Origin of the sequence: Sphingomonas faeni (assembly GCF_003053745.1) — a bacterium.
GTDB lineage: Bacteria > Pseudomonadota > Alphaproteobacteria > Sphingomonadales > Sphingomonadaceae > Sphingomonas > Sphingomonas faeni.
This window is the reverse complement of the sequence record NZ_QAYE01000009.1, coordinates 169,342-225,053: the sequence shown is the minus strand read 5'-3', so window position 1 is coordinate 225,053 and position 55,712 is coordinate 169,342. Positions and strand designations below refer to the sequence as shown.

58 protein-coding genes (1 of these 58 running past the window's edge) are annotated in these 55,712 nt (G+C 65.4%); 29 read left to right on the top strand and 29 right to left on the bottom strand.

The annotated features are described in order from the left end of the window. The 6 genes in view from C8J25_RS16945 to C8J25_RS16920 are tightly spaced (at most 19 nt apart) and all read right to left on the bottom strand, a layout consistent with a single transcriptional unit that may run on beyond the window. A protein-coding gene (locus tag C8J25_RS16945) for an ATP-binding protein (protein WP_107955543.1) crosses the window boundary here: on the bottom strand, positions 1–181 show its start. The gene continues 1,130 nt to the left of window position 1, outside the view; the window shows 181 of its 1,311 coding nt (coding positions 1–181); the start codon lies at positions 179–181; the stop codon falls past the left edge of the window. Beyond that, positions 178–894, bottom strand: coding sequence for an SURF1 family protein (locus C8J25_RS16940; protein ID WP_107955542.1), 717 nt, complete (start codon positions 892–894; stop codon positions 178–180). Before C8J25_RS16940 ends, C8J25_RS16945 begins: the two co-directional genes overlap by 4 nt. Next, on the bottom strand, positions 894–1,277 hold the full coding sequence (gene cyoD, locus C8J25_RS16935) for a cytochrome o ubiquinol oxidase subunit IV (protein ID WP_056063531.1): 384 nt from the start codon (positions 1,275–1,277) through the stop codon (positions 894–896). Before cyoD ends, C8J25_RS16940 begins: the two co-directional genes overlap by 1 nt. After that, positions 1,274–1,897, bottom strand: a complete 624-nt coding sequence (gene cyoC / locus C8J25_RS16930) for a cytochrome o ubiquinol oxidase subunit III (RefSeq protein ID WP_093400566.1) — start codon at positions 1,895–1,897, stop codon at positions 1,274–1,276. The genes cyoD and cyoC overlap by 4 nt, the downstream gene beginning before the upstream one ends. A gap of 19 nt (positions 1,898–1,916) precedes the next feature. Continuing rightward, complete coding sequence (cyoB, locus tag C8J25_RS16925; protein ID WP_107955541.1) at positions 1,917–3,917, bottom strand: cytochrome o ubiquinol oxidase subunit I; 2,001 nt, start codon at positions 3,915–3,917, stop codon at positions 1,917–1,919. A 10-nt stretch (positions 3,918–3,927) separates the two neighbouring features. Next, positions 3,928–5,154: a ubiquinol oxidase subunit II gene (locus C8J25_RS16920; protein ID WP_107955540.1), complete on the bottom strand. Its 1,227-nt coding sequence runs from the start codon at positions 5,152–5,154 to the stop codon at positions 3,928–3,930. A 213-nt stretch (positions 5,155–5,367) separates the two neighbouring features. On the opposite strand from C8J25_RS16920, the gene C8J25_RS16915 reads away from it, so the two are divergent. Continuing rightward, complete coding sequence (locus C8J25_RS16915; protein ID WP_107955539.1) at positions 5,368–6,699, top strand: MFS transporter; 1,332 nt, start codon at positions 5,368–5,370, stop codon at positions 6,697–6,699. Between the two features lie 309 nt (positions 6,700–7,008). On the opposite strand, the gene C8J25_RS16910 is transcribed toward C8J25_RS16915, so the two are convergent. Together C8J25_RS16910 and C8J25_RS16905 are read right to left on the bottom strand one after the other, a co-directional pair. Beyond that, entirely contained in the window at positions 7,009–8,169 is a 1,161-nt protein-coding gene (locus C8J25_RS16910; RefSeq protein WP_107955538.1) for an MFS transporter, read from the bottom strand. Between the two features lie 60 nt (positions 8,170–8,229). Then, on the bottom strand, positions 8,230–8,847 hold the full coding sequence (locus C8J25_RS16905; RefSeq protein ID WP_107955537.1) for a flavin reductase family protein: 618 nt from the start codon (positions 8,845–8,847) through the stop codon (positions 8,230–8,232). Between the two features lie 51 nt (positions 8,848–8,898). On the opposite strand from C8J25_RS16905, the gene C8J25_RS16900 reads away from it, so the two are divergent. The 3 genes from C8J25_RS16900 to C8J25_RS16890 are packed head-to-tail and all read left to right on the top strand — an operon-like array spanning position 8,899 to position 11,680. Continuing rightward, positions 8,899–9,645 carry a cytochrome b/b6 domain-containing protein gene (locus C8J25_RS16900; protein WP_244187172.1) on the top strand — a complete coding sequence of 249 codons (747 nt, stop codon included), beginning with the start codon at positions 8,899–8,901 and terminating at the stop codon, positions 9,643–9,645. After that, on the top strand, positions 9,642–10,403 hold the full coding sequence (locus tag C8J25_RS16895; RefSeq protein ID WP_107955535.1) for a molybdopterin-dependent oxidoreductase: 762 nt from the start codon (positions 9,642–9,644) through the stop codon (positions 10,401–10,403). The genes C8J25_RS16900 and C8J25_RS16895 overlap by 4 nt, the downstream gene beginning before the upstream one ends. A gap of 50 nt (positions 10,404–10,453) precedes the next feature. Continuing rightward, entirely contained in the window at positions 10,454–11,680 is a 1,227-nt protein-coding gene (locus C8J25_RS16890; protein ID WP_107955534.1) for an SAM-dependent methyltransferase, read from the top strand. Positions 11,681–11,809: 129 nt separating this feature from the next. On the opposite strand, the gene C8J25_RS20355 is transcribed toward C8J25_RS16890, so the two are convergent. Next, a complete protein-coding gene (locus C8J25_RS20355; RefSeq protein WP_146173370.1) occupies positions 11,810–12,202 on the bottom strand; it encodes an EF-hand domain-containing protein in 393 nt (130 codons plus the stop codon). Positions 12,203–12,336: 134 nt separating this feature from the next. Here C8J25_RS20355 and C8J25_RS16880 point away from each other — a divergent pair, with 134 nt between their 5' ends. Continuing rightward, positions 12,337–13,554 (top strand): argininosuccinate synthase, encoded by a 1,218-nt coding sequence (locus C8J25_RS16880; RefSeq protein ID WP_107955533.1) that lies wholly within the window; start codon positions 12,337–12,339, stop codon positions 13,552–13,554. Between the two features lie 109 nt (positions 13,555–13,663). Further along, on the top strand, positions 13,664–15,253 hold the full coding sequence (locus C8J25_RS16875; protein ID WP_208622622.1) for a hypothetical protein: 1,590 nt from the start codon (positions 13,664–13,666) through the stop codon (positions 15,251–15,253). Here C8J25_RS16875 and C8J25_RS16870 read toward each other — a convergent pair. The 4 genes from C8J25_RS16870 to C8J25_RS16855 form a co-directional block, all read right to left on the bottom strand. After that, a complete protein-coding gene (locus C8J25_RS16870) occupies positions 15,213–16,361 on the bottom strand; it encodes a GNAT family N-acetyltransferase (RefSeq protein WP_107955577.1) in 1,149 nt (382 codons plus the stop codon). The two genes, C8J25_RS16875 and C8J25_RS16870, sit on opposite strands and share 41 nt — an antisense overlap. Before the next feature lie 180 nt (positions 16,362–16,541). Then, on the bottom strand, positions 16,542–17,006 hold the full coding sequence (locus tag C8J25_RS16865; RefSeq protein ID WP_107955532.1) for a RidA family protein: 465 nt from the start codon (positions 17,004–17,006) through the stop codon (positions 16,542–16,544). Between the two features lie 295 nt (positions 17,007–17,301). After that, positions 17,302–17,928: an HAD family hydrolase gene (locus tag C8J25_RS16860; RefSeq protein ID WP_107955531.1), complete on the bottom strand. Its 627-nt coding sequence runs from the start codon at positions 17,926–17,928 to the stop codon at positions 17,302–17,304. After that, positions 17,925–18,209, bottom strand: coding sequence for a DUF3572 domain-containing protein (locus C8J25_RS16855; protein WP_107955530.1), 285 nt, complete (start codon positions 18,207–18,209; stop codon positions 17,925–17,927). The genes C8J25_RS16860 and C8J25_RS16855 overlap by 4 nt, the downstream gene beginning before the upstream one ends. A gap of 36 nt (positions 18,210–18,245) precedes the next feature. Here C8J25_RS16855 and C8J25_RS16850 point away from each other — a divergent pair, with 36 nt between their 5' ends. Then, on the top strand, positions 18,246–18,608 hold the full coding sequence (locus C8J25_RS16850) for a response regulator (RefSeq protein WP_107955529.1): 363 nt from the start codon (positions 18,246–18,248) through the stop codon (positions 18,606–18,608). A gap of 364 nt (positions 18,609–18,972) precedes the next feature. Here C8J25_RS16850 and rpmG read toward each other — a convergent pair whose 3' ends face one another. Further along, the gene (rpmG, locus tag C8J25_RS16845; protein ID WP_055881863.1) at positions 18,973–19,140 is read right to left on the bottom strand and encodes a 50S ribosomal protein L33; all 168 of its coding nucleotides are present in this window, start codon (positions 19,138–19,140) and stop codon (positions 18,973–18,975) included. Between the two features lie 192 nt (positions 19,141–19,332). Between rpmG and C8J25_RS16840 the strand changes: the two genes are divergently transcribed. The 6 genes from C8J25_RS16840 to C8J25_RS16815 all read left to right on the top strand — a co-directional run bounded on the left by C8J25_RS16840 (position 19,333) and on the right by C8J25_RS16815 (position 23,650). After that, positions 19,333–19,665, top strand: a complete 333-nt coding sequence (locus tag C8J25_RS16840) for a hypothetical protein (RefSeq protein ID WP_235524686.1) — start codon at positions 19,333–19,335, stop codon at positions 19,663–19,665. Between the two features lie 3 nt (positions 19,666–19,668). Then, the gene (locus C8J25_RS16835; protein ID WP_107955528.1) at positions 19,669–20,235 is read left to right on the top strand and encodes a TMEM165/GDT1 family protein; all 567 of its coding nucleotides are present in this window, start codon (positions 19,669–19,671) and stop codon (positions 20,233–20,235) included. Positions 20,236–20,296: 61 nt separating this feature from the next. Then, positions 20,297–20,794, top strand: a complete 498-nt coding sequence (locus C8J25_RS16830) for a Dps family protein (protein WP_093398573.1) — start codon at positions 20,297–20,299, stop codon at positions 20,792–20,794. 67 nt (positions 20,795–20,861) lie between these two features. Further along, entirely contained in the window at positions 20,862–21,047 is a 186-nt protein-coding gene (locus C8J25_RS16825) for a DUF1328 family protein (protein ID WP_107955576.1), read from the top strand. Between the two features lie 166 nt (positions 21,048–21,213). Continuing rightward, positions 21,214–22,806, top strand: a complete 1,593-nt coding sequence (locus C8J25_RS16820) for a cisplatin damage response ATP-dependent DNA ligase (RefSeq protein WP_107955527.1) — start codon at positions 21,214–21,216, stop codon at positions 22,804–22,806. A gap of 70 nt (positions 22,807–22,876) precedes the next feature. Then, positions 22,877–23,650 (top strand): virulence factor, encoded by a 774-nt coding sequence (locus tag C8J25_RS16815; protein WP_244187171.1) that lies wholly within the window; start codon positions 22,877–22,879, stop codon positions 23,648–23,650. Between the two features lie 368 nt (positions 23,651–24,018). Here the strand turns inward: C8J25_RS16815 and C8J25_RS16810 are convergent, their stop codons facing one another. Next, positions 24,019–24,837 (bottom strand): glutaminyl-peptide cyclotransferase, encoded by an 819-nt coding sequence (locus tag C8J25_RS16810; protein WP_107955525.1) that lies wholly within the window; start codon positions 24,835–24,837, stop codon positions 24,019–24,021. A 35-nt stretch (positions 24,838–24,872) separates the two neighbouring features. Further along, positions 24,873–25,742 carry a cold-shock protein gene (locus tag C8J25_RS21310; protein ID WP_056490084.1) on the bottom strand — a complete coding sequence of 290 codons (870 nt, stop codon included), beginning with the start codon at positions 25,740–25,742 and terminating at the stop codon, positions 24,873–24,875. A gap of 302 nt (positions 25,743–26,044) precedes the next feature. Between C8J25_RS21310 and C8J25_RS16800 the strand changes: the two genes are divergently transcribed. The 5 genes from C8J25_RS16800 to rpoN all read left to right on the top strand — a co-directional run bounded on the left by C8J25_RS16800 (position 26,045) and on the right by rpoN (position 30,442). Continuing rightward, positions 26,045–26,665 carry a ribonuclease D gene (locus tag C8J25_RS16800; RefSeq protein WP_056063589.1) on the top strand — a complete coding sequence of 207 codons (621 nt, stop codon included), beginning with the start codon at positions 26,045–26,047 and terminating at the stop codon, positions 26,663–26,665. Beyond that, a complete protein-coding gene (gene lptC / locus C8J25_RS16795; RefSeq protein ID WP_107955524.1) occupies positions 26,665–27,318 on the top strand; it encodes an LPS export ABC transporter periplasmic protein LptC in 654 nt (217 codons plus the stop codon). Before C8J25_RS16800 ends, lptC begins: the two co-directional genes overlap by 1 nt. Before the next feature lie 5 nt (positions 27,319–27,323). Further along, positions 27,324–27,872, top strand: coding sequence for an LptA/OstA family protein (locus C8J25_RS16790; RefSeq protein ID WP_107955523.1), 549 nt, complete (start codon positions 27,324–27,326; stop codon positions 27,870–27,872). A gap of 134 nt (positions 27,873–28,006) precedes the next feature. After that, complete coding sequence (gene lptB / locus C8J25_RS16785) at positions 28,007–28,789, top strand: LPS export ABC transporter ATP-binding protein (RefSeq protein WP_056063598.1); 783 nt, start codon at positions 28,007–28,009, stop codon at positions 28,787–28,789. 153 nt (positions 28,790–28,942) lie between these two features. Next, entirely contained in the window at positions 28,943–30,442 is a 1,500-nt protein-coding gene (gene rpoN, locus C8J25_RS16780; RefSeq protein WP_107955522.1) for an RNA polymerase factor sigma-54, read from the top strand. A 58-nt stretch (positions 30,443–30,500) separates the two neighbouring features. Here the strand turns inward: rpoN and C8J25_RS16775 are convergent, their stop codons facing one another. Beyond that, positions 30,501–32,141 (bottom strand): S10 family peptidase, encoded by a 1,641-nt coding sequence (locus C8J25_RS16775; RefSeq protein ID WP_244187169.1) that lies wholly within the window; start codon positions 32,139–32,141, stop codon positions 30,501–30,503. Positions 32,142–32,203: 62 nt separating this feature from the next. Beyond that, on the bottom strand, positions 32,204–33,202 hold the full coding sequence (locus C8J25_RS16770) for a ligase-associated DNA damage response exonuclease (RefSeq protein WP_107955521.1): 999 nt from the start codon (positions 33,200–33,202) through the stop codon (positions 32,204–32,206). Between the two features lie 92 nt (positions 33,203–33,294). On the opposite strand from C8J25_RS16770, the gene lepB reads away from it, so the two are divergent. Next, a complete protein-coding gene (lepB, locus tag C8J25_RS16765) occupies positions 33,295–34,233 on the top strand; it encodes a signal peptidase I (protein WP_107955520.1) in 939 nt (312 codons plus the stop codon). 91 nt (positions 34,234–34,324) lie between these two features. Here the strand turns inward: lepB and C8J25_RS16760 are convergent, their stop codons facing one another. Continuing rightward, positions 34,325–34,930, bottom strand: a complete 606-nt coding sequence (locus tag C8J25_RS16760) for a hypothetical protein (RefSeq protein WP_146173369.1) — start codon at positions 34,928–34,930, stop codon at positions 34,325–34,327. Between the two features lie 91 nt (positions 34,931–35,021). On the opposite strand from C8J25_RS16760, the gene C8J25_RS16755 reads away from it, so the two are divergent. The 3 genes from C8J25_RS16755 to C8J25_RS16745 all read left to right on the top strand — a co-directional run bounded on the left by C8J25_RS16755 (position 35,022) and on the right by C8J25_RS16745 (position 40,102). Continuing rightward, positions 35,022–37,445, top strand: a complete 2,424-nt coding sequence (locus C8J25_RS16755) for a ligase-associated DNA damage response DEXH box helicase (RefSeq protein ID WP_107955573.1) — start codon at positions 35,022–35,024, stop codon at positions 37,443–37,445. 363 nt (positions 37,446–37,808) lie between these two features. Further along, the gene (locus C8J25_RS16750) at positions 37,809–38,633 is read left to right on the top strand and encodes an aspartyl protease family protein (RefSeq protein WP_244187168.1); all 825 of its coding nucleotides are present in this window, start codon (positions 37,809–37,811) and stop codon (positions 38,631–38,633) included. 59 nt (positions 38,634–38,692) lie between these two features. Then, positions 38,693–40,102: a M20/M25/M40 family metallo-hydrolase gene (locus tag C8J25_RS16745; protein ID WP_107955517.1), complete on the top strand. Its 1,410-nt coding sequence runs from the start codon at positions 38,693–38,695 to the stop codon at positions 40,100–40,102. Between the two features lie 188 nt (positions 40,103–40,290). On the opposite strand, the gene C8J25_RS16740 is transcribed toward C8J25_RS16745, so the two are convergent. Then, positions 40,291–42,264, bottom strand: coding sequence for a potassium transporter Kup (locus C8J25_RS16740; protein WP_107955516.1), 1,974 nt, complete (start codon positions 42,262–42,264; stop codon positions 40,291–40,293). Positions 42,265–42,388: 124 nt separating this feature from the next. Between C8J25_RS16740 and pdeM the strand changes: the two genes are divergently transcribed. Then, entirely contained in the window at positions 42,389–43,051 is a 663-nt protein-coding gene (pdeM, locus tag C8J25_RS16735; protein ID WP_107955515.1) for a ligase-associated DNA damage response endonuclease PdeM, read from the top strand. Between the two features lie 153 nt (positions 43,052–43,204). Here the strand turns inward: pdeM and msrA are convergent, their stop codons facing one another. The 4 genes from msrA to pabB form a co-directional block, all read right to left on the bottom strand. Further along, positions 43,205–43,864 carry a peptide-methionine (S)-S-oxide reductase MsrA gene (gene msrA / locus C8J25_RS16730; protein WP_107955514.1) on the bottom strand — a complete coding sequence of 220 codons (660 nt, stop codon included), beginning with the start codon at positions 43,862–43,864 and terminating at the stop codon, positions 43,205–43,207. Positions 43,865–43,927: 63 nt separating this feature from the next. Next, on the bottom strand, positions 43,928–44,077 hold the full coding sequence (locus C8J25_RS20815) for a hypothetical protein (protein ID WP_167397741.1): 150 nt from the start codon (positions 44,075–44,077) through the stop codon (positions 43,928–43,930). A gap of 210 nt (positions 44,078–44,287) precedes the next feature. Continuing rightward, on the bottom strand, positions 44,288–45,487 hold the full coding sequence (locus C8J25_RS16725) for a pyridoxal phosphate-dependent aminotransferase (RefSeq protein WP_107955513.1): 1,200 nt from the start codon (positions 45,485–45,487) through the stop codon (positions 44,288–44,290). Positions 45,488–45,537: 50 nt separating this feature from the next. Next, complete coding sequence (pabB, locus tag C8J25_RS16720) at positions 45,538–47,298, bottom strand: aminodeoxychorismate synthase component I (RefSeq protein ID WP_107955512.1); 1,761 nt, start codon at positions 47,296–47,298, stop codon at positions 45,538–45,540. A gap of 80 nt (positions 47,299–47,378) precedes the next feature. Between pabB and C8J25_RS16715 the strand changes: the two genes are divergently transcribed. After that, the gene (locus C8J25_RS16715) at positions 47,379–48,056 is read left to right on the top strand and encodes an MBL fold metallo-hydrolase (protein WP_107955511.1); all 678 of its coding nucleotides are present in this window, start codon (positions 47,379–47,381) and stop codon (positions 48,054–48,056) included. Positions 48,057–48,313: 257 nt separating this feature from the next. Here C8J25_RS16715 and C8J25_RS16710 read toward each other — a convergent pair whose 3' ends face one another. Next, the gene (locus tag C8J25_RS16710) at positions 48,314–49,939 is read right to left on the bottom strand and encodes a M28 family metallopeptidase (RefSeq protein ID WP_107955510.1); all 1,626 of its coding nucleotides are present in this window, start codon (positions 49,937–49,939) and stop codon (positions 48,314–48,316) included. Continuing rightward, positions 49,936–50,379, bottom strand: a complete 444-nt coding sequence (locus tag C8J25_RS16705) for an MAPEG family protein (protein ID WP_107955509.1) — start codon at positions 50,377–50,379, stop codon at positions 49,936–49,938. Before C8J25_RS16705 ends, C8J25_RS16710 begins: the two co-directional genes overlap by 4 nt. Positions 50,380–50,594: 215 nt before the next feature. On the opposite strand from C8J25_RS16705, the gene rpmF reads away from it, so the two are divergent. The 5 genes from rpmF to C8J25_RS16680 all read left to right on the top strand — a co-directional run bounded on the left by rpmF (position 50,595) and on the right by C8J25_RS16680 (position 53,678). Further along, the gene (rpmF, locus tag C8J25_RS16700; protein ID WP_056054400.1) at positions 50,595–50,774 is read left to right on the top strand and encodes a 50S ribosomal protein L32; all 180 of its coding nucleotides are present in this window, start codon (positions 50,595–50,597) and stop codon (positions 50,772–50,774) included. Between the two features lie 41 nt (positions 50,775–50,815). After that, positions 50,816–51,844, top strand: a complete 1,029-nt coding sequence (gene plsX / locus C8J25_RS16695; protein WP_107955572.1) for a phosphate acyltransferase PlsX — start codon at positions 50,816–50,818, stop codon at positions 51,842–51,844. Next, complete coding sequence (locus C8J25_RS16690) at positions 51,841–52,809, top strand: beta-ketoacyl-ACP synthase III (RefSeq protein WP_107955508.1); 969 nt, start codon at positions 51,841–51,843, stop codon at positions 52,807–52,809. Before plsX ends, C8J25_RS16690 begins: the two co-directional genes overlap by 4 nt. 94 nt (positions 52,810–52,903) lie before the next feature. Next, positions 52,904–53,203 carry an integration host factor subunit alpha gene (locus C8J25_RS16685; RefSeq protein ID WP_056063634.1) on the top strand — a complete coding sequence of 100 codons (300 nt, stop codon included), beginning with the start codon at positions 52,904–52,906 and terminating at the stop codon, positions 53,201–53,203. Between the two features lie 115 nt (positions 53,204–53,318). Next, positions 53,319–53,678 (top strand): MerR family transcriptional regulator, encoded by a 360-nt coding sequence (locus tag C8J25_RS16680; RefSeq protein WP_244187177.1) that lies wholly within the window; start codon positions 53,319–53,321, stop codon positions 53,676–53,678. 60 nt (positions 53,679–53,738) lie between these two features. On the opposite strand, the gene C8J25_RS16675 is transcribed toward C8J25_RS16680, so the two are convergent. The 3 genes from C8J25_RS16675 to C8J25_RS16665 form a co-directional block, all read right to left on the bottom strand. Next, positions 53,739–54,254, bottom strand: coding sequence for a Ros/MucR family transcriptional regulator (locus C8J25_RS16675; RefSeq protein WP_107955506.1), 516 nt, complete (start codon positions 54,252–54,254; stop codon positions 53,739–53,741). 423 nt (positions 54,255–54,677) lie between these two features. Then, complete coding sequence (locus C8J25_RS16670) at positions 54,678–54,962, bottom strand: hypothetical protein (protein WP_146173368.1); 285 nt, start codon at positions 54,960–54,962, stop codon at positions 54,678–54,680. A 313-nt stretch (positions 54,963–55,275) separates the two neighbouring features. Then, complete coding sequence (locus C8J25_RS16665; RefSeq protein WP_056490142.1) at positions 55,276–55,701, bottom strand: organic hydroperoxide resistance protein; 426 nt, start codon at positions 55,699–55,701, stop codon at positions 55,276–55,278. Between the last annotated feature and the right edge of the window lie 11 nt (positions 55,702–55,712).

The following is a 55,712-nucleotide window of genomic DNA, read 5'->3' as shown; positions in this document are numbered from 1 at the left end:
GGACCAGAGGGAGGTCGAAGCCAAGACCGAAGCGCGCGAACAATATGGTGACGAACTGGCCTGCGACCGCGATCCAGCGCAGCGTCACGAGCTGGCGCATGTTGGCGTTGCCGGTCGCGTCGGTGCGCGCGGTGGCGAGCGCCAGCCAGCGCTGCCAGCCCTGGCGTGCCTCCGAGGTCATTCCGCCCCCCGCCGCTTCCGCGCATCCTGGCGGACGAAGACGACGAACGCACCGATCGTCATGGCGGCGAGCGCGAACCAAGTCAGCATGTAGACGAGGTGGTTGTTCGGGAAGGCGATGATCGTCAGGCCGCCGACGGGGGCAGCGGTGCCGGACTTGTCCGCGTCGACGAAATAGGGCGCGACGTTCGAGAGACCGCGCGCCTTGGCGATCGCGGCGACGTCGCGCGAGTACCATTTGCCGGTGGCGGGGTCGTTGTGACGCAGGAAGCCGCCGCCGGGCTCGCTGATGCGGAGATAGCCGGTGATCGCGACCGGGCCGGTCGGCTTGGTATGCGCTGCACGTTGCTCGGGTGACACGTAGCCGCGGTTAATTAGGACGATGAAACCTTGCGTGGTCCGCAAGGGCGTCACGACCCAATAACCGCTGCCGAGCGCGGTGGCGGCGCGGACCAGCGTCTCGCGATTGTTATCGAAGGTGCCGTCGAGCCGGATACGGCGATAGGCGTCGGTGGTGGCGGTGATCGTGCCCCAGGACGCGGGCCCCGGCGGGGCGACCGGCGCGGCGTGAGAGCGCGCCGCGACCTGTTCGATCAGGTTGAGCTTCCAGGCGCGGCGCTCGACCTGCCAGATGCCGAGCGCCATGAACCCGGCGAACAGCAGCAGCGCGACCAGGCCTGCGACATAGACGGCAGGGCCCGGTCGCGTGTTCATCACATATCCGCCGCGGCCTGCATCGGCATCATGTTCGTGTTCATGTGGTACATCACCCAGATCGATCCGCTGAGCGTGATGACGACGAGGATGATCGTGAAGATCAGCGCCATCATCGTCCAGCCGCCCTCCGACTTGCCGCTCATGTGCAGGAAGTAGATCATGTGGACGACGATCTGCGCGACCGCGAACACCATCACGACGAGCGCTGCGGTCGACGGATCCTTGAACGCGCCGGTCATGACGGCCCAGAACGGGATCGCGGTCAGGATGACCGAGAGGAAGAACCCCTTGAGGTAGCTGCCACGCGTGCCGTGTGCTGCGCCATTGTCATGGTCGTGATCGGCGTGCGGATTGTTCGCCGGTGCTTGGGGGTCGCTCATCGCAGGGTGCCCATCAGATAGACGAAGGTGAAGACGCCGATCCAGATGACGTCGAGGAAATGCCAGAACATGCTGAGGCACATGAGGCGGCGCTTGTTCGCCGCGATAAGCCCGTGCTTCTGGACCTGGACCATCAGCGTGACGAGCCAGATCAGGCCCATCGTGACGTGGAGGCCGTGCGTGCCGACGAGCGTGAAGAACGACGACAGGAACGCGCTGCGGGTCGGGCCTGCACCCTCATGGATGAGGTTGGCGAACTCGTACATTTCGATAGACAGGAACGCGAGGCCGAACAGGCCGGTGAAGACCAGCCACATCTGCATGACGCGCTGGCGACCTTCCTCCATCGACAGCATCGCGAAGCCGTACGTGATCGACGAGAACAGCAGCATCGCGGTGTTCACCGCCACCAGCGGCAGCTCAAAGATCTCCTTCGGGCTGGGACCGCCGGCATAGCTGTTGCCGAGCACGGCGTACGCCGCGAACAGCACCGCGAAGATAAGGCAGTCGCTCATCAGGTACATCCAGAAGCCCAGCATCGTGCTGGCGCCGTCGGGATGCTCGTGCTCCTCGATGTCGTAGAACGAGACCTTCTCGGTCTCGTTCAGGCCATCCTTCATGGGTATTGCGGACATCGCGTCAGGCTCCCTGGGTCGCGAGCTGGCGAGTGCGCGCGTCCTCGCTGGCGATCACGTCCTCGACCGGGATGTGGAAGTCGCGCTTGTAGTTGAAGGTGTGGAAGATCGTCGTCGCGAAGATGCCGGCGAGTGCCAGCCCTGCGAGCCACCAGATGTACCAGATCATCGCAAACCCGAACGCCACGCTGAGGCCGGCGAGCACGACGCCCGTGCCGGTGCCGCTCGGCATGTGGATCGACTTGAAGCCGGTCACGGGCCGCTCGTGCTTGCGATCCTTCATGTCGTACCAGGCGTCCAGGTCGTGGACGATCGGCGTGAACGCGAAGTTGTACTCCGGCGGCGGCGACGAGGTCGCCCACTCCAGCGTGCGACCGTTCCACGGGTCGCCGCTGTGATCGGCCAGCGCCTCGCGGTTGCGGATGCTGACGAAGATCTGGAGCAGGAAGGCACCGATACCGGCCGCGATCAGGGCTGCACCGAAGGCGGCGATGACGAACCAGATCTGCAGGTTCGGATCGTCGAAATAGCGCATCCGGCGAGTCACGCCCATCAGGCCGAGCACGTAGAGCGGCATGAACGCGAAGTAGAAGCCGACCACCCAGCACCAGAACGATACCGTGCCCCACTTCTTGTCCAGCTTGAAGCCGAACGCCTTCGGGAACCAGTAGTTGATGCCGGCGAACATGCCGAACAGCGTGCCGCCGATGATCACGTTATGGAAATGCGCGACAAGGAACAGCGAGTTGTGCAGCACGAAATCGGCAGGCGGCACGGCGAGCAGCACGCCGGTCATGCCGCCGATCGTGAAGGTCACCATGAAGGCGATCGTCCACATCATCGGCAGTTCGAACCGGATCCGCCCCTTGTACATCGTGAACAGCCAGTTGAAGATCTTGGCCCCGGTCGGGATCGAGATGATCATCGTGGTGATGCCGAAGAACGAGTTCACGCTCGCGCCCGAGCCCATCGTGAAGAAGTGGTGCAGCCAGACGAGGTAGGCGAGGATCGTGATGACGAGCGTCGCATAGACCATCGAGCTGTAGCCGAAGAGGCGCTTGCCCGAGAAGGTCGAGGTGACTTCCGAGAAGATGCCGAACGCCGGCAGGACCAGGATGTAGACCTCGGGGTGACCCCAGATCCAGATCAGGTTGACGTACATCATCGGGTTGCCGCCCGAGTCATTCGTGAAGAACGCAGTGCCGATGTAGCGATCGAGCGACAGCATCGCGAGAACCGCGGTCAGCACCGGGAAGGCGGCGACGATCAGGATGTTGGTGCAGAGCGACGTCCAGGTGAAGATCGGCATCTTCATCATGGTCATGCCGGGCGCGCGCATCTTGACGATGGTCGCGACCAGATTGACGCCGGACAACAGCGTTCCGATACCCGCGATCTGCAAGGCCCAGATATAGTAATCGACACCGACGTCGGGCGAATAGGCCAGTCCCGAGAGGGGCGGCATCGCGAGCCAGCCGGTCCGCGCGAACTCGCCGATGAACAGCGACATCATGACGATCACGGCACCGGCCGTGGTCATCCAGAAGCTGAAATTGTTAAGGAACGGGAACGACACGTCGCGCGCGCCGATCTGGAGCGGGACGACATAGTTCATCAGGCCCGTGACCATCGGCATCGCCACGAAGAAGATCATGATCACGCCGTGCGCGGTGAAGACCTGGTCGTAGTGGTGCGCGGTCAGGTATCCTTCGGAACCGTTGAACGCCATCGCCTGCTGTGCGCGCATCATGATCGCGTCGGAGAACCCGCGCAGCAGCATGACGATCGCCAGGATCATGTACATGATCCCGATCTTCTTGTGGTCCACGCTCGTGAACCACTCGTTCCAGAGATAGCCCCAGACCTTGAAATAGGTCAGCGCGGCGACGAGACCGAGCCCGCCGATCGCCACCATCGCGAAGGTGGCGACGACGATCGGTTCGTGCAGCGGCAGCGACTCCAGGGTCAGGCGGCCGAAGATAGTCTTCAACAGGGTGTCGTTCATGATGGTTTCTCTAGCCGTTCGCGACGGGGCGCGTGCCCGGCATGGTGGAGGGGGTCAGCATCGTGTGATTGCGGTTGGACTGCGAGCCGGGGGCGCTGTTGGCGCCGTCCTGTTTTATGTCGGCCGGCGCGGTCCAGTGGTTGCCGCTTCCCTTTTCGTCCGCGTCCTTCATCAGGGCGCCTTCGGGATGACCGGTGTCCTGCGGGCCCTTGCCGCCATTGACCCCGGGCATCGCCATGCCGGCGTGCGAGTCCCCCCCGCCTTTGCCGCCGTGCATCATCTGCGACATGCAGACCTTGCCGGGCTGGACGCACTGCTCGACGACCAGCTTGAACATGTTCGCCTCGACCGCATTGTAATAGCGGACCGGGACCTTCTCGCTCGGCTTCTCCAGCTGGAGATAGCTTGCACGATTGAGACCGCCCCCCCGCTGCTTGACCTGGTTGATCCAGGCATCGAAGCCCGCGTCGCTGACGCCGTGGAAGCGGAAGCGCATCCCCGAGAAGCCTGCGCCGCTATAGTTGGACGAGAAGCCCTCATAGTTGCCGGGCTTGTTGATCACCGCGTTCAGCGTCGTCTGCATGCCGGGCATCGTGTAGATCATGCCGGCGAGCGCAGGGATGTAGAACGCGTTCATCACCGACGACGAAGTCATCTGGAAACGGATCGGGCGATCGACCGGCGCGGCCAGTTCGTTGACCGTGGCGATGCCGTATTCCGGATAGATGAAGAGCCACTTCCAATCGAGCGCGACGACCTGCACCTCGAGCGGCTTGCCGGCGCCGTTCGGACCGTTGCCCGCCTGCTGCTTGTCGACCAGATTGCCGACCGGCACGTTGTTCGCGAGCGTCGGAGAATCAGGCTTGATCCGGCCGAGCGGGCGATACGGATCGAGCAGATGCGTGCTGGTCCAGGTCAGCGCGCCGAGCGCGATGATGATCAGCAGGGGAATACCCCAGATCAGCAGCTCGAGGCCGACCGAGTGATCCCAATTGGGCTCGTACTTCGCGGTCTTGTTCGACTGGCGATACCGGAACGCGAACAGCAGCGTGAGGATGATCACCGGCACGATGATCAACAGCATCAGACCGGTCGCGATCAGCACGAGATCGCGCTGTTGCACTGCGATATCGCCCGAAGGCGACATCACGACCCAGTTGCAGCCGCTGGTGAGCAGCGCAAGCGGCAGCACGGCCAGCCATTTTTTCGCGCGGGAAACGGTTTTCTCAACGATCATGCGGATCCCCTACGCCTCGCTTTCGCCGCGCTACAGTGGACAATTTGTCCAATGGGCGCTGCACTGCAACATCGGCATGGCTTTATCGTCGCCCGGAGTAGCATAGATCACCCCTGCCCGCATTGGGCGCGGGAGATTGGCGCGGAATATATCTGCCCGCATCCGCCGGAACAGCGTATCATCGGGTTCGCGCCCTGAAGAGCGAGTTGAAGAATGAGTGCAAATACAGTCCCCGAGACGAGCTTCGAAGCCGATGCTCGCAGTATCCACAGCGACGGCGAGCACGTCACGCCGGGCGTGATCGCGATCGGCGTGGTGATCGGCCGCACCTCGGAATTCTTCGACTTCTTCGTGTTCGCGATCGCTTCGGTGCTGGTGTTCCCGACGCTGGTGTTCCCGTACGTCGACCGGTTGCAGGGCACGCTCTATTCGTTCGCGGTGTTCGCGCTGGCATTCTTCGCCCGGCCGATCGGCACGGTCATCTTCATCGCGGTCGATCGCGCCTATGGCCGCAGCGTCAAGCTGACGATCTCGATCTTCCTGCTCGGCACCTCAACGGTCGCGATGGGGTTCATCCCCGGCTATGACCAAGTCGGCAACTGGTCGGTCGCGATCCTCGCGCTGCTGCGTATCGGCCAGGGCGTCGCGCTTGGCGGCGCGTGGGATGGTCTCGCCTCGCTGCTGTCGCTGAACTCGCCGGAAAAGCATCGCGGCTGGTACGCGATGCTGCCGCAGTTGGGTGCGCCGATCGGCCTGCTGGTCGCCAGCGGTCTGTTCGCATTCTTCGTCGCTGCGTTGCCGACCGAGGATTTCTTCTCGTGGGGCTGGCGCTATCCGTTCTTCGTGGCGTTCGCGATCAACGTCGTCGCGCTGTTCGCGCGCCTGCGCCTGGTGGTGACGCCCGAGTTCGAAGAGATGTACGCCAAGCGCGAGCTCGAGCCTGCACCGGTCGTCGAGACCGTGCAGTCGCAGTGGAAGGCGATCTGGCTGGGATCGTTCGTGCCGCTGGCGAGCTTCGCGCTATTCCACATGGTCACGGTGTTCCCGCTGTCGTGGGTCGTGCTGTTCACGCGTGAATCGGCTGGTCGCTTCCTCGTGGTCGAGGTGATCGGCGCGATCATCGGGATCGGCGCGATGCTGGTGTCGGGGCTGCTCGCAGACCGGTTCGGACGCCGCACGATGCTGGGCACGATCGCAGTGCTGATCGCCCTGTTCGCGATCGCCGCACCGTCGCTGCTCGACGGAGGCGAGATCGGCGAGCGCCTGTTCATGGGCATCGGCTTCCTGCTGTTCGGCCTGTCGTTCGGCCAGTCCTCGGGCGCGATCGCCTCGAGCCTGTCGCCGCAGCATCGCTATACGGGGTCGGCGCTGACGACCGATCTGGCGTGGCTGTTCGGTGCCGGGTTCGCACCGCTGGCAGCGCTGCTGCTGACGAGCAAGCTGGGTCTGGCAGCGAGCGGCGCGTATCTGTTCTCGGGCGCGGTGTTCACGCTGATCGCACTGGGGCTGAACAAGCAGCTCGCCAAGCGCGACATCGCGCGGTGATCGGTCGGGGCTGACGGACTTGCCGAATGGCCCCTCTCCGCACCCACGAACATCACACGAACTGAAGAGCACCACCCCGGCGAAGGCCGGGGCCCAATTGGCAAGGCTGCAGTAACGGAGCGCTGTCCTTAGTTAGCACCGTCCCCCAATTGGGCCCCGGCCTTCGCCGGGGTGGTAGTGGTTAGGATAACCCGGGCGCCCGCTACAACCGTTCCCCCGCGAAGGCGGGGGTCCAGGAGCCACCAGCGCCACCGCCTGTAACACTGGACTCCCGCCTTCGCGGGAGGACAATAGTTAGCGGGTCATCATTTAAACCCGCTTGCGATCCAGTCCCCAGGACACAGCCCAGATCGCAAACCCGCCAAGCGCCAGCGCGGTCCCGACCCAGCCGGTCGATGGCAACCCATACCCCCCCGCAATCGCCAGCCCACCAAGCCAAGGCCCAAGCGCATTGGCCGTATTGAACGCGGAGTGATTGAGCGCCGCGGCCAAGGTCTGCGCCTCCTCCGCAACGTCCATCAGCCGCGTCTGCAGGATCGTCGAGAGACCGCCCCCGCAGCCGATCAACACCATCACTGGCAACATCGCCCAAAGATGCGGCGTCGCCGGCGCGTAAAGCGCGAGCGCCCCTGCCCCGAACAGCAAGGTAATCCCCGCCGCCGGCATCAGCGCCACGTCCGCAGCCTTGGCGCAGACCAACGTGCCGATCGTCATCCCGATGCCGAACAACGCGAACGCGACCGGTGTGAACGCGGACGACACCCCCGTGACCTCGGTCAAGGTCGAGGCGAGATAGGTGTAGACGCAGAAAATCCCGCCAAACCCGACCGCACCGATGGCAAGCGTCAGCCACACCTGCCCGTTGCGTAGCGCCGCCAGTTCCCCGAGCGGGCTCGCATCCTTGGCAGGGCGAAGGACCGGCGCGAACCGAAACAACATCGCCACCGTCGCGGCCGCGATGATCGCGACGATCCCGAACCCCCAGCGCCAGCCGAACCACTGCCCGATGCCATTCGCCAGCGGCACGCCCGCGATCGTCGCGATCGTCAGTCCGAGCATCATCCGCGACACCGCCCGCGACCGCTTCTCACGCGGCACCATCGACGCCGCGACCAGCGATCCGACCCCGAAATACGCGCCATGCGGCAGGCCACTCAGGAACCGGGCGAGCAGCATCAGGTGATAGGTCGGCGCGAGCGCGGACAGGCCGTTGGCGATCCCGAGAAACGTCATCAACCCAATCAGCAGCACCCGCCGCTCGATCTTTGCCGCCAGCACTGCGATCGTCGGCGCACCCACGACCACGCCGAGCGCATAGGCACTGATGACATGCCCCGCGGTCGGCTCGTCGATGCCCAGTCCCCGCGCGAACTGCGGCAACAGGCTCATCGCCGCGAACTCGGTGGTGCCGATCGCGAATCCGCCGACGGCGAGCGCGAGCAGCGCCATGCGCGTATCGACAGGTTTCATGGGGTATCGCTTTCGTAAGTCGGTGAGGCGCTACATGCTGCGCCGCAACATACGCCTCTATCAGCCCGGCCGCCGCATCTTGAACAAGGAATCCTCCGTGATCGCAAAGTAATCCGCGGGGCCGCCACCGCGCAGGATCGGGTTCGCGCGGGCGGTCTGGTAGACACCGTCCTCCAGCATTGCGGAGTCGATGTGGATCGCGACCGCCTCGCCGAGCACCAGCCACTGGTCGAGCTCGCGGCCTTCCTTGGTCTCAAGACGGATCAGCTGCGTGAGCTTGCACTCGAACTGCGCGCGCGAAGCGGCGACCCGCGCCGGCTTGACCTTCGTCGAGGCGGCCATCTCCAGTCCGGCGAGCGCGAACTCGTCGACATCGGCGGCGACGTTCGCAGCCGTCGTGTTCATCGCCTCGCCGAGATCGCGCGTGACGAGGTTCCAGACAAACTCGCCGGTCGCCTCGATATTGGCGACGCTATCTTTCCAGCCCATCGACGAGAAGCCGATGATCGGCGGGGCGTAGTTGAACAGGTTGAAGAAACTGTACGGCGCGAGGTTCGGCACGCCGTCTGCGGACATCGTGCTGACCCAGCCGATCGGACGCGGCGCGACGATCGCGTTGAGGGGATCGTGCGGCAGGCGATGGCCGTTTATGGGCTCGTAAGAATGCCATTCGGTCATACATGTATTCCTGCTAGGTCACGGTCTGACTGCCTATAGCGAAGGTCGAGCATGAACGATCCCACTGCCCCGATTGTCATCAAGCGCCACCGGATGGCGACGCGCGTCTGGCACTGGGTGACGGTGGTGACGATGTTCATCATGATCGGCAGCGGCATCGGCATCCTAAAGGCGCATCCGCGGCTGTATTGGGGACGATACGGCGCGAACTTCGATACCGCGTGGACAACGCTCGACCAATGGCCGAGCTGGCTGGTGTCGCTGCTCAATCTGCTGACGATCCCGGCGGGCTATAATCTGGCGCTGTCGCGGCGCTGGCACCTGCTGTTCGCGCTGGTGCTCGCTTTTGCGCTGCTCGGGTTCATGATCGTCAGCCTGATCAACAAACATTTCCAGCGTGATCTCCGCGTGCGGGCCGCCGAGCTGTCGCCGCGCGAAGTGGTGCATGACGTGAAGGAGCATCTCGCGTTCCGCTTTCACGACCCCAAGAAGCCGGGCGCGTACAACATCCTTCAGAAGCTCTCGTATGTCGTAACGATCTTCGTCCTGATCCCGGTGATGATCCTGACCGGGCTGACGATGTCGCCGGGGATGGACGCGGCATGGCCGTGGCTGCTCGAGGTGTTCGGCGGGCGGCAGTCGGCGCGATCGATCCACTTCATCGCTGCCACCGGGCTGGTGCTGTTCATCATCGCGCATCTGGCGCTGGTGATCCTGGCGGGGACATGGAACGAGGTGAGGTCGATGAGTACCGGGCGCTGGAAGGTTCCCGCCCACACGTCGGAGGACGTCGCATGAGCTCGCTGATCACCCGCCGCTCGCTCGTCATGGGTGCGAGCATCGGTGCAGGCGCGCTGCTGGCGGGCTGCGACAAGATCGCCGCGAACCCGGAGGCGCGGAAGATCCTGTTCATGGGCGAGGACATGAACCGCGGGTTGCAACGCGCGCTGACCAACCGCAACGCGCTGGCGCCCGAGTTCAGCCCTGCGCAGATGTCGCCGATCTTCCGCTCGAACGGCACGAGCAATCCGGGCACCGCGGAGTATACCGCGATGGTCGCCAACAATTTCGCGGATTACCGGCTCAAGGTCGGCGGGCTGGTCGATCGGCCGCTGTCGGTGTCGCTCCCGCAACTCCGCCAGATGCCGTCGCGTGCGCAGATCACGCGGCATGATTGCGTCGAGGGCTGGAGCGCGATCGGCAAATGGCAGGGGCCGAAGCTCGGCGCGCTGCTGACCGCCGCCGGGTTGCAGAAGTCCGCGCGCTACATCGTGTTCACCTGCGCCGACCTGTTCGGTGGCGCGAATTATTACGAGTCTGTCGATCTGGTCGATGCGTTCCATCCGCAGACGATCCTCGCTTGGGCGTTGAACGATCAGGTGCTCGACGTCGCACACGGTGCCCCCGTCCGGCTGCGAGTCGAGCGGCAGCTCGGCTACAAGCACGCCAAATACGTCATGGCGATCGAAGCGGTGGCCAGTCTCGCTGGGATCGGCAAGGGCAAGGGGGGGTATTGGGAAGATAACGTCGATTACGACTGGTACGCGGGGATCTGAGCCGCCCCGAGGGGTAGCGGAATTCCGTACCAGTCATTAGCTAACGCGACATGGCCCTATTCGATCGTTTCCTGGCTCGGCAGGTTAAAACCGGCGAACTCACGCTCATCCACGCGGACGGCACCACCAAGCATTTCGGCAAGCCCGATGCCGCCTATAACCCGGTCACGATCCGGCTGACCCAGCCCGGCGTCGAGGGCGCGATCGTCCGCCACCCGGCGCTCGGCGCGGCGGAGGCGTTCATGGATGGGCGCCTCGTGATCGAACGCGGCGACATTCGGGACCTGGTCAACCTGCTCAAGGGCAACAGCCCGTGGGAGCGTGGCGGTGGGCTCAATCCCTCACTACCGATCAAGCTGCTCGACAAGGTCGTCCACCGCGTTGATCGCGTGAACATGGCGCGCCGGTCGAAGAAGAACGTCGCGCATCACTATGATCTGTCGGATCGGTTGTACGACCTGTTCCTCGACGCGGACCGGCAATATTCCTGCGCGTACTTCACCGACGCGGGCAACAGCCTGGAGCAGGCGCAGGACGACAAGAAGGCGCACATTGCTGCCAAGCTCGCGATCCAGCCGGGGATGCGCGTGCTCGACATCGGCTGCGGCTGGGGCGGCATGGCGCTGTACCTGCATGCGAAGACCGGCGCCGAGGTGCTGGGCGTAACGCTGTCCGAGGAGCAGTTGAAGGTCGCCCGCCGCCGTGCCGAGGAAGCCGGCGTCGCTGACAAGGTGAAGTTCGAGCTGATCGACTACCGCGCGCTGACGGGCAGTTTCGACCGGATCGTCTCGGTCGGGATGTTCGAGCATGTCGGCCCCGCGCACTACAAGGCGTTCTTCCGCAAGTGCCGCGACCTGCTGACCGACGACGGCGTGATGCTGCTCCACACGATCGGCCGGATGGGCGGTCCGGGCGTCACCGACACCTTCACGACCAAGTATATCTTCCCGGGCGGGTACAACCCTGCCCTGTCGGAGATCGTGAAGGGGTATGAGGGACTGCGGATGTTCCCGACCGATATCGAGGTGCTGCGCGTGCATTACGCGCTGACGATCGACCTCTGGTATGATCGGACCGTGGCCGCGAAGGACGCGATCGTCGCGCTGTACGACGAGCGGTTCTACCGGATGTGGACGTTCTATCTGGCGGGGGCTGCGGCGGCGTTCCGGACCGGGGGGATGGTCAATTACCAGATCCAGCTGTCGAAGAGCCGCATGACGCTGCCGCTGACGCGGGATTACATGCTCGAGGGTGAGCGGGCTTTGCGCGAGGGCTGACGCCCGCCCGTTCGCTCCGTCATTCCCGCGAAGGCGGGAACCCATACTGGCTAGCCTCGGAGATAGAACCGCACACTTCAGCCAATATGGGTCCCCGCCTCCGCGGGGATGACGAAGAAGAGTTGGGGCTCAGCGCGGGCCCTGCACGTCGGCCTTCGCCGCGGCGCGCTCGTCGCCGCCGATCTTGCCGTCCTTGTTCGCGTCGTACTTCGCGAAGGTCGCCGCGAGCAGCGCCTGGGCTTCGGCCTGCGTGACCTTGCCGTCCTTGTTCTTGTCCGCGCTGGTGAACCACAGGTCGGCGAGACGCTTGGCGTGGACCGGATCCGGACGGCCCTGCCCGCCGACCTTCATGTTGCCGATCCGCGCCTGCACTTCGGCGCGCGTGAGCACGCCGTCCTTGTCGGTATCCGACGCCGCGAACTCGGTCTTGAACTTGGCCGAGGCGGACGCGCGGGTTTCCTGCGCGAGCGCCGGAGTCGCGAGGCCGGCGAGGACGAGAAGGGTGAGGCTTTGGCGTAGCACGGTGGGTAAACTCCAGAGGATTTGCGGCGCGAATAGACCGGTTCGGTTGTACGCGCCATTAACGCGCGCGGTTGCATGCCGCGCCCTCAACGCATAGGGGCGCGGGCATTGGAAATTCCCGAAGGATTCTGCCCGTGACCGATCAGATCAACCGCGTCGTGCTCGCCTATTCCGGTGGCCTGGACACGAGCGTGATCCTGAAATGGCTCCAGCAGACGTATAACTGCGAAGTCGTGACCTTCACCGCCGATCTCGGCCAGGGCGAAGAACTCGAGCCGGCGCGCGCCAAGGCCGAGATGATGGGCGTGAAGCCCGAGCACATCTTCGTCGACGACCTGCGCGAGGAGTTCGTGCGGGATTACGTGTTCCCGATGATGCGCTCGAACGCGCTGTACGAGGGGCTGTACCTGCTCGGCACGTCGATCGCGCGGCCGCTGATCGCCAAGCGCCAGATCGAGATCGCCAAGATGGTCGGCGCCGACGCGGTCAGCCACGGCGCGACCGGCAAGGGCAACGACCAGGTCCGCTTCGAGCTCGGCTATTACGCGCTGTCGCCCGACATCAAGGTCATCGCGCCGTGGCGCGAATGGGACCTGACAAGCCGCACGCGCCTGATCGAGTTCGCCGAGCAGCACCAGATCCCGGTGAGCAAGGACAAGCGCGGTCAGGCGCCGTTCTCGACCGATGCGAACATGCTGCACACATCGAGCGAAGGCCTTGTGCTCGAGAACCCGTGGGACGAGGTCCCCGACTATGTCTACTCGCGCACGGTGAACCCCGAGGACGCGCCCGACGTCCCCGAGTACATCACGATCGATTTCGAGCGCGGCGACGGCGTCGCGATCAACGGCGAGGGCATGAGCCCCGCCACTCTGCTGTCGACGCTCAACGACTATGGCCGCCGCCACGGCATCGGCCGTCTCGACCTCGTCGAGAACCGCTTCGTCGGCATGAAGAGCCGCGGCATGTACGAGACCCCCGGTGGCACGATCTATCACTTGGCGCACCGCGGCATCGAGCAGCTGACGCTCGACCGCGGCGCCGCGCATCTGAAGGACGAGCTGGCACCGCGTTATGCCGAGCTGATCTACAACGGCTTCTGGTTCTCGCCGGAGCGCGAGATGCTCCAGGCGGCGATCGACCACAGCCAGGAGAAGGTATCGGGCACCGTTCGCCTGAAGCTCTACAAGGGTGGCGTGTACGTGGTAGGCCGCAAGTCGCCGAATTCACTGTATTCGGAGAAGGTCGTGACGTTCGAGGACGATCAGGGCGCCTATGACCAGCGCGATGCGGCCGGCTTTATCAAGCTGAACGCGCTGCGGCTGCGCTTGCTGGGGCGGCGAGACCAGTAATTCGTCCCCCGTTGAACAGCTGTTCGATGCCGAAGTTTGCGGCCAAGATCGTCAACTCGTCGTGCGCGCACTTGTCTAGTGCGCCCACCCGCCCCTAGGGTTCGACGATATGATTACTCAGGGGGAAAAGCTGCATTGGTGGCAGACGCGCGCATTCGTTGCCGCGGTTGCGATCGCATCGATCATACCGTTGCTGTGGCCGGAAATACCGCCGCTGGTCGACCTGCCCGGGCATATGGGCCGGTACCGCGTCCAGCTGGCGATCGCCGACAATCCCTGGTTGAATCAGTGGTATAACTTCCGCTGGCAGATGATCGGCAACCTCGGCATCGACCTGCTGATCGTGCCGCTCGCGCCGATCTTCGGCTTGCAGCTGGCGGTGAAGCTGATCGTGATGGCGATCCCGGCGCTGACAGTGACCGGGCTGCTGTGGATCGCGCGCGAGGTGCATGGGCGAATCCCCGCGACCGCGCTGTTCGCGCTCCCGCTCGCCTACAGCTATCCGTTCCAGTTCGGATTCGTGAATTTCGCGCTCGGCATGGCGCTCGCGCTCAACCTGTTCGCGCTGTGGCTAAGGATGGGGCGGCTCGACCGGCGGCGGCTGCGGACCCTCATCTTCGTCCCCGTCTCGTGCCTGTTGTGGCTGTGCCATACGTTCGGCTGGGGCGTGCTGGGCGTGCTCGCCTTCTCCGCCGAGCTGATCCGCCAGCACGACATCCGCCGCGACAGCGATCCCAAAAGCTGGGCGCATGGCTGGTTCAAGGCGTGCATCCAGGCCGGGCTGAACTGCCTGCCGCTGGCGCTGCCGATGGTGATGATGATCGTCTGGCGCTCGGGTGATCATGTCGGCGGCAAGACGCAGGACTGGTTCAACTGGCGCTGGAAGATGAACTGGATCACGATGGTCCTGCGCGATCGCTGGATGACGTTCGACATCGCGTCGGTCACGGTGCTGTTCGTGATCCTGTTCCGCGGCGTGCGCGACCAGACCATCGAATATTCGCGCAACCTGAGCCTGTCGGCGCTGTTCCTGGCGATCGTCTACGTGCTGCTGCCGCGGATCGTGTTCGGCTCGGCCTATGCCGACATGCGGCTCGCGCCGTTCATGCTCGGGATCGCGGTGATTGCGCTGCGGCCGCGGCATGGCCTGTCGCTGCGCGGCGCGGCTGTACTTGCGGTGCTGGGCTTTGCGTTCTTCGGCGTACGGCTGGCGGGGACGACGGTCAGTTACCTGATGTACGATCGCAGCTACGATCAGGCGATCGCGGCGATCGATACGGTGCCAGAGCGGTCTCGCGTCGTGTCGTTCGTCGGGCGACGGTGTCGCGACGACTGGGCGTATTCGCGTCTCGAGCATGTGCCCGCGCTGCTACTGGAGCGGCGGCTGGCGTTCACCAACGATCAGTGGTCGATGGCGGGCGCGCAGCTGATGACGACGCAGTATCCGGCGGCGAAGGGCTTTGCGCACGATCCGTCTGAGATCGTCAGCGACATCAAGTGTCGTGGCCAGTTCTGGCGGCCGATCGGCGTCGCGCTGCAGAAATTCCCGCGCGATGCGTTCGATTATGTCTGGCTGATCCACCCGCCGAAGTTCGATTCGAAACTGGTCCGCGACCTGACGCTGATCCGGCGCGATGGCACCAGCCTGTTGTACCGCGTCAACCGGGTTGCTGCTGCTCGCCCCGCCGGAACGGAGTAAGCTCGCCGAGATACTCCTGCTGTTCGGCGACGGCTTCGCGCTCGCGGAGCAGATAGTCGGCGATCGCGCGGCGGAAGTTCGGGTCGGGGATGTAGTGCGCCGAATAGGTCGCGACCGGGGCATAGCCGCGCGCGAGCTTGTGTTCGCCCTGTGCGCCGGCCTCGACCGTCTTCAAGCCCCGCGCGATGGCGGCGTCGATCGCCTGGTAATAGCAGAGTTCGAAATGGAGGAACGGCACCTCCTCCGTCGCGCCCCAATAACGGCCGTAGAGCGTGTCGTCGCCGATCAGGTTGAGCGCACCGGCGATCGGTACGCCATCACGCTCTGCGAGGATGAGGAGCACGCGGTCGCCCATCGTCCTGCCGATCTGGTCGAAAAACGCGCGCGTCAGGTAGGGCTGGCCCCATTTGCGGCTACCGGTGTCCTGGTAGAACACCCAGAACGCGTCCCAATGATCGGGCGTGATTTCGGCGCCGATAAGGTGGCGGATCGTCAGCCCTTCGACGGCGGCAGCACGTTCCTTGCGGATCGCCTTGCGCTTGCGACTGGCGAGCACGGCGAGGAAGTCGTCGAAGCTGGCGTACCCGTCGTTCTTCCAGTGGAACTGCGTGCCTTGGCGGATTAGCCAGCCGGCGGCCTTAAAGAGCGCGACTTCGTCGGGGTCGATGAAGGTGGCGTGCGCGGAGGATAGCCCGCTCTGGTCGGTCACCGCCTCCAGCGCGGCGATCAGCGCGGGGGCTTGGTCGCGGTCGCGGAGCAGCAGGCGCGGGCCCGGCACCGGGCTGAAGGGCGCGGCGATCTGGAGCTTTGGGTAATATTGCCCCCCTGCCCGCTCCCACGCGTCGGCCCAGCCTTGGTCGAAGACGTATTCGCCCTGGCTGTGGCTCTTGGCGTAGGCGGGTGCGATGGCGGCGGGCCTGCCGTCGGGGCCGTCGACCACCACCGGCAGCGCCTGCCAGCCGGATCGGCCGCCGACGCTCTTCGACGCTTCGAGCGCGGAGAGGAAGGCGTGGCCGACGAACGGGTTAGCGGTGCCGGAGCATGCCTCCCAGTCCGCGGCCGTGATCGAGGTGACGCCTTGGGCGATGCGGGCTGTGACGGCGTTCATCCGCGACATTTGGGGTAGCGGGGTGCCGATAGCAAAGGGCGCGTCCGCTTATCTCGAATGAAAACAGCCGTCCGTCCCATACGCTGTTCTCGCGCGAAGGCGGGAGCCCAGGACCACATGGGCTGCGCTATGGGCTGCGCTTGGTAACCCTGGGCTCCCGCTTTCGCGGGAGAACAAGTGTTAGGCGGAAACTTGAACGATCGCGTCGACCTCGACAGCGGCGCCGAGCGGGAGGACGGGAACGCCGACTGCCGCGCGCGCATGCTTGCCGGCATCACCGAACAGCGCGACCATCAGGTCCGATGCGCCGTTGGCAACCTTGGCCTGGTCGGTGAAATCGCCGGTCGAGTTGACGAACACGCCAAGCTTCACGATCCGCTCGACCCGACCGAGCGTGCCGAGCGCTGCTTTCATCTGGGCGACGAGCATCAGTCCGCACAGCTTGGCCGCCTCCTGCGCGTCTTCGAGCGACACGCCGTCGCCGACGCGACCGGTGACCAGCGCGCCGTCCTTGAACGGCAACTGGCCCGAGATGTGGAGCATGCCGTTCGCCAGCACGGTCGGGACGTAGGACGCCACGGGTGCGGCAGCCTGCGGGAGGGTGAGGCCCAGCTCTTCGAGCTTGCGGTCGATACGATCGGTCATGGCGGAGGTATCACCACAGCGGTGGGGGATGGGTCAAGGGGGGGGACGCCGCAACGTTTCCGTCCACAACTTGCCAGTCCCCAACTGTCATTCCCGCGAAGGCGGGAACCCATACTGGCTAGCGGACATAATCGCGACGATTGCCCATATGGGTCCCCGCCTCCGCGAGGATGACGGATGAGGCGTAAAAGTTTGCTTCACTGCCGCAACTGTTCTCCCGTGAAGGCGGCAGCCCAGGGTTACCGACGACGAAGTTCTTGGCTCCTGGGCCCCCGCGTTCGCGAGGGAGCAGAAGTCAGGCGTCCGCCGGCACACCCGCCTTGAACCGTGCGGAAATCCAATCCGCGGCCTCGCGCCAGTCGTCGATCCGCGCGTGCGCCTCGGGCGCCTTCGGCACGCTCACTGCCAGCGTCGGCTCGGAGACCATGTGCAGCCGGTGCACCCCCGGGGCGTGCTTGGCGACCGACTCATGATGCACCGCGAGATCGTCGACGAACACCGTCACCGGCGACCCATATTCCGCGACCAGCCGCGATACCGGCGTACCCTTGCCGCCCTGGTTGCACTCGACGCGATGCTCGATACCGAACTTGGCGAGCTGTTCGATCCGCGGCTGGCGGCATTCGTCTTGGAGGTTGGTGAGGATGACGATGTCCGCCACCTGGGCCAGCCGCTCCAGCGCCTCGACCGCATGCGGTACCAGCGTCTGGCGGTGCATCTCGCCGGGGAAGAACTCGCCGAGCATCGCCCACATGTCCTCGCGCGAGGGCGGCGGGCCGCCATCGCGGCGGGTCATCGCGGTCGAGAAATCACCGTGCTGGATCGCAAAGTCGATGTCGTGGCGCTCGTCGAGCCAGACGCCGAAATGCTTGACCATGTGCAGCAGCACTTCGTCGCAATCGCTGATCAGCAGCGGCCTCATGCGTCGAACTCCCCCTGGTCCAGCTTGGCGTGCGCGCGGACCAGTGCCTCGGGCTTCACGCCAAGCGATTCGGCGCAGGCGATCAGGTCGGGCTCGTGGTTTTCGAGGAAGCCCAGCGCGGCCGACAACACTGCCGGGTCGCTTGCCCGCGCGCGCAGATCGCTCGGGTCGAGGCCCGTCACGGACAGCAGTCGCATCGCGCGATCGGGCTCGACCAAGGTCCATACCAGCGCGCGCAGGGCGAGCGCTTCGGCGTCTTCGTTTGAATCGCGGTCGCGCATTGCCTATCGTGCCTTCTTTCCGGATAAGGTGCGGCGGTGACAAAGAAGGTGCTCGTTGTCGAGGACAACGAACTCAACCTCAAATTATTCTGCGACCTGCTGCGCGCGCATCAGTTTGCCGTCGAACCCGTGCGCGACGGCCGCGAAGCCGTTACGCGCGCTCGGGAATTCGTGCCCGACCTGATCATCATGGACATCCAGATGCCGCACGTCACCGGCTACGAGATCATCCTCGAACTGAAGGCGGACGATGATCTGCGCGCGATTCCCGTGATGGCGGTGACCGCGTATGCCGGACGCGAGGACGAGGAGCGGATCCGGGCGGCCGGGGCGGACTCGTATGTGTCCAAGCCGATCAGCCTGGCGCGGTTCATGGACGCGGTCGGGGCGCTGATCTGAGGTGGGAGCGCGCGGATATCCATCCGTCAGCTCCGCCTGCCCGTCGCTTCCACCTGAAATTCGCTGCCTACCCGAACCCCCACCCCCGTTCGTGCTGAGTAGAGACCGAGTAGCTCCGTAAGGAGCGTATCGAGGGCTCGTATCGAAGCATGGGTTCCGCGTGCCAACCTGTCCTTCGATACGCCATCTCGATACGCCGCCTACGGCGACTACTCGATGGCTACTCAGGACGAACGGGAGAGGGGGCAAACGGAAGGGGGAGGGACGAACGGAAGGTGGTTCACAAACGCCAAAAGCCGCGAGGGGCTACCCCGCGGCTTTCCGGATCTTAGCAATCAGACGGCGGTTCGCACCGCCGGCCGGATTACTTGATCTTGGCTTCCTTGAACTCGACATGCTTGCGCACGACGGGATCGTACTTCGAGAAGGAGAGCTTCTCCGTCTTGGTACGCGGATTCTTCTTGGTGACGTAGAAGAAGCCGGTGTCAGCGGTGCTGAGCAGCTTGATCTTTACGGTGGTCGGCTTGGCCATGAGCCCAATTCCTATGGCTTGAAAATGCGAAAGCGGCGAACTGACGCCGCCGCTCCATCAGGGGCGGCGCATGGCGGACGTGGGGAGCGAAGTCAAGCTTTACCCTGTCGCTGCATGCCGAGACCCGTCATTTAACCCGCTATTCACTACCACAAGCGCATCATATCATCAGATAAAGACAGGAGTGGGATCGTGGGGCAGGCGCTGGTTCGAATTGACGACATGATCGCGGTGAAGGCCGATCTCGCCGCGCGAATCGCGGCGATCGATGTCCGAGCGCCCTATTCCCGCCCCTGCGACATCGCCACTGAGATCGATGCGATCCGCGTGATCGCGCATACCAACGGCCTCAACCCCGCGGTCACCGTCGCGCATTTCGTCGACTCGGCGCTCTCACGCGGCGAGCATGGTGCACTGGTGCATGGCTGGCTGTCGATCCTCCGCGATGCGGTCGGGTGCGAGCGGCAGGACGTTCAGGCGTGCCACGCGTTCGCCGCGGCGTGTTCGGTGCGTCTTGCGGGATAATCCATGGACGCCTTGATGGCGGCGCTCGTCGCGGCCGCGCTGGCGCAGGTCGGCGATCGAACGGCGTGGCTCGCGGCGATCCTGTCGGACCGGTACGCCAAGCCGGGACTGGTGATCGCGATGGCGGCGTTGGCGTTACTCGCGGCGAGTGGCTTGGCGGCGGCGCTCGGTGCGGTGATCGGGCCGAAGCTCGCCCCCAATGCGCAACAACTGATGCTCGCGCTAGCACTGCTGTTGCAGGCCGGCGGATCGTTCTTCCCGGCCAAGGCACCCGACCGGCTCGACCGCTGGAAGATCGGCGCGATCGCCACCACCGCGCTCGGTCTGTTCATCCTCGCCTTTGGCGACGGCGTTCAGTTTATCGTCCTGACGCTCGCCGCGCGGACGCCCGTCCCCGCGCTCGCCGCGATCGGCGCAACGATCGGCTCGCTGGTCGTGATCGTCCCCGCCGCACTGATGGGCGAGGCCGCGTGGCTGAAACTTCCGCTCAAGCCGCTCCGCATCGCCATCGGCACCGTGTTCCTGATCTTCGGTATCGTCCTGGCGCTTGGCGCACTACGCTTGGTCTGACGGCCGGGAGCAAGTGTGCGTTCGGATCGTTCACGCGACGACTTTCCAACGGGAGCTAGACATGGCCGACATCAACCCCGCCCTCGACACGCCGACCGACCTGCCGAGCAACAGCACCAAGTCGGTCGCCGACGCGCTGAACGCCGCGCTCGCCGATTGCTACGCGCTGTACCTCAAGACCAAGAATTTCCACTGGCACATGTCGGGGCCGCATTTCCGCGACTATCACCTGCTGCTCGACGACCAGTCTGCACAGATCATCGGCGTGACCGACGCGATCGCCGAGCGCGTGCGCAAGACCGGTAACACCACGCTGCGCTCGATCGGCGACATCTCGCGCCACCAGACGATCGCCGACAACGACATGGCGTTCGTCGGCCCGACCGAGATGCTCGCCGAACTGCGCGAGGACAATCTGAAGCTCGTCGAGCAGTTCCGCATCGTCAAGGACGCCGCCGACGCCGCCAAGGACAACGCGACGAGTGGGATTGTGGATGAGTGGACGGATCACGCCGAGGAGCGTGCGTGGTTCCTGTTCGAGGCGAGCCGCAAGGCCTGATCGTTACGCCCGAGGAACAAATCGCACGCCAAGCCGGTTGAGCGACCTTACCAAACAGGAGGCCGATATGTTGAAGCTTGCAATTACCTTTCTCGTCATCGGCGCAGTTCTCGCGCTGCTCGGCTTCGGCGGCATCGGCGGGGCGTTCATCGGTATCGCCAAGATCCTGTTCTTTATCGCGATCGCGCTGTTCGTGATCTTCCTCGTGCTCGGCCTGCTTGCCGGCAAGGGCATCAAGAACGCGGTCGACTGACGCTGGCGATCCGATCGCATGACAACGACCGTCGTCGGACCTTCCGGCGGCGGTCGTTTCGCGTCTGGATCCGAAATCGTCCCCCGCAAGGGGGAGGATTGAGAATGGAGCGAGCGGTGTAGGACCTGTTCTGCATCCCTTCGCGCGGCAGGAGCGTTCTTCCACGATGCATGCTTTTGCCGCCCTGCTCGACTCGCTCACCTACACCCGGTCGCGTAACGCCAAGTTGAAGCTGATCGCGGATTACCTGCGCGCGACGCCCGACCCGGACCGTGGCTGGGCGATGGCGGCACTGACCGGCGATCTCGATCTCAAGGGCGTCAAGTCGGCGGTGATCCGTGGGTTGATTGAGGAACGCGTCGATCCGGTGCTGTTCCGGATGAGCCGCGATTATGTCGGCGATACCGCGGAGACGGTTGCGCTGCTCTGGCCCGAGCCGACGGTTCCGGTCGACCCCACCCCCTTGTCGATCACCGACGTCGTCGAGCGGCTGGCGGCATTGTCACGGGCCGATGCGCCGGGTGCGCTGGCGGACATGCTCGACCGATCCGATGCCGAGGAGCGGTTCGCGTTGCTCAAGATGGCGACGGGCGCGTTGCGGATCGGGGTGTCGGCGCGGTTGGCGAAGACTGCGCTGGCGGATGCGTTCGGGCTCGATGTCGATGCGGTCGAGGAGGTGTGGCACGGGCTCGATGCGCCGTATGCGAGCCTGTTCGCCTGGGCGGAGGGCACGGGCGCGCAGCCTACGCCCGCCGACGTGCCCGTGTTCCGTCCGTTCATGCTGGCGCACGGGCTTGAAGACCTCCGCGTCGACCTCGCCGACTATGCTGCGGAGTGGAAATGGGACGGCATCCGGGTGCAGATCGTCCACGTCGCGGGAGAGACACGGCTTTACAGCCGGACCGGCGACGACGTGACGGGCAGCTTTCCCGAGATTGCCGCCGCGTTCCAGACTCCGGGAACGGTCGATGGCGAACTGCTGGTAAAGGGTGAGCATCAGGGCGGGACGCTGGAGGATGGCGGCGGGGCGGCGAGCTTCAACGCGTTGCAGCAGAGGCTGGGCCGCAAGACCGTGTCGGCGAAGATGCTGGCGGACTATCCGGCGTTCGTGCGGCTCTATGATCTGCTGATCGATGGCGACGAGGATTTGCGTTCGCTACCCTGGACCGAGCGGCGGAAGCGGTTGGAGGCGTTCGTGCTGCAACTCGACTCCGAACGGTTCGATCTGAGCGTCGTGATCGAGGCGGACGACTTCACCGCGCTGGAGGCGATCCGTGCGACTTCGCGCGACGCCGCGATCGAAGGGGTGATGCTCAAGCGCCGGGATTCGCCGTATGTCGGCGGGCGCCGAGCCGGGCTCTGGTATAAATGGAAGCGTGATCCGCTGACCGCCGACTGCGTGATGATGTACGCGCAGCGTGGGTCGGGGCGGCGATCGTCCTATTATTCGGACTATACCTTCGGCTGCTGGACCGAAGAGGGCGAACTGCTCCCCGTCGGGAAAGCCTATTCGGGGATTACCGACGAAGAGCTCAAAATGCTCGACAGCTTCGTGCGCAACCATACGCAGAACCGGTTCGGACCCGTGCGCGAAGTCGAGAAGACGCTGGTGCTGGAGATCGCGTTCGATTCGCTACACGACTCGAAGCGGCACAAATCAGGGGTGGCGATGCGTTTCCCGCGGATCGCGCGGATTCGGACGGACAAGCCTGCGGCGGAGGCGGACCGGATCGAGACGCTCAAGCGAATGATTACGTAATCGGCGCGTCATGGAAGTGCGCGGCCGTGCGGGGTATTGCCCCGGTCTTGGTACGAGTCAGGATGATCCGGTGACAGTTACGAAACATTCTCGCACGGCAGCGGCACGACGCTGGCGGCGCGGCGCGTGGGTGACTGGCATAATATCCGCGATCGTCGTGCTGTTCGTCTACCTCGCCGGCTATTTCGACCGTGATCCGGTGCATGTGTATCCGGCGATCGGCGTCCAGACTTCGGGACCACCACCGATCGCGGTGGTGAACTTTTCGGGCGACATGGGGCTGCGCTTCCTGCTCGGCGCGTCGACCTCGCGGGGGCTGACCGAGCACGGCATCCCCGTGGTCGGTATCACCACACCTGCCTTGTTTGCGCATCGTGTCACGCGTCAGGAACTCGATGCGATCATCGCGCACGGCGTGCAGGTCGCGCTGGCGCGGACCGGGGCAAAGCGGATCGTGGTGATGGGGCAGTCCTACGGCGCGGATATTGTCCAGACCGGTTTAGCCAACCTACCAGCGGACTTGCGGCCACGCGTTGCTGCGATCGTGCTGATACTGCCGGGGAACACGGTGTTCTATCGCGCGGATCCGTCGAGCCTGCTCTACGATCATGGCACGCCCGACAGCATGGGCGCGACGACGGCGAACCGGCTGACATGGGCGCCCCTCACCTGCATCTATGGGCTGGAGGAAACGGATAGCTTGTGTCCGCTGCTGGCGACGGCGAACGCGCGCAAGGTCGGGATGCCCGGGGGGCATAACATCCGTCACGATGCGGATGGCCTGCTGCGCCATGTGCTGGCCGCGATCAGATCGGTGGGGCCGAGTGCCGGGCATGGGTTCTAGGGCTGGGCGATAGGTGAAGTTGTGACCTCGGCACGACTTCCGGCCTAGGTCCTGACGCTGCCCTGAGCTTCCCCTTCCCCAACCATTCAAACCGACCAACCGACCAACCGTCATCCCAACAAAGGCTGGGATCTCATCGTGTGAGGCATGGCTCCCGCCAAACCGGGGTACCCCAGCTTTCGCCGGGGTGACGGGTGACGGGTGCGACGCACGATGAGTTGGGGCGGGCATGCGGTGAGTCGCCATATCCCGCAGGGACATTCCCTGTATCCTTGTTCTCCCGCGAAGGCGGGAGTCCAGACTGGGCTCCCGCCTTCGCGGGAGAACAAGTCGGGGTGCGGTGTCGGTGGCCCGGACTCGCTCGCCGACTATTGCGGCTTCGCGGCAATCTTGATCTCGAACAGCGTCGGCCAATATTTGCCCGTCACGAACAGTCGGTCGGCCTTCGCGTCCCAGGCTATGCCGTTGAGGACCGCCTCCGGGTCGGTCGCAGCCACCTCGGCGACCAGCGGGCGGAGGTCGATGACCGCGGTCACCTTGCCGGACGCGGGATCGATGCGGACGAGGAAGCCGGTGTGCCAGACGTTGGCGAGCAGCGCGCCGTGGACATATTCGAGTTCGTTGATGTCGCGTAACGGGCGGCCGTCGATCGTCACCGCAACGCGCTTGCGTTCGGCCAGCGTCAGCGGATCGCGGACGATGATGTCGGGGCTGCCATCGGACTGGAGCAGCGAGACGCCGTCGCTGGTCAGCCCCCAGCCTTCGCCGGTGTAGCGGTTCTGTTCCTTGGGCTTGAGCGTGCGGACATCCCAGCGATGCGCGATGCCGTCGTGCCAGGTGAGGCTGACGAGCTGGTCCTTCCACAGCGCAAGGCCTTCGCCGAACTGTGCCGGATCGATTCGCGCCTTCGCCAGGATCTTGCCGTCCTTGAGCGACACGCGGCGGACGTCGGATTGCCGCTCCTGGCCGGTGCTCTCGTAGAGCGCGCCGTCGTGCCAGAGCAGCCCCTCGGTGAACGCGGTGCGGTCGTGCGGATAGCGCGCGACGATCGTTGCCAAGAACACCGGCACGCGAGTCGGCTCACGGGGAGTCGGGACAGCACCCTGCCCGGCCTGTGCCACCGACGACAGCGAAGCCGATGAAACGAGAACGGCCGGCCCCACCAAAGCGAGACCGGCCGCAATCATTATCCTACCGAACACGGTACGATCAGTCAGCTGAATCAGCCGCCTGCGCTCAGGTTCACTGCTGCGTACTTGCCGCGACGATCAACCTCAAGCTCGAACTCAAGCTTGTCGCCCTCGTTCAGCGTCGACATGCCGGCGCGCTCAACGGCCGAGATGTGGACGAATGCGTCAGGCTGTCCGTCGTCGCGCTGGATGAAGCCGAAGCCCTTCATCGCGTTGAAGAACTTGACCGTACCGGTCGCCTTCTCGCCGGTGAGCTGACGCTGTGCGCCACCTGCACCACCGTCACGGTCACGATCGCCACCACGGGGCGCGCCCGGGCCGGCATCACGGTCACGCGGCGGGCCGCGATCGGTGACGGCCATGGGCTCGCCGTCGATCTTCAGGTCGGTTGCCGAGATACGGCCACCGCGGTCGACGAGCGTAAAGCCAAGCGGCTGACCCTCGGCGAGAGCGACCATGCCGGCCTGCTCGACGGCGCTGATGTGAACGAAAACGTCCTCGCCGCCGTCATCGCGAACGACGAAGCCGAAGCCCTTCTGCGCGTTGAAGAACTTTACGACGCCAGTGCCTTCGCCGACGACCTGGGGAGGCATGCCGCGACCACCGCCGCCGCCGCCGCCACCCGAGAAGCCGCCGCCACCGCCGCCGCCGCGGTAACCACCGCCGCCGCCGCCGCTGCCGCCACCGAAGCTGCTGCCGCCGCCGTAGCTGCTGCCACCGCCGCCACCGTAGCTCGAGCCACCGCCGCCGCCATAGCTGCTACCGCCGCCGCCGCCGAACCGATCGCCGCCACCGCCAAAGCTGCTACCGCCGCCGAACTCGTTGTCGCCGCCGCCGAAGCTGTCGCGCTTGTCGCGGCCACGCCCGCCACGGTTCCCGCGGCCACCTTTATCGAAACCCATAAGCTCTGTTCGTCTTCCCGGTTCGCCCGCAAATTTCTCAAAACCCTTGTGCCGGACGACGAACGCAGGTTTTCCAGCGCGAAACCTTTTGCGCCTTGAAGCGACCCTTAGCGCAAAATACAAGCCGTCGCGAATAGATTCTGATCCGAGGGCGCTCGATTTGGATCGATACTGGCGCAAGTGTCGCGCGCCAGCCACGACTCGTCGCATCAACGATCGCAAAGCCTTCTTGTCGCCTGATTTAGATCGGTGACGCATATAGAGGCATTGAGCGTTAAGCTTCGGGCGGCTACGGCCGGCGCATGACAGTTCATCTCCACGAAGGCGACATTCCCGCCGACCTGTTCGCGGCCGGCGCCGCGATCGCCGTCGATACCGAGACGATGGGGCTGATCACGCCCCGCGACCGGTTGTGCCTCGTCCAGCTTTCCGATGGCGGCCCCGACGAGCACCTCGTCCGATTCGCCGCAGGTGCCGGCTACGACGCACCGAACCTGAAGGCCCTGCTGGCCGATCCGGCGCGCGTGAAGCTCTATCATTTCGGCCGGTTCGATATCGCGGCGGTCCAATATTATCTCGGGGTGGTCGCGGCACCGGTATATTGCACCAAGATCGCATCGCGGCTGGTGCGGACCTACACCGATCGTCACGGTCTCAAGGAAATCGTCCGCGAACTGCTCGGCCAGGACATCTCGAAGCAGCAGCAGTCGTCCGACTGGGGCAGCCCCGAACTGTCCGAGGCGCAGAAGGATTACGCGGCGTCGGACGTCCGCTTTCTCCACCGGCTGAGGACCGAACTCGACAAGCGATTGATTCGCGAAGGCCGGATGGAGCTCGCGCAGGCCTGCTTCGACTTCCTGCCGACTCGTGCCGCGCTCGATATCGCCGGCTGGCCCGAAATCGACATTTTCGCACACGCTTGATGGACGTTCCGCCCCCCTCACCCGTCGCCCGTCGCGTCCGTAGCGCGCGACAGGACTGGGCCGCGCCCGGTGGCAGCCACGATCGGTTCGTGGCTATCGCCCGCGTCGGCCTGCCGACCGCGATCGGCGTGCTGGCGGCGTTCCTGGTGATGGCACCGCTGACCGCGGGGGGGGACGTGTCGTTCCTGCTCGACAAGAACAAGGTCGACGTCGCGCAGGAGCGGATGAAGACGCAGATCGCGCGCTATCGCGGTGAGGACACGAAGGGCCAAGCGTTCACGCTCGACGCGGCCTCGGCGATCCAGAAGAGCTCGGCCGAGCCGATCGTCCAGCTCAACCAGCTCGCCGCACAGATCCAGCTGACCGACGGCCCCGCCAACATCAAGGCGAACACTGGTCGCTACGACATGGACACCGAGAAGGTGCAGCTGTTCGGCCCGCTGAATGCCACCGCGGCGGGTGGGTACGACCTGAAGACCACCAACGCGACGATCGACATGAAGGCGCGCACGCTTGAAAGCGGCGGGGCGGCGACTGGCACCGTCCAGCAGGGCACGTTCAGCGCGAACAAGCTGCGCGCGAACCTGGAAGAGCGCACCGTGACGCTCGATGGCAATGCGCGCTTGCGGATCATCCCCAGAGGGCCGAAATAGCCGGCATGCGCGCTCCCCACATCCTTGCCGGCTTGTCTGGCCTTTTGCTCTCCACGACTGCGGTCGCGCAGCAATCGCATAACTCCAACGCCCCGATCGATTTCGGCGCGGACCATATCGAATTGCAGGACAAGGCGAACCGCGCGATCCTGTCGGGCAACGTCGCGGTCAAGCAGGCCGAGATGACGCTGAACTCGGCGCGAATGACGGTCGCCTACACCGGCCAGGTTATCGGCGGGAACCCGCAGGTGTCGCGGCTCGACGCGTCGGGCGGCGTGATCGTCAAGCGGCCCGACCAGACGGCCAGAAGCCAGTATGCGATCTACGACCTCAACCGCCGCGTCATCACGATGCTCGGCGCGGTGACGCTGACACAGGCGGGCAACACCGTGAACGGCGGGCGCCTGACGATGAACCTCGACACCGGGCGTTCGGTCATCGACGGCTCGTCGGTCGCTGGCGGCAGCGCGGGCGGATCGGCGACGAGCGGTGGCACTGTGACCCAAACCGGCGGTCGCGTGACCGGCACGTTCTCGGTCCCCAAGCGCAACTGAGCATGTGAGCATGTCGCGAGGGCTTCCCTCAAACGGCGCGCTCCTGCATGTTTCCTGCCAACCGTCTGCCGAGCGTTCGGCGGCACCATTCATGCCGAGTGTTCGGCGACTGATTATTGCGAGGGCCTGATCCCATGGACGCCACCACGCTGCCCCCGATCGAGGACGTCGCCCCGATTTCCGAGCCTCCGGTGAACAACGGGCTTCAGGTCGTCTCGATCGCGAAGTCCTACGACAAGCGCGTCGTGCTGACCGACGTGTCGGTGTCGGTCGGGCGCGGCGAAGTCGTCGGGCTGCTCGGGCCAAACGGCGCTGGCAAGACCACGTGCTTCTACTCGGTGATGGGGCTGGTGAAGCCGGATTCGGGCCGCATCATGCTCGACGGCGAGGACATCACGAAGCTGCCAATGTACCGGCGCGCGATCCTCGGCCTGGGCTATCTGCCGCAGGAAACGTCGATCTTCCGCGGGCTGACGATCGAGAAGAACATCCTGACGGTGCTGGAGTTGTCCGAGCCCGACAAGGCGGCGCGGCAGCGGAAACTCGATACGCTGCTCGAGGAGTTCGGGCTGACCCGCCTCCGCGCGGCACCGGCGATGGCGCTGTCGGGTGGCGAGCGGCGGCGTGCGGAAATCGCGCGCGCGCTGGCGGCGGATCCGTCGATCATGCTGCTCGACGAGCCGTTCGCGGGCATCGATCCGATCTCGATCGCCGACATTCGCGATCTGGTGAAGGATCTGAAGCGACGCGATATCGGCGTGCTGATCACCGACCACAACGTCCGCGAGACGCTGGAGATCGTCGATCGCGCGTACATCATCTACGACGGCCGCGTGCTGTTCTCCGGCTCACCCGAGGAACTGGTCGCGGATGCGAACGTCCGGCGCCTGTACCTCGGCGAAGGCTTCTCGCTTTAGAGTTATGAACAGGCTGGCACATCCATTCCTCCCCGGCACGGGGAGGGGGACCAGCAAAGCTGGTGGAGGGGGCTTCCCGCAAACGCAGCGTCTGACGCGAGCCCCCTCCGTCGACGCTTTGCGCCGCCACCTCCCCTTGCAGGGGAGGATTTAGTGAGCCTCGCCCCTCGCCTGGACATCCGCCAGTCGCAGTCGCTGGTGATGACCCCGCAGCTCCAGCAGGCGATCAAGCTGCTGGCGCTGTCGAACCTCGAGATCGAGGGGTTCATCGCCGAGGAAGTCGAGCGCAACCCGTTGCTCGAAGCCAGCGCCGCCGAAGATCACGACGCACCCGACCGCGAACCCGTCCCCGAAGTCCGCGACGAACGCGTCGCCGCCGACGAACTGGTCGCGGGCACCGGCAGCGGCGACGAACCGACGCTCGACGTCGACTACGCCACCGAAAGCCACCAGCAGGACAGCGTCGCCGACGGCGGCAGCGGGATGGACGGTGCGCTGTCGATGACCGGCGCGAGCGCGGGCGGTGCGGGCGGCGAGGACGGCCCCGATCTCGACGCGTTCGCGGATACCAGCCTCAGCCTCGCGGATCATCTGCTCGCACAGGCAGGCCCCGCAATCCCCCACGACGACGCGTTCATCGCCGCGCACCTGATCGACCAGATCGACGAGGCGGGCTATCTCACCGCGTCGCTGCTCGACATCGCCAACCGGCTCGGCGTCCCGCTGGTCCGTGTCGAAGCCGTGCTGGCGACGATCCAGACGTTCGATCCGACGGGCGTCGGCGCGCGCGATCTGTCGGAATGCCTCGCGTTGCAGGCGAAGGAGGCGGACCGTTACGATCCGTGCATGGCGCGGTTGATCGACAACCTCGACCTGCTTGCGCGCGGCGAACTGACGCGGTTGAAGCGGATGTGCGATGTCGACGACGAGGACATGGCCGACATGATCCGCGAACTGCGCGGTTATGATCCGAAGCCGGGGTGCCGATACGGGGGCGAACCGGCGCAGTCGGTGACGCCGGACCTGTTCGTCGCGCGGACCAAGGCCGGCTGGGCGATCGAGATCAACGCCACCACCCTGCCGCGTGTGCTGGTGAATCGCAGCTATTACACCGAATTGTCGGGCGGGCAGCAGGACAAGGCGTCGAAGGCTTGGCTGAGTGATTGCCTCGCGAGCGCGAACTGGCTGGTGAAGGCGCTCGACCAGCGCCAGCGGACGATCATCAAGGTCGCGACCGAGATCGTGAAGCAGCAGGAGGCGTTCTTCCTGAAGGGCGTCGCGCACTTGCGCCCCCTGACGCTGCGCCAGGTGGCGGACGCGATCGAGATGCACGAATCGACCGTCAGCCGCGTGACGAGCAACAAATACGTGTCGTGCGCGCGCGGGCTGTACGAGCTGAAATACTTCTTCACGAGCGCGATCCAGTCCGCGGACGGCGGCGAGGCGGTGTCGGCGCAGGCGGTGAAGTCGGCGATTCGGGCGTTGATCGATACCGAGGGTGCGAAGATCCTGTCGGATGATACACTGGTCGACCTGCTCAATGCGAAGGGCTTCGACATCGCGCGGCGGACGGTCGCGAAGTACCGCGAGGCGCTGGGGATCGGAAGCTCGGTGCAACGCCGCCGGGCGAAGGCGCTGGAGGGGGTTCGGTAGGCTCCCGTCCCTGCGATCCTCCCCCGCCAGGGGGAGGATTTCACAGTCGATGCGATAATTAGTTCGGAACCTGCCCCGAGTCCCCCGCCCCCGACACGCTTGCGCCACCCGGTGGCGTTGCGCTGCGTGCCTCGCCGACCGCCTGATCATACCAGCGCGCCAGGTCCGCCTTCATCTGGTGCAGCGCCTCCGGGTTCAGATACGTCATGTGCCCGGCGGGATAATAGCGATACGCCAAGTTCCGCTGCCGTGACGGGTCGAGCATCATGTGCCCGAGATCGTTCTCCGTCCCGAAGAACGGCGTCGCCATGTCGTAATAGCCGTTCATCGACAGCACGTTGAGATACGGGTTCTCGCGCATCGCCGCTGCTAGATCGACTGCGGTATTGGGGTTGTTCTGCGACTGACCGCCGCGCCCCGGCGCGTCGTGTTTCCAGTTCCACGTCCAGCCGGGTGCATCGCGCGCGCTGAGGCGGTACGGCATTTCGGTCTTGTAGCCGAGCGTGTGCGTCACGTAATCGTTGAACGTGGCGATGAACGCGCCGGCGATCGCGGTGTCCGACGCGTCGGTCTCCGGCCGCTCGCCCGCCGCGTCGCTGTCGACGCCGGTGTAGCGCGAATCGAACCGGCCGAGCGTGAGACGTTGGTCGCGCAACAGCTCCTTCTGGAAGCGGGCGAGATCAATGCGGAGGTTGGCGCGCTTTATGAAATCGGGCGAGATGCCGATCAACTGGCTCATCCGGGTGGCGACCGCGTCGCGCTCCGCATCCGAGATCGTCTGCCCCTTTGACAGCGCCGCCGCGTACGGTCCGGTCGCGAATGCACGCGCCTCCGCGACTATGGTCGCGACGTCGGCGGGACGGTTCTGCAGACGGTTGTGATACCAGGCACTCGCCGCATAGCTCGGCAGATAGTTGAGGTAGATTTCGTCGAGCCCAGGCTGGCGGTATCCATAATTCATGATCGACGACAGCAGCACGACGCCGTTGAGCGCCATCCCGCGATCCTGCAACTGGTAGGCGAGCGCGCCCGAGCGGGTGGTGCCGTAGCTTTCGCCGAACAGGAATTTCGGGCTGTTCCAGCGACCGTATTTGGTGGCGTAGCGCAGGATGCCCTTGGCGAACGCGTCGGCATCCTCATCGACGCCATAGAACGCGGACGGCTTGGTATCGCCCAACGGCCGCGAATAGCCGGTGCCGACCGCGTCGATGAACACCATGTCGGTCTTGTCGAGCAAGGTGTCGGGATTGGGCCCGAAATCATAGGGCGCGGGCTTGATATATTCGGGGTTGGCGGTGCGCAGGCGGACCGGTGCGAACGAGCCCATGTGCAGCCAGAAACTGGGCGACCCCGGCCCGCCATTGTAGAAGAAGGTCACCGGACGCTTGGTGCCGGGCTTCACGCCGTCGAGCGTATAACCGGTATAGAAGAGGCTGGCGGTAGGCTTGCCCTCGGTATCGCGCAGCGTCAGCGTGCCGACGGTGGCGGTATAGCCAAGCGACTTGCCGCCGACGGTGACGCGCCCCTTCGACTTGACCTCCTGCTCGGCGATGGGAGCGTTGGCGTAGTCCGCCTCCGCCGCGGCCTTCATCCGATCGGCGTTGCTCTCCGACTTGTCCTTCTTCGGCGCGTCCTGCGCGATGGCGGTGGTGGAAAGCGCGAGCAGCAACAGAGCGGCGAACTTGGTCGAACGGGCCACGAAATATCCTTGCGACAGAAGCGATGCCCTATCCTGCCGGGACTTCCACAAAGCGCAAGTGCTCAGTCGTCCTCGTCCTCGAACCCCACAAGTGCGAGTGCACGTGCCTTGATTTGGCGGGTCATGCACCAGTGAACCAGCGCGTCCTCGCGGCCGTGCGTGACCCAGACCTCCTTTGGGGCGATCTCGGTCAGCGTGGTGGTGAGTTCGTCCCAGTCGGCGTGATCGCTGAGGATCAGCGGGAGTTCGACGTTCTTCTGGCGCGCCCTCCCCCTCACCCGCATCCAGCCGCTGGCCATCGCGGTGATCGGATCGGGCAGCCGCCGCGACCAGCGATCGTTGAGCGCGCCGGGCGGGCACATCACGACGTGTCCTGCCATGTCCGCCTTCTTCGCGTCTGCCACCGGGAGCAGTTCGCCGAGCCTTACTCCGTGCTCGGCATACAGGTCGCAAAGGCGTTGAAGCGCGCCGTGGATGTAGATCGGTGCCTCATGGTCGCGCTCGCGCAGTTCGGCGATCACGCGCTGCGCCTTGCCGAGCGCATAAGCGCCGACGACTACGCAACGGTCGGGGTTGGCGTGAAGCGCGGCGATCAGCTTGTCGATCTCGTCGCCGGTGTCGGGGTGGCGGAAGACCGGCAGGCCGAACGTCGCCTCGGTGATGAAGACGTCGCATTTGACGGGCTCGAACGGGGTGCAGGTCGGGTCCGCGCGGCGCTTGTAATCGCCCGAGACGACGATCCGCTCGCCGCGATAATCGAGCACGATCTGCGCGGAGCCGAGCACGTGGCCGGCGGGGACGAAGCCGATGTCGACTTCCCCTATCCGGATGGTCTCACCATACGCGACCGGGTTGCCGGCTTGTGGGCCGTAGCGCGCATCCATGATCGCAAGCGTCTCGGGCGTGGCCCAGACGGCTTCGTGGCCACCGCGGGCATGATCGGCATGGCCGTGCGTAACGAGTGCCTTGGCTGTCGGGATCGAGGGGTCGATCCAGGCGTCGATCGGCTTGACGAGGATGCCGTGCGGATGCGGTTCGAGCCAGTCGCCGAGTTTTGCCATGCCAGTACTACGCGTGAACCGGGTCCGCGGTGCCAGCATTGTCTTGCGCCCAGTGTCCGGTACGATGCGCGCGCTCACCGGGGGGATGTCGCATGAACGATACGATAGAAGACCCGGTCGACCAGCGAAGCGTGCCAGCACGGGTAGGCGTCGCCGCGCTCAACCTGATCCTGCCCGGACTTGGGCTGATCCGCGTCGGCGATCGGCACGGGGCCGCGCTGACTTTCATGGCGCAGTTCGCACTCGCCGCACTTGTGACGTTCGGGTTGGGGCACCTTCCCATCTCAGGTTACGGTGTCGCGGTAGCGGCGCTGGTGCTGGTCATCGCGTTGTTCGGTGCCGTTTACGTCGTGCCGATCATGCTCACATGGCGCAAGAGCAGGCTTCGCGGTCCCACGCGTTGGTGGTCGCGCTGGTATGCGCTGGCGCTGATCGCCGTGGTCGTGCTGGGCCTTTGGGAACGCGTGCCGCCGATGATGCACCATTTCTACAAGCCGTTCTTCGCACCGTCCGACAGCATGGCGCCGACGATCGGCAGCGGTGATAAGTTCGTCGTCGACATGCGCTGGCGTGGGCCACCGAAACGCGGCGACGTGATCGTCTTCCAGGCGGCCGACAGCGTCCGGGTCAGTCGGATCGCGGCGATTGCGGGCGACAGGATCGCGATGCGCGCTGGCCTGCCGATCGTGAATGGGGTCCCGGTCGCGCAGCACACCGAAGGCAGGGTGATGGTCGACGATATCGAAGGCCGACATCCTGCAACGATCCTGACGGAACGCCTGCCGGGCGAGCGCTCCAGCCATCGCATACTCGACACGGATACGTCGCTGTTCGACGACACGCGCGAGGTCACCGTCCCGCCGGGCCATGTCTTCGTGCTCGGCGACAATCGCGATCGCTCGGCCGACAGTCGCGTGCCGCTCGAGCAACAGGGCGTCGGGATGGTGCCGACGACGACGATCATCGGCCGCGCTATGTACCTGTATTGGAGCAGCAATCGCGCGAAGATCGGCGATCGGCTCGACCGCTAGACGGTACGAGCCCCCGAGCTTGCTCCCGTGTTCCGAAGCGGAAGTACCTTCGGAATGCCGCCGGTTTCGGATCCCAGCGACGGGCGTCGGGTCAGCGGCGACGGCCTATTTTAATCGTCGCGACGATCGCGTCCATCTGGGCCGCGGCTACCGCCTGGGTCGGCGCGTTGCGTGCCGGCGCTGCCGCCGCCTTGACCGCGTAGGTGACGCGGTCGATCGCGTAGCAGGTGCCGTCGACGACGGTGCGCAGGTTCGTTGCGTTGACCTGTTGGCTCATGCCCGCGTCGCCGTTGGCATATACCGTCCAGCGGTGACCGCCGAGCATCCGGTTGGGCAGGCGCCGACCGCTTCCCGACTTCAGCCCCGCGGTGCCGCAGGTCGCAACGACCGCGGCGCTGCGGCTGAAACCGACCTGCACCATTTCTGTGACCTGGCCTTGGCCGTCGCTCGGCTTGGCGACCTGCCAGAAGCGGACGATGCCGACGCCGCGACCGACCGGGCTGCCGTCCCAGATCTGACGCCAACCGGCGTTCATCAGGGCGCGGCCGGCGAAGTTGCGCGTCGGGGTGAGCGCCGACGGGTAGGACAGCCGGACCATGCCGCCGGCCCCGAGGAAGGACTTGGTCGCCGCACTGGCATTGGCGAAGGGGAGAAAAGCGAGCAGTGGCAGTGGCAGCAAGAAGCGAAGAAGCGTCACCGATCGTCTTTCATATAGAGAGGCTTGGCAGTGTGCCGGCCGTTTGCGCCGCGTCCATAGCGGTGCGGCGCAACGCCCCCATATGACGATGATGCGTGAACAGGCCGTGAGCGACCTCCCCCCTCCCCTCGAAAACTGGTTCGCGTCGCGCGGGTGGCGGCCGCGTCGGCATCAGCTGGAGATGCTGGCGGAAGGCCGTGCTGGGCATCATGCGCTGCTGGTGGCGGCGACCGGGGCGGGGAAGACGCTTGCCGGGTTCCTGCCGACGCTTGCCGAGCTGATCGAGGCGCCGACCAACGGGCTCCACACGCTGTACGTCTCGCCGCTGAAAGCGCTGGCGGTCGACGTGCAGCGCAACCTGCTGACGCCGATCGACGAGATGGGGGTCGATATCCGCGTCGAGACGCGCACCGGCGATACGCCGTCGGACCGGAAAGCGCGGCAACGGATCAAGCCGCCGCAGATTCTCCTGACGACCCCGGAGTCTCTGTCGCTATTGCTGAGCTACCCGGACAGCATCACAATGTTCGAGAACCTCCGCACGATCGTCGTCGACGAGGTCCATGCCTTCGCGACCGGCAAGCGGGGCGACCTGCTCTCGCTCTGCATGGCGCGGCTCCAGAAGATTTCGCCGGGGATGCGCCGCGTTGCGCTGTCGGCGACGGTCGCGGATGCCGATGGCTATCGCGCGTGGCTCGCCCCCGATGGCGATATCGACCAGGTCGCGATGGTCCGCGGCGAGGCGGGTGCGGAGCCCAACATCGCGATCCTGCTCCCCGAGGGCCGCGTGCCGTGGTCGGGCCATTCGGGCCGCTATGCCGCCGCGCAGGTGATGGCCGAGATCGAGGCGCACGAGACCTCGATCGTGTTCTGCAACACGCGCAGCCTGGCGGAACTCATCTTTCAGGATCTGTGGAAGGTGAACTCTGGGAACCTCCCGATCGGCGTCCATCACGGCAGCCTGGCCAAGGAGGCGCGGCGTAAGGTCGAGAACGCGATGGCCGAAGGGAAGCTGCGCGCGCTGGTCGCGACGTCGAGCCTCGATCTGGGGGTAGACTGGGGCAATGTCGATTGCGTGATCCAGATGGGCGCGCCGAAAGGGTCGTCGCGGCTGTTGCAGCGGATCGGCCGCGCCAACCACCGGCTCGACGAATCGTCGCAGGCGATCGTCGTGCCGGGCAATCGGTTCGAATATCTGGAGGCGCGCGCGGCGCTCGACGCGGTCGAGGCGGGCGAGCTCGATGCGGATATCTTCCGCGTCGGTGCGCTCGACGTGCTGGCGCAGCACGTGATGGCGTGCGCGTGCGCAGCGCCGTTCCGCGAAGCTGCGTTGCTCGATGAAATCCGCTCCGCGCTCCCTTATTCCGCGCTGCCGACGGAGACGTTCGAGCGCGTGCTGCACTTCATCAGCGACGGCGGCTATTCGCTGAAGGCGTATGACCGGTTCAAGCGGCTCACGAAGGATGCGGACGGGACGTGGCGCGTCAGCCACCCCAAATTCATCGGCCAGCACCGGCTGAATGCAGGCATCATCGTCGAGGCGACGATGCTCAACGTGCGGTTCGGCAATGGCCGCGTGCTGGGGCGCGTCGAGGAGGCGTTCGCGGCGCAGTTGAGCCACGGTGATACGTTCTTCTTCGCGGGGCTGAGCCTAGAGGTGATGAAGATCGACCTTGAGGACCTGGTCGTGCGCGCGACGTCGAAGCCTGCGCGGATCCCGACCTATGGCGGCAGCCGGATGCCGCTGTCGACCAACCTCGCCGACCGCGTCCGCGGGTTCCTTGCGCATCCAGGCGACTGGGCGCGCTTCCCCGACGACGTACGCGAATGGCTGGAGATGCAGGCGTATCGATCGGTCATGCCCGAGCCCGGCCAGCTGCTGGTCGAGACCTTCCCGCGCGAGGGGCGGCACTACATGGTCGCGTACAGCTTCGAGGGGTGGAACGCGCACCAGTCGCTCGGCATGCTGATCACGCGGCGGATGGAGACGCAGGGGCTGAAACCGCTCGGCTTCGTCGCCAATGATTACGCGCTGGCGGTCTACGGGCTGGAGAAGATCACCGATCCGGCGGCGTTGTTCTCGGCGGATATCCTCGAGCATGAGTTCGTCGAATGGGTGCAGCAATCACATCTGCTCAAGCGCGCGTTTCGCGAGGTTGCGGTCATCGGCGGACTGGTCGAGCGCCAGCATCCCGGCAAGCGGAAGACCGGCAAGCAGGTGACGTTCTCGACCGACCTGATCTACGACGTGCTGCGCAAGTACGAGCCGACGCATTTGTTGCTGGAGGCGGCGTGGGCGGACGCGCGGGCGCGGATGACCGATGTCGGGCGGCTGGCGTCGCTGCTCGATCGCGCGGAGGCGACGATGGTGCACGTCGATCTGGAGCGCGTGACGCCGCTGGCGGTGCCGGTGCTGACGCTGATCGGGCGCGAGAAGATCTCGACGAACAGCTCGGACGACGCGCTGCTGATCGAGGCGGAGGCGATGATCGCCGACGCCATGCGGCCTGATTAGCCGCAGCGTCTGCCCCCGTTAAAAGCACCCCCCCGGCGAAGGCCGGGGCCCAGTTGGGGGACGCTGCTAACGAAGGGCAGCTTGCAGTTATTGCCACCTTTCCAACTGGGCCCCGGCCTCCGCCGGGGTGGTGCCGTTTGTAGCAGCGTTCGTCCCTAACTACGGTAGTTGCACGCGCGCGAAATCAGGCGCAGCATTTGCAGCATGCACAAGTGGCTAGCCCCGCTACTGCTAGTCATCGCCGCCCAAGCTAGCGCTCAGGACGCAGTTTCTTCACGCCCAAATGCTGCACCCCTTCCAGCCGCAGCATCAATCGCAGAACCAGACCCCGCGACGCTCCTGTTCGGCGACGAAGAAAGCCGAATGACCGTCCCCGTGACGATCGCTGGCGCAGGCCCCTTCCCCTTCATCGTCGATACCGGCGCGCAGCGTACCGTCATTGCGCGCGAACTCGCCGCCACGCTCGGCCTCGCGGCTGGCCGGACCGTCCGCGTCACCGGAATGACCGGATCGGACAGCATCGGCACGGTCATGATCCCCTCGCTGAAAGTGAGTGTGATCGGCAGCAAGGCGATCGAGGCGCCGGCGATCAGCGCGATCAACCTCGGCGCACGGGGGCTGCTCGGGATCGACACATTGCAAGATCATGCGGTGACGATCGACTTCGACACTAAGACGATGACCGTCACCCCCTCGCGCAAACGCCAGAATCGCGAACGCGCCGCCCCCGACGAGATCGTCATCAGGGCCCGCAGCCTGTTCGGGCAGCTCGTCGTCACCGACGCCTATTGCAACGGCATCCGCATCCGCGTGATCCTCGACACCGGTACGTCGATCAGCATGGCCAACGGCGCGCTCCGCCGGCGGGTGACGCGCAAGGGGCTGGGCAGCGCGGGGACGTCGCAACCGGTATCGCTGACCGGGGTCACCGGCGAGACGGTGATGGCGGAGTACACGACGATCGATCGCGTGACGATCGGCAGCCTCACGCTCGGCGACCTGCCCGTGGCGTTCACGGCAGTCGACGCGCCGCCGTTCCGGCTGTTCGGCCTCGCCGAGCGGCCCGCGATGCTGCTGGGGATGGACGTGCTGCAATTGTTTCGGCGCGTCGACATCGACTTCGCCAACCGCGAGGTGCGGCTCACGCTACCGCGCGATACGCGTCGTCGCGGAGAGCAGCGCCGCTGAGGTTGCGTCCGCGTGCGTTCGCTGCAACTCTTCGTCCGCAAACGAACAAGGGGACGACGATGCGCGCGACTGGTTGGCTACTCACGGCGGCGATTCTGACCACACCCGTGACGACGGCGGTTGGGGCACAGGCGCAGTCGCGCCCCGACCAGAAGGCTTTTCTCGGGCTCTACAAGGAACTGGTCGAGACCAACACGACGCTGTCCGCTGGCAGCTGCACGCAGGCCGCGGCACAGATTGGCTCACGGCTGAAGACCGCGGGTTATGCGGATACCGACATCACCTATTTCTCGGTGCCCGAGCACCCGAAGGACGGCGGGCTGGTCGCGGTACTGAAGGGTTCGGACGCGTCGATCAAGCCGATGCTGCTGCTCGCGCACCTCGACGTGGTCGAGGCCAAGCGCGAGGATTGGGTGCGCGATCCGTTCAAGCTGATCGAGGAAGGCGGCTATTATTACGCGCGCGGTACCGTCGACGACAAGGCGCAGGCGGCGATCTGGTCGGACGCGATGATCCGCTTCAAGACGAGCGGGTACAAGCCGAAGCGGACGATCAAGCTCGCGCTGACCTGCGGTGAGGAAACGACGTTCGCGTGGAACGGCGCGCAATATCTGGCGAAATCGAGGCCCGACCTGATCGCGGCCGAGTTCGCGCTAAACGAGGGTGGCGGCGGGCGGCTCGACGATAACGGCAAGCGCCAGTTGCTCGCGATCCAGATCGGCGAGAAGGCCGCGCAGAACTACACGTTCCTGGCGACCAACCCGGGCGGGCACAGCTCGCAGCCGATCCCCGAGAACGCGATCTATGAGCTCGCCGACGCCGTGAAGGCGGTGCAGGGCTACGAGTTTCCGGTAAAGTTTACCGATACGACCAAGGCATTCTTCGCGGCGAGCGCGAAGGCGATGCCCGGCGAGATGGGGGATGCGATCACGCGGTTGCTCGCCAATCCGGAGGACAAGGCTGCGGATGCGATCGTCAGTCGTGATAAGGCGATGCACTCGACGCTCAGGACGACGTGCGTGGCGACGTTGCTGAGCGCGGGTCACGCGGAGAATGCATTGCCGCAGCGCGCGACGGCGAACATTAACTGCCGGATCTTTCCGGGGGAGACGGTGGAGGGCACGCTCGCCAAGCTGAAGGAACTGGCGGGGGCGAAGGTGACGGTGACGGCGAACCAGCCGGTGCGGCCGACCGCGATCCCCCCGACGTTGGATCCCAAGATCATGGGGCCGGTGACGAAGGTGGCGGCGAAGCACTTTCCGGGGCTGCCGATCCTGCCGTTGATGTCGACGGGGGCGACGGACGGGATCTTCTTCGAAGCGATCGGGATCCCGGTCTATGGGGCGCCGGGGGTGTTCATCGACAAGGACATGGGGGGGATTCATGGCCTCAACGAGCGCATCCGGGTGGCTTCACTGTATGATGGTCGGGATTACCTCTTTGACCTGGTAAAGGCGTTTGCGGGGTGAACGCTACGTCCCTCGCCCCTCCGGGGAGAGGGAGGGAGGAGCCTTAGGCGACGGAAGGGAGAGGGGCTTGGGGCTCGAGACGGTGCCCGACAATACCCCTCTCCCTTCCCACGGCAAGTGCCGCGGGCCCCTTCCCTCTCCCCGGAGGGGCGAGGGAGTACGCGCTAACCGTCCGCTCCGCGCTCGACTTACACTGTGACCTGTTCGCCTAGTTCTAGCACCTTGCCGGGGGGGATCTTCAGGAAGTCGGTGGGGTCGCTGGCGTTCCTTTGCAGGAACAGGAAAATCCGGTCCTGCCAGGGCGGCATGCCCTTTTCCGCGTCGGGTTTCAGCGTGTTGCGGCCGATGAAGAACGAGGTGCGCATCGGGTCGAGCCCGAGCTGTTCGGTCTTGTTGCCGACGCCGAGATCGCGCGGCACGTCCGGGGACTCCATGAAGCCGTAGGTCAGCACGACGATCGAGAAATTCTCGTCGACGCGTTCCACCTTCGCGCGTGACGCTTCGTCGACGAACGGGCGGTCCGCGGTACGGATGCTGACGATCAGGTTGCGCTCGTGGAGCACCTTGTTGTGCTTCAGATTATGCAGCAGCGCACCCGGCGTCGCGTGCGGGTTGCCGGTCAGGAACACGGCCGTCCCCGACACGCGCTCGGGCGGACGCTTCTCCAGTGCCGAGGCGAGATCGCTGAGCGGAATGCTCTGGCGCTTCTCGAACGCGCTGACGATCTTCTTGCCGCGCACCCAGGTGAAGATGATCAGCCCGATCGCGGCGGCGATGACGAGTGGCACCCAGCCGCCCTCGATCACGCGCAGGATGTTGGCGCCGAAGAAGATCAGGTCGAGCGTCAGGAACGGCAGGATCGCCGTCAGTGCGAGCGGGCGTGACCAGTTCCAACGGTGCCGGACGACGATGTACGCGAGCAAGGTCGTGACGACCATCGTGCCGGTCACCGCGATGCCGTACGCGGCGGCCATCGCCGACGACGTCTTGAACTGAATCACCAGCACCAGCACGCCGATCAGCAGCAGCCAGTTGATCGCGGGCAGGTAGATCTGGCCGGCGAACACGGCCGAGGTCTGGCGGATGCGCAGGCGCGGGAGCAGGCCGAGCTGGATCGCCTGCTGCGTCAGCGAGAACGCGCCGGTGATGACCGCCTGGCTGGCGATCACCGTCGCGAACCCGGCGAGGATGATCAGCGCCGGGCGCAGCGATTCGGGCGCCATCAGGAAGAACCAGTCCTGGTTGACGAACGGCACGCCGCGCGCCGCCGCATCCTCGAGCCGCGACAACGCGAACGCGCCCTGCCCGAGATAGTTGAGCGCGAGTGCCGGGAAGACCAGGAAGAACCAGCCGATGCGGATCGGCAGCTTGCCGAAATGGCCCATGTCGGCGGTCAGCGCCTCGGCGCCGGTGACGGTCAGAAACACCGCGCCGAGCACGAACAGGCCGGTGACGCCGTGCGTGGCGAGGAACGAGATGCCGTAGGTGGGCAGGAACACGCGGACGATCGAGGGCTCGTCGGCGATGTGCCAGATGCCGAGCGCACCGATCGCGACGAACCAGAGGATGCAGACCGGGCCGAACAGCTTCGATACCTGCGCCGTGCCGCGCGACTGGATCAGGAACAGCCCGATCAGGATGGCGATCGTCAGCGCACGCACCACGCCTTCGTTGAAGATATGCGCCGCACTCGGGATTGTTCTCAGGCCCTCCATCGCGGACAGCACCGACAGCGCCGGCGTGATGATCGCATCGCCGTAGAACAGCGATGCTCCTGCCGCGCCGAGCACGATCGCGATCCGTGACCGCATGCCGAGCGCACGACGGGCAAGCGCGGCCAGCGCGAGTACGCCGCCCTCGCCCTGGTTGTCGGCGCGCATCAGGAAGATGACGTATTTGACGGTCACGACGAGGAACAGCGACCAGAGCGCGAGGCTCAGCACGCCGAGGATCTCGGTCGGGTCGATGCCGCCTGCGGACGTCTGGCCGAGTGCCTCGCGGAACGCGTAGAGCGGGCTGGTGCCGATATCGCCGAACACCACGCCGATCGCGCCGACGGTCAGCGCGGCGAGTGCGGGGTGCGGATGCAGATGCGCCGCTGACAGATCGCCAGGCGTTTCCGGTACAGCGGCAGTTTGGGGTGTTCCGGCGACGGACGTCATGGCGCGAAGAGCGCTCCTCCTGAGGGGACGGCGCGCTTTACGCCGATTGGGGGCATGCGCAAGTCCTGCCGGTTCGGGGCGATGGCGGGTTGATTCGGTGCGGCGGGAGCGGCATGGCGGGCGGATGGTTCCCTTTTCGTTCGGCGGGCATGCGCTTCTGGCGTTGGCGCAAGGCGCGCTGTTCTGGCCGGAGCGGCGTGCGCTGCTGGTCGCCGACCTGCATTTCGAGAAGGCGAGTTGGTTCGCCAAGCGCGGCCAGATGCTGCCGCCGTATGATTCGATCGCGACGCTGGCCGATCTCACTGCGCTGGTCGCCGCGACCGGCGCGCGCGAAGTCTGGTGCCTCGGCGACAGCTTCCATGACAGCGACGGGTGTGAGCGGTTGCCGCAGCGCGCGCAGGACATGCTGCGGGCGATGACCGACGGGACGCGCTGGACGTGGATCACGGGCAATCACGATCCGGCGATCCTCGATCGGTGTGGCGGGGAAGTCGTGGACGAGGTGGTCGTCGACGGGCTGGTGCTGCGACATGAAGCGGACCGGGCGGAAACGCGGCCGGAATTGTCGGGGCATTTCCATCCGAAGCTTCGGCTGCGCGTGCGCGGAAAGCAGGTGGCGCGGCGGTGTTTCGTGGCGACGGCGACGAAGCTGATTTTACCCGCGTTCGGGTCGCTGACTGGCGGGCTGGATGTGGACCATCCGGAGATCGTTCGCGCGGTTGGAGTTGGAGCGGAGGCGATGGTGCCGGTGGCGAACCGGATGCTGCGGTTTCCCGTTGCTGCCTGACGCTTGTCGCTAGTTAGGTAAATAAGCACCACCCCGGCGAAGGCCGGGGCCCAATTGCGGGCGGCGTATAACGAAGGTTCGTCCGTCGTTACTGCAACCTTTCCAATTGGGCCCCGGCCTTCGCCGGGGTGGAAGTGTGGTGAAGGTGCAGCCTCAGCTAGAAATGGTCGGGAACGCCGCGCGGAAGGCGGCCACCTTCGGCTTGTCCCACGTCACCACGTACGGATGCGTCGGGTTCCGGTCGTAGAAATTCTGGTGATAGGCCTCGGCCGGGTAGAACGTCCCCGTCTCCAGCTTCGTCACGATCGGCCCCGAGAACGCATGCGTCGCGCCGAGTTGCGCGATGTACGCGCGGGCAACCTGTGCTTGCGCCGGTGACTGGGGGAAGATTCCCGAGCGATAGCTAGTGCCGCTATCCGGGCCTTGGCGGTTCAACGTCGTCGGATCGTGCGCGATCGAGAAATAGACGCGGAGCAGCGTGCCGTAGCTTACCACACGGGGGTCATAGGCGATCTTGATCGCTTCGGCGTGCTTGGTCGTCTCGGCAGAAACCTGGTCGTAGGTCGCGGTCGCCTTGGTGCCGCCGGCATAGCCGGTCGTGACCGCCTTCACGCCCTTCACATGCTCGAACACCGCTTCCATCGTCCAGAAGCAGCCGCCCGCGAGCACTGCGGTCTGGATACCGGGCGCTGCGGGAAGGTCGGTCTTGACGGCGGGGATTACGACGGCGCGGGCGCCTTGCGCAGTGCCGGTAGCAATAAACGCACCGGCGATACCGACGGCGGCGAGCGTGGCGAGAAGCGGCTTTTCCATGTTTTGATACATGGGGTTGCGCTTGCGCTTCGCTAGGCCGTCGCCGCAGTTATCAGGTGGCGGTTATCGCGCGGTGGCGGAGGCGCTGTGCTCGAAATGGCTGGCGAAGGTCTGGCGGGCTTCGGCGGGCTGCAGCGCGAGCAAACCGATGGCGCCGAGGACAAAACCGCCGCTGAACTGCCAGAAGAAACTCGACTTTACGATGCTGCGCATGATGCGATCCCAATGAAACCCAGTGATGGCGCCGACCGGATAGGTCAGCGTCAGTTACGGACCGGCATGTCGTAGCGATGCCGGCCAACCACAATGTCGTTTTTAGAAACTCTCGATTAACGCGCCGTGGCCGATGCGTTCATCGTGCAGCAGGCATCGCCCGGCAGGGTTGCCGGAAGATGTCGCCGCGTGTCTCGCTTGTTGCCGGCGTTAATTCAGCGCGGCGCAGGCCGCCTGAATGCGCGTGCACGCTTCGCGGAGCAGCGCGTCCGAGGTGGCGTAGCTGATCCGGAACGCGGGGCTGAGGCCGAACGCGGCGCCCTGCACGACGGCCACCTTGGCGTCGTCGAGCAGATAGCCGACCATCGCCTCGTCGGTGTCGATCAGGCGGCCGTTCGGCGTGGTCTTGCCGATGAGCTCGGCGAACGACGGGTAGACGTAGAACGCACCCTCCGGCGTCGGGCAGTGCATGCCGTCGATTGCGTTCAGCATCGAGACGACTAGATCGCGCCGGCCCTGGAACGCGGTGTTGCGCTCGGCGAGGAACGACTGGTCGCCGTTCAGGGCGGCGACAGCGGCGGCTTGGGCGATCGAGCACGGGTTCGAGGTCGACTGCGACTGGAGCTTGGCCATCGCCTTGATCAGCCACGATGCGCCGGCGCCATAGCCGATCCGCCAGCCGGTCATCGCATACGCCTTCGAGCAGCCATTGACGGTCAACGTACGCTCGAACAGCTCGGGGCACGCCTCGGCGATCGTCGCGAACTTGAAGCCGTCATAGACGATGTGCTCGTACATATCGTCGGCGAAGATCCACACGTGCGGATGCTTCGCCAGCACCGCGCCGAGCGCCTTCAGCTCGTCGATCGTGTAGCCGGCCCCGGTCGGGTTCGACGGCGAGTTGAGGATCACCCACTTGGTCTTCGGCGTGATCGCCGCATCGAGCGCGGCGGGATCGAGCTTGTAGCCGACCTCGGGGCCCGCCTTGACGATCACCGGCACGCCGCCCGCGAACTGCACGACGTCGGGATAGCTGACCCAGTAGGGCGCGGGGATGACAACCTCGTCGCCCGGATCGATCGTCGCGACCATCGCGTTGAACAAGGTGTGCTTGCCGCCGACGTTCACGCTGATCTGGTCGGTGGTGTAGGTGAGGTTGTTGTCGCGCGCGAACTTCGCGACGATCGCCTGCTTCAGTTCGATCGTGCCGTCGACGTTGGTGTACTTGGTCTTGCCGTCGCGGATCGCCTGGATTGCAGCTTCCTTGACGAAGTCCGGCGTGTCGAAATCGGGTTCGCCCGCACCGAGGCCGATCACGTCGACGCCTGCGCGCTTCAGTTCGAGAACGCGCGACGTGATCGCGAGCGTCGGCGAGGGGCTGATGCGGCCGAGCGCGGCGGATGCGTGCATGGTGTAACCTTTGCGGTTGTCCGCGAACGTCGCCGCGGAATTCGCGCGGGCTATACGCTCCGCTTGGTCGAATTCGCAACCGTAACGATGGCGGGAATAAGCCCGCGGACCGCATTTCCGATGAAGAACCCGGCGGTCAGGTCGGCTCGGGTCAGCGGCGCCTCGGTTGCGCGGCCCGATTCGAGGAGGTCGGCTCGCAATATCCCGGGGAGCAGGCCATGCCGTAGCGGCGGCGTGACGAGTGCTTCTCCAAGCTGTACGAACAGCGACGTGAAGCTGCCTTCGGTCAGGAAGCCTTCCGCGTCCTCGAACAATACCTCGAACGTCCCGGCGGCTTTCCGCGCGTCGTCGTAGAAGGCGCGGGCGCTCGTCTTGTGGCGGAGGCGAAAGTCGGTCGCGGCGACGGGCAGCGGGACGATCGCAACGGTTGCTTGCGCAGGCGAGTGCGGGAGCGGTGCCGCCTCGATCGCGATCGCGCCGGACGGGCTGAGCAACAGACGGATGCGGCGGGGTCCGCGCAACCGGAAGGTGGCGGCCTGGAGTTCGTTGCGCGCGGTGTGCCGGTCGAAGGTGAAGCCCAAGGCCTCCGCACTCGCCTTCATCCGCGCGAGATGCGCTTCGAGGCGGGGCAGTCCGTCGTCTGGATCGAACGCCATCGTCTCGATCAGGTCGAAGCGGCGCTGGCCGGCGGTGACGAATGCGCCCTTGGCATGGCATTCCGCCCATTCCGCGTCGGCTGCGCTGTCGGCGACGATGCCGGAGCCGAGACTCATCGTTGCCGCGCCGTCTTCGATCGCGATCGTGCGGATGGCGACATTGAATATGGCGTCGCCGTTCGGATCGAACCGCCCGATCGCACCGGTGTAGATGCCGCGGACGCGCGCGTGCTCGACCTCGGCGATGACCTCCATCGCGCGTTGCTTCGGCGCGCCGGTGATCGAGCCGCACGGGAATAGCGCGGTCAGGACGTCGACCGCGTCGCAGCCGGGTTTCAGCGTCGCGGTGACGGTCGAGGTCATCTGGTGGACGGTGGGATAGGTCTCGACGGTGAACAGGTCGGGGACCGCGACCTGGCGCGCGACGCGCGACAGGTCGTTGCGCATCAGATCGACGATCATGAGGTTCTCGGCGCGCTGCTTGGGGTCGGCCGCGAGTGTTTCGGCGAGCGCGCGGTCGCCATCGGGCGTGTCGCCTCGCGGCGCGGTGCCCTTCATCGGGCGGCAGGTGAGCGTGTCGCCGTCGAGCGCGAAGAAGAGTTCGGGGGAGAGCGACAGGAAGCGCGTCTCGCTGGTGTCGATGAGCGCGCCATAGCCTGCCTTCGCCTGCCGCCGCAGCCGGGCATAGAGCGCGAGCGGGTCGCCGACGAACGGGACGGTGGCGGCGAAGGTGAGGTTGGCCTGGTAGATGTCGCCCGCCGCGATCAGGTCGAGCACGCGCGACAGGCTGGCGTCGTAGGTGTCGCGGTCGATCAGCGGCTCGGGCGTATTGGTCCAGGCACCGGCGGGGTCTGGGAGGAAGGCGGCGACGTCTTCGGGCGCTATCGTCTGGTAGTCGGCGAACAGGCCGAACCAGAGCAGCGGGCCTTCGGTGCGGACGTCTACGGGCTTCGACGCGAGTGCCGCGCCGGCTTCGTAGGTGAGGTAGCCGGCAGCGTGCAGGCCCGCCGCGCGAGCGTCGCGGAGTGCGTCGAGTGCGGGGCGGACCTCGGCGAGTGTGTCGGCGCGGACGATCCGGACCGGGTCGCGGTACAATCGTGCAGGCGCCCCCCCCTCGCGGGCGTCATCGAGCAAAACGAAGGGCGCGGTCCACATCGTCGCGACTGTTGCACGGAGCGCGGGGCAAACCGCAAGCGGCGATTGCTCCTACCGACGCGCTATCCTATTTCGAGGCCATGACAAATCCTCCCCTCCGCGCTGCGCCCCCGCTCCGTGCTGGCATCGTGCCCGTCACGCCGATCGAGCAGAACTGCACGATCATCTGGTGCACCGCGACGATGAAGGCGGCGGTGATCGATCCGGGCGGCGACCTGCCGCGGATCATGGCGGCGGTCGAACAGGCGGGCGTGACGGTCGAGAAGATCCTGCTGACGCATGGGCATATCGACCATGCGGGGGGCGCCAAGCGGTTGTCGAACGATCTCGGCGTGCCGATCGAGGGACCGCACGAGGCGGATCGCTTCTGGTTGCAGCGGCTCGATCAGGATGGGCCGAAATACGGGATTTCGGGAGTCAATTTCGAGCCTGACCGGTGGCTGGTCGAGGGCGACACGGTGTCGGTCGGGGACCTCGTGCTCGATGTGTACGAGACGCCGGGGCATACCGAAGGTCATGTGATCTTCCACCACGCGCCGTCGAAGTTCGCGCAGGTGGGGGATGTGCTGTTTCAGGGGTCGGTCGGGCGATCGGACATGCCTGGGGGGAATCACGAGACGCTGGTGAAGTCGATCGTCGAGAAGCTTTGGCCGCTGGGGAGCGATACGAGCTTTGTTCCGGGACATGGACCGGCGAGCACGTTTGCGCATGAACGGGCGACGAATATGTTTGTGAGCGATCGGGCTTTGGCGGGGTAGCGTCCGCTTGCAAACCTAGCTGTTCCCCCGCGGAGGCGGGGGCCCAGACTCAACCAAGGGCGGTACGCTTGGCCCCTGGGCCTCCGCCTTCGCGGGGGAACAAGAAACAGAAGCGCTATCCTCTCAATTGCCGCACCCCGGCGAAGGCCGGGGCCCAGTTGAGGGACGAGGTTTGGCTGGCGTCGCGGTCCGTTATTGCGGCCTTTCCAACTGGGCCCGGGCCTTCGCCGGGGTGGTCCCGAGCGTGAGGGTTGGCCTTACTTCCGCTCCCCTGCCGTCTCAGCCCGCACCGACTTGAACTCCGAACCGTCGCGCCACTCGGGCCACAACCGGCTGTTCGCCAGCTTCGTGCCGATCGTCTTGAACAGGTCCACGTCCTGCGCCGCGCCGCGCAGGTCCCAGTCGGCGCCCCAGGCGTCGCAGGTCTGGTGATAGCATTTCATATAGCCGTCGAGCCAAGCCTGCCCCGCGGTCCGCCCGCCCGTCACCAGATCGGGCGCGCCGCTGATCGCCATCAGCAGCAGCGTCGGCACGCCGCGCCGCGCGACCGAAAAATGGTCGGCGCGGTAGAACAGCCCGCGTTCGGGGAGCGCTTCGGGCGTCACGACTCGGCCTTGCGCCTTGGCGGCATCGCCCAGCATGTCCTCGAGGCTGTTCTGCCCGGCGCCGACGAGCATGACGTCCTTGGCGGGGCCAGCCGTCTGGAGGATGTCGAGCGTCAGGTTGGCGACCGTCTTCGCCGCCGGATAGACCGGGTTCACCGCATAGGTTTCCGAGCCGAGCAACCCACGCTCCTCGCCGCTCCACAGCGCGAAGACGAGGCTGCGGTCGGTGCGGGGGGCCTTGGCGAAGTTGCGCGCGAGTTCGAGGACGCCCGCCACGCCGAGACCGTCGTCGTTGGCGCCGGGGCGGATGGTGCGCCCCTGCGCATCTGGCGCGCCGATGCCGTAGGCGTCCCAGTGCGCGCCGAACATCACGACCTCGTCTGCGTGCTTCGTGCCCGGCAACTTGGCGAGCACGTTCTGGCTCACGGCGGTGTCGTGCTTGACCGGCAGGTCCGTGGTGAACGCCTGCTTCAGCGCGACCGGGCGGAAGTCGCTCCGCCGCGCCGCTTTCCGTAACGCCGCCAGGTCGAGGCCCGAGGCCGCGAACAACCGGGTCGCTGCGCCACCTTCGAGCCAGCCCTGGAGCATCACCCGCGATTCGGGATCCTTCCGGACGATGTCGTAATTTTCGCCGGCGGGGGCGGTAACGGTGTTCCAGCCATACCCAGCGCCCGCCGTGTCATGGACGATCAGCGCGCCGACCGCGCCACGTCGCGCCGCCTCCTCGTATTTGTACGTCCAGCGGCCGTAATAGGTCATCCGGCGGTCGCCGAACTTGCCCTTCGCATCGTCGCCCGCGACCGCCTCGAAGTCGGGATCGTTGACGAGGAACACGGCCACCTTGCCCTTGAGGTCGAGGCCCTTGAAGTCGTCCCAGCCGCGCTCGGGCGCGCTGACGCCGTAGCCGACGAACACCATCGGTGCGTTTGCAATGGCGACGCGGTCGACGCCGCGGACGGTGCTCAGGTAGACATCACGCCCCTGCACCAGCGCGGTGTCGCCAGCTCGGACGGTGCCCGCCCCCATTCGCGTGTGGACGAGCGGTACGGGTTGCGTCCAGCTGCCGTTCGGGCCGCCGGGTTGTGCCTTCATTGCCTTGAACTGTGCGATCAGCCACGCGATCGTCTTGGTCTCACCGGGGGTGCCGGGCGCACGGCCTTCGAAAGAGTCGGAGGCGAGCGTCTTCACGTCGGCGGACAACCGCTCTGGCGATACCTGCGCGGCGACCGGTGAGGCAGCCAGCAGCGTGGCGGCACCCCATAAACGAAGCGCGCTCATGCCCGGCCACCCGACGGCACGACCTGGAAGGTCTTGGCAGTGGGCACGCTGTTCGCCTGATACGCGATCGTCAGCGCCCACCCGGCCAGCACCGCCATCAGCGCCCACGTCGCCAGCGCGCCCCCTGCCCGCGGCAGGCTCGACGTCGTGCGGTCCATGCCGAACGCGTGGGCGATTCGCGCAATCACGAACACCGCGCCGGCGATCCACAGCCATAGCGTCGATCCACCGGCGAGCTCGATCAGCCCGATCAGGATCAGGATGAACGGCGCATATTCGGTGAAATTGGCATGCGCGCGCATCCGCGCCTGCAAGCGCTGGTTGCCGTCGTCGCCGATCAGCACGCTTTCCTTCACGCGCATCGGCACGATTCGGAAGGCGAGCCACAGGTTGACGACGGCGGCGGCCGCGGCGATCGTCAGCGTTACGGGTAATATCACGGCGTTGCCCCTCAAATATCAGGTCTTTTGTCAGGCGCATGCCCTGCCACTCCGGGCAGAAGCTTGCAACGCGGGGTGAAATCGCTATAGCGCCACGCTTCGCGAGCGTCAGGCCGCATGGGTTGCTTCAGGCGGCCGGCATTCTTGTCGGTTGCCTGTGTCCCGTGTCCGGACGTACTCGGAGTCCCGACCTTTAGATTGAACAAGGTGCCGAAATGGCCGTCCCCAAAAGAAAAACCTCGCCCTCCAAGCGCGGCATGCGCCGTGGCCACGACTCGCTCACGATCGCGTCGTTCCAGGAATGCCCGAACTGTGGCGAACTGAAGCGTCCGCACAACCTGTGCGGTTCGTGCGGTCACTATAACGGTCGTGAAATCCTCTCGATCGAGGGCTGAGGCTTCCAACCGGAACCTCTAACTTGAACGAAGGATTGATGATGCCCGACAGCGGCTGGATCGCGGTCGATGCGATGGGTGGCGATGACGGGCTGGCAGTGATGCTCGCCGGTGTCGCGCTCGCGCGTCATCAATTCGAGGGCATGCGCTTTCTGCTGGTCGGCGACGAAGCTGCGATTCGCGAGGGGCTGAAGGCTCATCCGAACCTGTCGCAGAATTCGGAGATCGTCCACGCGCCGGAAGTCGTCGGGTCGAGCGAAAAGCCGACCCAGGCGATCCGGCGTGCGAAGAAGACGTCGATGGGCATCGCGATCGACCTGGTGAAACAGGGTCGCGCCGCCGCCGCGGTGTCGTCGGGGAATACCGGCGCGCTGATGGCGATGGCAAAGCTGTCGCTGCGAATGCTGCCCGGGATCGACCGGCCGGCACTCGCCGCGCGTTTGCCGACGCTCGGTGATACCGACATGGTGATGCTCGACCTCGGTGCGAACACCGAGTGCGATGCGCGCAACCTCGTCCAGTTCGCGATCATGGGCGCCGCCTACGCCCGCACCGCGCTCGACATCCCGCACCCACGCGTCGCGCTGCTGAACATCGGCAGCGAGGACATGAAGGGCACCGATGAGATCCGCGATGCGGCCGCGCAACTGCGTGCGACGCCCGCCGTCGACATGCAGTTCAATGGCTTCATCGAGGGCGACCGGCTGTCGCGCGGCGAAGTCGATGTCGTCGTGTGCGACGGCTTCTCGGGCAACATCGCGCTGAAGACCGCCGAGGGCACCGCGCGATTCGTCGCCGACCTGCTCAAGCGCGCGTTTCGTAGTTCGGTGCGGTCGAAGCTCGGCTTCCTGATCTCGCGCCCCGCAACCGAATTGCTGCGCGATCACCTCGATCCCAACAATCACAACGGCGCGGTCTTCCTCGGGCTCAATGGCATCGTCGTGAAGAGCCACGGCGGCGCCACCGAGCGCGGCGTCGCGACCGCGATCGGCAATGCCGCCAAGATGGTCCGCAACGATCTGGTCCGGCGCATCGCCGACGATCTCGGTAGCGTGGAGAAGGCGGCATGATCCGTTCGGTCGTCATCGGCACCGGCTCCGCCCTGCCCGCGCGTCGCGTCTCCAACGCCGAACTGGCGGAGCAGGTCGACACCAGCGACGAGTGGATCGTCGAGCGCACCGGTATCCACTTCCGTCACATCGCCGGCGAAGGCGAGACGACCGCGACGCTCGCCGCCGACGCGTGCCGCGCGGCTTTGACCGCGGCCGGGATCGAGGCGCAGAGCATCGACCTGATCGTGCTCGCCACCGCGACCCCCGACCAGACCTTCCCGTCGAGCGCCACCAAGGTGCAGGCGATGCTCGGCATCGACGACTGCGTCGCGTTCGACGTCGCTGCGGTCTGCTCGGGCTTCCTCTACGCGGTCCAGGTGGTCGACAGCATGATCCGCAGCGGCGTCGCCAAGCGCGCGCTGGTGATCGGCGCGGAGACGTTCAGCCGCATCCTCGACTGGGAAGACCGGACGACCTGCGTGCTGTTCGGCGACGGTGCCGGCGCGATCGTGCTTGAGGCGCAGGACACCGCCGACGAAGGCGGTCGCGGCATCCTGACCACCAAGCTGCACGCGGACGGCCGCCACAACGAGCTTCTCTATGTCGACGGCGGCGTTTCGACCACCGGCACCGTCGGCAAGCTCCGTATGAAGGGCCGCGAGGTTTTCCGTCATGCGGTGACCAATCTGGCTTCGGTGATGACCGAATCGCTGGCGATGGCCGGGCTGTCGTCGGACCAGGTCGACTGGGTCGTGCCGCACCAAGCGAACGCCCGCATCCTCGACGCGACCGCCCGCAAACTCGGCCTCGCGCCGGGGAAGGTGGTGGTCACCGTAGACCAGCATGCCAACACCTCGGCAGCCTCCGTGCCGCTCGCGCTCGATGTCGCGGTGCGCGATGGACGTGTCCGACAGGGCCAGATCGTCGTGCTCGAGGCGATGGGCGGCGGATTTACCTGGGGCGCGGCGGTTATCCGCTTCTAATCTCGTCGAAAGAGATCGATTCACTTGTAGAACAAAAGTTCTTCCGGTCGCGATCCTGCTTGTGTAGAGAAGCGCCGAGACTGGGAGCTTGCGAATGACGATGACCGGTACATTGACGCGCGCCGATCTGGCCGAGTCCCTCCACCGCGAGGTAGGATTGTCGCGTGCGGATTCCTCGAAGATCGTGGAACAGATTCTTTCCGAGATGTGCGGCGCGCTGTCCGAAGGCGAGAACGTCAAGATCTCGGGGTTCGGCACGTTCGTGCTCCGCGACAAGGGCGAGCGGGTCGGCCGCAACCCGAAGACGGGTATCGAGGTGCCGATCGCACCGCGCCGCGTCCTGACGTTCCGCGCGAGCCAGATGATGCGTGAGCGCATCGTCGGTGCCGACTGATCCGGTCATGCCCGATGACGCCGATACTTCCGGTGGCGATTTCACGGACGACATCGACGTAGCGGGCGGTCCCGGTTCCGACGACGACGGCAGCACATCCATAGGTGCCGTGGGTATAGCGACGGCGGGTCCGGGCAAGGCAGGCGCTGCGTTCCGGACGATCGGCGAACTCTCGCGTGAGACCGGCCTGCCACAGCATATCCTGCGCTATTGGGAGACCCGGTTTCCCCAGTTGCGGCCGCTGCAGCGCGCGGGGAACCGGCGCTATTACCGTGCCGAGGATGCGGTATTGGTGCGGCGCATCGATACGCTACTCAACCGCGAAGGCTATACCGTCCGCGGCGTGCAGCAGTTGCTTGCGGCCGAAAAGACATCGCCGGTCACGACCGACACGATCGAGCCGGTGATACCGGCGCTGCGTGCGATCCGCGCGCTTTTAGCGCAGGCGCTGGCCGAGGACGGCCGGCGCGCATAGCGCGTAACTGGCCGTCATAAAGGGGAGAGGGGAAGGACGGCGCCCTCCCCCTCGCCGATCTCAATCCTCGCTGCCGAGCGTCTTCTTGGCGGCATCCAGTGCTGCCTTGCCACCCTTGCGAACGGTCTTCACTGCGTCTTCCGACGCCTTTTCGACCGTTGCACCGGCCTTGCGACCAAGCCCGATCGACTTCGCCATCGCACGGCGCGCTTCCGAATAGGTCGCGGCGACCATCGGATAGTCGGCCTTCAGGTTGAAGCGCTCGCGGTACTGCTCCGGCGTCATGCCGTTGGTCGACAGGTGACGGCGCAGCGTCTTGTACTTCTTGCCGTCGAGCATCGAGATGATGTGGTCGGGCGATGCAAGCGACTTGCGCACCGAAACGGCTGGCTCGGATGTCGGCTGTGCCGTTGCCTCGGGCTCCGCTTCACCATTGCCGACCAGCTTCTCGACGGCCGAATGCATCGCGACGAGGAACGCAGGTACGTCGTCGGCAGCGGTGCGCGTATTGGGATTGGCAAGCCATGCTGCCGTCAGTTCGGCGGCAAGCTCGACGGTATTCAGTGTGTCAGTCACAGTATGTCCTTGAATTGAAAAATGCGCCCCTGCTGGCAGGCGCTTACTATGTTTGTATGAAATTTAACACCAGGTGTTTAACATACGTGCATCATTACATTTTGTTCATCGTCCGACATAAATATAATCGGTTTTACTGATACTGGCTGGGTTTCGTCTCAACTTCGACGCCACATCGTAGATGTCGGAGTAGATCATCAGTTCTATGAAACGCGCCGGAATTGCGCGCGCGGCACGGCGATATCACGCCGCATTAAACGTATTACATACTTACCTATCATGGACAGGCAGCGCGGGAGTCCGGTGAGAAACTACCGTTACTTGCTTATCGACACGGATTTTGCGGCAAGTCGCCAGCTATTCTATCAGTCGACGACTGCCCGCGACATCGTCGCGAACAGTCCTGTACCGTGAGTCCGGCGCCTATTTCGCCGAGGCGACGATGCAATATAAAAGGATTGGCACGCCGATCACGAGGATCATAAGCACAAGATTCACGTCGATGAAGCGGTTCAACCAGTTCGGCTGCTTGCGATCCCAACGATCGCCATCATCGGCAGAATAGTTTTCGACGATCTCCAGCTCGAACTTGTTCGAGAAAAAATGCTTCGGCCTCATTCTAAGGAAGGGCTGCGAGGCGCGATCCTGCAGCTCGACGTCATGATCCGCCAAAGGGCGACTATCTTTATCAGGGTTCTGTTCCGACACTGTGCGGTTTCCGTTTACTCGAGATCATGGGCGCGCAGAGCACGTCCCAAAGGTCAGATCGAATAAAGCCCGAACTCGAACGGCGAACAGCCGCGAGCTCGGGCTAACCGCGTGCGGCGAGTTGACCCGAATGGTCGAGGAAACGCTTATGTGTCGCAAGAGCGTACATGCAAGTTACATCGGAGCCGTGACCATTAATGTCAACATGCATCGGACGTGACTTAGAGGCCGCTCGACGTCAGCGGCTTGGTCTTGCGACCAATTGAAGACGGTCGGGCAGCAAACGCGCCGCCCGACCGTCAGGGCCTCAACTTCAGGCGAGCGTCAGGCCGACATCGACATTGCCACGCGTGGCGTTCGAATAGGGGCAGATCTCGTGTGCGGCATCGACCAGACGCTGCGCTTCGGCGCGGTCGATGCCTGGCAGCGACACGGTCAGGTCGGTGGTGATTCCGAAACCGCCAGCCGAGCGAGGGCCGATCCCGACCTTTGCGGTGACCGCCACGTCGTCGGGCAGCTTCACCTTCAACTGCTGCCCAGCGACCTTTAGTGCGCCGATGAAGCACGCGGAATAGCCGGCTGCGAACAGCTGCTCGGGGTTGCTGCCGTCGCCGCCTGCGCCGCCCAGTTCCTTCGGCGTCGAAAGCGCGACGTCGAAACGCCCGTCCTGCGACCGTGCATGGCCGTCGCGGCCGCCGGTTGCGGTGGCTTCGGTGGTGTATTTTACATCGACGGACATGCTGAAATCTC

Bases quoted from the DNA above. Each gene is read 5' to 3' on its own strand.
- C8J25_RS16825 (WP_107955576.1), top strand. From the start codon at position 20,862: ATGTTGAAGCTTGCAATTACCTTTCTCGTCATCGGCGCAGTTCTCGCG.
- C8J25_RS16920 (WP_107955540.1), bottom strand. From the start codon at position 5,154: ATGATCGTTGAGAAAACCGTTTCCCGCGCGAAAAAATGGCTGGCCGTG.
- C8J25_RS16665 (WP_056490142.1), bottom strand. From the start codon at position 55,701: ATGTCCGTCGATGTAAAATACACCACCGAAGCCACCGCAACCGGCGGC.
- cyoD (WP_056063531.1), bottom strand. From the start codon at position 1,277: ATGAGCGACCCCCAAGCACCGGCGAACAATCCGCACGCCGATCACGAC.
- C8J25_RS16745 (WP_107955517.1), top strand. From the start codon at position 38,693: ATGCGCGCGACTGGTTGGCTACTCACGGCGGCGATTCTGACCACACCC.
- C8J25_RS20815 (WP_167397741.1), bottom strand. From the start codon at position 44,077: ATGCGCAGCATCGTAAAGTCGAGTTTCTTCTGGCAGTTCAGCGGCGGT.
- C8J25_RS16870 (WP_107955577.1), bottom strand. From the start codon at position 16,361: ATGAACGCCGTCACAGCCCGCATCGCCCAAGGCGTCACCTCGATCACG.
- C8J25_RS16875 (WP_208622622.1), top strand. From the start codon at position 13,664: ATGATTACTCAGGGGGAAAAGCTGCATTGGTGGCAGACGCGCGCATTC.
- pdeM (WP_107955515.1), top strand. From the start codon at position 42,389: ATGGTTCCCTTTTCGTTCGGCGGGCATGCGCTTCTGGCGTTGGCGCAA.
- C8J25_RS16835 (WP_107955528.1), top strand. From the start codon at position 19,669: ATGGACGCCTTGATGGCGGCGCTCGTCGCGGCCGCGCTGGCGCAGGTC.
- C8J25_RS16820 (WP_107955527.1), top strand. From the start codon at position 21,214: ATGCATGCTTTTGCCGCCCTGCTCGACTCGCTCACCTACACCCGGTCG.
- C8J25_RS16860 (WP_107955531.1), bottom strand. From the start codon at position 17,928: ATGAGGCCGCTGCTGATCAGCGATTGCGACGAAGTGCTGCTGCACATG.
- C8J25_RS16865 (WP_107955532.1), bottom strand. From the start codon at position 17,006: ATGACCGATCGTATCGACCGCAAGCTCGAAGAGCTGGGCCTCACCCTC.
- C8J25_RS16755 (WP_107955573.1), top strand. From the start codon at position 35,022: ATGCGTGAACAGGCCGTGAGCGACCTCCCCCCTCCCCTCGAAAACTGG.
- C8J25_RS16685 (WP_056063634.1), top strand. From the start codon at position 52,904: ATGACGATGACCGGTACATTGACGCGCGCCGATCTGGCCGAGTCCCTC.
- C8J25_RS16895 (WP_107955535.1), top strand. From the start codon at position 9,642: ATGAGCTCGCTGATCACCCGCCGCTCGCTCGTCATGGGTGCGAGCATC.
- C8J25_RS16750 (WP_244187168.1), top strand. From the start codon at position 37,809: ATGACCGTCCCCGTGACGATCGCTGGCGCAGGCCCCTTCCCCTTCATC.
- rpmG (WP_055881863.1), bottom strand. From the start codon at position 19,140: ATGGCCAAGCCGACCACCGTAAAGATCAAGCTGCTCAGCACCGCTGAC.
- C8J25_RS16715 (WP_107955511.1), top strand. From the start codon at position 47,379: ATGACAAATCCTCCCCTCCGCGCTGCGCCCCCGCTCCGTGCTGGCATC.
- C8J25_RS16800 (WP_056063589.1), top strand. From the start codon at position 26,045: ATGACAGTTCATCTCCACGAAGGCGACATTCCCGCCGACCTGTTCGCG.
- C8J25_RS16830 (WP_093398573.1), top strand. From the start codon at position 20,297: ATGGCCGACATCAACCCCGCCCTCGACACGCCGACCGACCTGCCGAGC.
- msrA (WP_107955514.1), bottom strand. From the start codon at position 43,864: ATGGAAAAGCCGCTTCTCGCCACGCTCGCCGCCGTCGGTATCGCCGGT.
- C8J25_RS16690 (WP_107955508.1), top strand. From the start codon at position 51,841: ATGATCCGTTCGGTCGTCATCGGCACCGGCTCCGCCCTGCCCGCGCGT.
- pabB (WP_107955512.1), bottom strand. From the start codon at position 47,298: ATGTGGACCGCGCCCTTCGTTTTGCTCGATGACGCCCGCGAGGGGGGG.
- C8J25_RS16740 (WP_107955516.1), bottom strand. From the start codon at position 42,264: ATGACGTCCGTCGCCGGAACACCCCAAACTGCCGCTGTACCGGAAACG.
- rpmF (WP_056054400.1), top strand. From the start codon at position 50,595: ATGGCCGTCCCCAAAAGAAAAACCTCGCCCTCCAAGCGCGGCATGCGC.
- cyoC (WP_093400566.1), bottom strand. From the start codon at position 1,897: ATGAAGGATGGCCTGAACGAGACCGAGAAGGTCTCGTTCTACGACATC.
- C8J25_RS16790 (WP_107955523.1), top strand. From the start codon at position 27,324: ATGCGCGCTCCCCACATCCTTGCCGGCTTGTCTGGCCTTTTGCTCTCC.
- C8J25_RS16710 (WP_107955510.1), bottom strand. From the start codon at position 49,939: ATGAGCGCGCTTCGTTTATGGGGTGCCGCCACGCTGCTGGCTGCCTCA.
- lptB (WP_056063598.1), top strand. From the start codon at position 28,007: ATGGACGCCACCACGCTGCCCCCGATCGAGGACGTCGCCCCGATTTCC.
- C8J25_RS16905 (WP_107955537.1), bottom strand. From the start codon at position 8,847: ATGACCGAATGGCATTCTTACGAGCCCATAAACGGCCATCGCCTGCCG.
- C8J25_RS16910 (WP_107955538.1), bottom strand. From the start codon at position 8,169: ATGAAACCTGTCGATACGCGCATGGCGCTGCTCGCGCTCGCCGTCGGC.
- C8J25_RS21310 (WP_056490084.1), bottom strand. From the start codon at position 25,742: ATGGGTTTCGATAAAGGTGGCCGCGGGAACCGTGGCGGGCGTGGCCGC.
- C8J25_RS16900 (WP_244187172.1), top strand. From the start codon at position 8,899: ATGAACGATCCCACTGCCCCGATTGTCATCAAGCGCCACCGGATGGCG.
- lptC (WP_107955524.1), top strand. From the start codon at position 26,665: ATGGACGTTCCGCCCCCCTCACCCGTCGCCCGTCGCGTCCGTAGCGCG.
- lepB (WP_107955520.1), top strand. From the start codon at position 33,295: ATGAACGATACGATAGAAGACCCGGTCGACCAGCGAAGCGTGCCAGCA.
- C8J25_RS16940 (WP_107955542.1), bottom strand. From the start codon at position 894: ATGAACACGCGACCGGGCCCTGCCGTCTATGTCGCAGGCCTGGTCGCG.
- C8J25_RS16725 (WP_107955513.1), bottom strand. From the start codon at position 45,487: ATGCACGCATCCGCCGCGCTCGGCCGCATCAGCCCCTCGCCGACGCTC.
- C8J25_RS16770 (WP_107955521.1), bottom strand. From the start codon at position 33,202: ATGGCAAAACTCGGCGACTGGCTCGAACCGCATCCGCACGGCATCCTC.
- cyoB (WP_107955541.1), bottom strand. From the start codon at position 3,917: ATGAACGACACCCTGTTGAAGACTATCTTCGGCCGCCTGACCCTGGAG.
- C8J25_RS16915 (WP_107955539.1), top strand. From the start codon at position 5,368: ATGAGTGCAAATACAGTCCCCGAGACGAGCTTCGAAGCCGATGCTCGC.
- plsX (WP_107955572.1), top strand. From the start codon at position 50,816: ATGCCCGACAGCGGCTGGATCGCGGTCGATGCGATGGGTGGCGATGAC.
- C8J25_RS16855 (WP_107955530.1), bottom strand. From the start codon at position 18,209: ATGCGCGACCGCGATTCAAACGAAGACGCCGAAGCGCTCGCCCTGCGC.
- C8J25_RS16810 (WP_107955525.1), bottom strand. From the start codon at position 24,837: ATGATTGCGGCCGGTCTCGCTTTGGTGGGGCCGGCCGTTCTCGTTTCA.
- C8J25_RS16890 (WP_107955534.1), top strand. From the start codon at position 10,454: ATGGCCCTATTCGATCGTTTCCTGGCTCGGCAGGTTAAAACCGGCGAA.